We start from the raw sequence: 57671 nt of genomic DNA, 5'->3' as shown, positions 1-57671 counted from the left end.
ACTTACTTGCCGGAGATACAGGCCCTCGCGCTCAAAACTTCAATATGCGCTGGATTGCTGCAATGGTTGGCGATGTACACCGTGTACTTAGCCGTGGTGGTTTATTTACTTACCCAACTGATACTAAAGACCCTAATAAGCCTAATAAGCTGCGTTTACTTTATGAAGCAAACCCAATGGCAATGCTAGTAGAGCAAGCCGGGGGTATTGCTTCAACAGGTACTGAGCGTATTATGGATATTCAGCCTGATGCTATCCATCAGCGTGTTGCGGTTATTTTAGGCTCTAAAGACGAAGTAGAAACTTGCTTGAGCTATCATAAGTAAACTTTATGAACAGGTTTTAGGTTTCAGGTGTCAGCTAGAGATTAGCCCAGTAGTGGTTACTAACATCTGAAAACTGTTGCTTAAAACCTTTAATATTTTCTGATAACCACCTGCTACTGTTATAATAGTTTTAACAACTGTGCGAGCTTTTGATGAGTCAATTCGCCCATTTGCTCGCTGTTGCTCAGCGCGTAAATAACGCCTTCATGCTCGGCGCAATTTATGTCATCTCGCGACTCAATGACATTTGCCCACAGCTGTAAATCGTCAATATCAATTTCTTTATTAAAACAACGCGTAAGTACATTAATTAGTACAGGCTTTGTGAGTGTATACAGGTAGGTTTGATTGTTTGCTGCGGTTGAAACAATCACACTAATGGCGTTATCTCTTTGCTCCCCAAATGTAATAAATTCAGCCAATGCTTTTTGTATATTCATAATGTTTGTTATTCTTGCTGCTCTACTGTTAATAAGACCTAAAATGACCCAGATAAACTGCAGCCAATGTAATACAACACTTAACTGTAATGTTAATGATATAACCGCATGTTGGTGTTATCAGTTACCTGCTATTTTACCACTCGATGATACAGCAACCAGCTGCTTATGCCGATCATGTACTCTTGCTAAAATTAATTACTATATAGAAACTATATATACTCAGCCAATAAAAGCTCAAATCGCTTTTGCTAAACAATTTAGAAGCCATGATAATTTAATTGAAGGGTTAGATTACACCATGCAGAATAATTACATGGTGTTTAGTAAGTGGTATTTTTTAAAACGGGGTACTTGCTGCAAAAACGGGTGTAAAAATTGTCCCTATAATTAAATTAGTCACCCACAGCAATAGGCAGTGAGCTATCAGCGCCCCACTCACTCCACGAGCCGTCGTAAACACTTAAATTATTATATCCGCATTCATCAGCGAACAATGCAAGCGCACAGGCAGTAACACCTGAACCACAGCTAAATTGCAGCTGTTTTGCATTCCCGACTAATTTATTAAACTGTGCCTGTATAAAGTCGAGTGATTTTGCCTCGCCATTTTCTAATAAGCTAGTTAAAGGTAGCGAATAGCTATTAATAATATGACCGCTGCGCATACCCGCTCTTGGCTCTTTATTTTTACCGGTAAAACGCTCATAAGCACGCGCATCTAAAATGACCGTGTTGGTATCCTTAGTAGCACTTAGCACCTGTTTTTTATCAATAAAGTAACCAGGCTGGTATTGAGCAATAAAGTCACCTTTTAGTGATGCTTGTGTATAGCTTGACTCAACCGGAAGCTCTAGTTCAAGCCACTTGGCTAAACCACCACTGAGCACTTTTACGTTATTAAATCCCATGGCTTTAAACATCCACCAGGCTCTAGCTGCACTGAATAACCCCGCATCTTCATAAATCACCACCAATGAGTCGTGATTCACGCCCGCTTTTTGCATCACCTGAGTAAATTGCTCTGCACTACACAAGGTATTGGGTAATGGGTTTGAAGTATCTGCGAGTTCTTTTTTGATATCAAACCGTTGTGCTTTAGGTAGCATAGCAACGGGCGAATATTCCCCTGTAGCTGAGGGGCGTAGCATACCTGCATCAAAAATAACTAAGTTAGTTTGCTCTAAACGCGCATGTAACCATTGTGCACTGACTATATTTTTCATTATCTTGCCAAATTTGAGGAAATGAAATAGCTATATATTATTACAGCCTGTTTATTAACAGAATTTAGACTGGTTACAAATTATAATAATGATAAAATAGCTGCTTTGATATTTCTAAATAAAGTAAAATTATGCCAATCCCTTTTTACATTATCAATATGCAAGGCTGCGAAGACCGCTGGGAAACAACCCTAAAGCGACTTACCAGCCTGCACTTAAATGCTGAACGTTTTGAGGCGACCATTGGCAAAAACCTTAGTGAACAAGAAACCCTCAAGTGGTATTGCCCGAAAAAAAATAAAAAACGTTACAATCGCAACCTATCTGCAGGTGAAATTGGTTGCTATGTAAGCCATATGCGCCTTTGGCAAAAAATGGTCGATGAAAATATCCCTTATTGTGTTGTATTGGAGGATGACCTTTTCATTGAGGCTTCGCTTAAAGATGTTGTTGATGCAGCAATTAAATTGAAAAACTGGGATTTAATAAAATTATCTGACAACAGAAATTTTCCATTTATTGACAGTGCCCCATTAGAAAATAATCTAACGGTCGGTAATTATAAAAAAGCACCAAATGGCACTCAAGGCTATATCATTTCATTAAGTGGGGCTAAAAAACTACTGCAAAGAAAACCATTTTTTAGACCCGTAGATGTCGATATGCAATTTCACACAGAAGTAGGGCTAAGTATGATTGGCATAAAACCCTACCCGGTTGCCGAAGATCGAAGCTTTATTAGTGAAATAACAAGCGCTAATGCAGGTTCACACTCAAACCGCAGTACATTTATCAGAAATTTAATTCATAGATCGAGTATTCATAGGCAAAGACGATATAAAACTGCGGATCTTGCCAAAATTACAAGTGAGTAATGCCAGGCATATTTTTACATGTATATATTTGATTATAAAAATTAAATCTTAATAATTTTGCCACGCAATGGCGCCATTTTAGCTAAAATTTCATTTTGCACTGTATGTGGGATATTTTGCTCATTCATTGCATTTATTAATAAATCGACAACGTGATTGAAGTCTTTTTCGTTTATGTTCATGCCTGTATGAATAGCAACCATAGAGTCACCTTTATATTCACAAGGGCCCTCCACCAGCGAACATAAATGGCTAATAAACCCTTGTCGAAAATGACTGATATTACTGTGCTCAAAGTAATGAAATACCTGCTTGTCATTACCTATTTGTGTAATAAAACTGTCAGTTAACTTTTCAAGCCCAGCTTGTTCGCCTAGTTGCTGATACAAAGAGGTGTTAGGCTGTGTTGTACACCCTAAAAGTAAGCTTAAACAACAAAAAATAAATACACTAATTTTCATTACCAATACCCCGTAACCGATAAATACCAGCCGGTTTGTTTGTCAACACCAGCAATCCGCCCTAAGTCTAAATAGGCCGCCGTTACACTGACATGTTTATTAGGCATCCACGCTATAAATAAATCGCGCCAATCTTGTTCACCTAACCCTAGGTTATTGGCTTTTTGTCGATACTCAATGCCAATAGCAAGTTCACGACTTACAAACACCGCACTACTTGCTTCTAGTAAAATATGGCTACCTTCATTAGCCCCTCCATATCCTAAAAGCCCTAACTGATTGGCTTTACTGTAACGAGTGGTCACATTCCAAAACCAGTTGTATCCAGCAAGTGCACCCAAATGTAATTTACTGGCTGCTAGGTACACATCTGTACCACGGGTATTTTTTGCACCAACCAAATTTGCTACTGTGCCATCCTCTAGTGATTTATGCTGCACACCCATGCTTAGCTGTGGCCACTGACTATAAACAATATCACCGTATAAACGTACTTTTGCACCATAAATTGACTGCTCTATTTCTGTATTGAGTGCAGGCACATCAAACTGCTGCACTGCATAACTGAGCTCAACACGATTGAATAGGTTTAGTTGCATACCGCAGGCATCTAGGCGGTAATCTGTTACATCAGCACGACTACAAAAACCATTAACAGCCCATTCGTCTTCACTGGCATAACCTGCCAATTGTGCCCAAGGAACTAATCCGCCCCCTGCACTGCCTTCAATTTGAGACACCCCAGGTGTTGCTAATAATTTCCCCGTAGCAGCCATACTTAACGTACTACAAAATGAGAGTGCCAAGGCGAATAATAACTTAATGTGCACGCTGATATTCCTCTAACCATTGTTCTAGTTGCTGCGCTTTTAAAGGGCGACTTAAATAGTAACCTTGCGCATGATCGCATTGCATTTCGTGAAGCATTGATAAAGACTCAGCGGTTTCCACCCCTTCAGCCACAACAGAAAACCCCAATTGGTGACCCAATGTGATTGAGGAGCGCACTATGTATTGATCTTTTTGTGATTCGTGCAGAGTTAAAATAAAGCATTTATCTAACTTAAGCTCATCAATAGGTAACATTTTTAATCGCCCCAATGATGTTTGCCCGACACCGTAATCGTCTAATGATATTTTAACACCGATAGTTTTTAAGTTCTCTAACGCTTTGATACCTTGAGCTTCATTTTCGATCATATCGCGCTCCGTCAACTCAATAGTGACAGAGCTTGGGTTTACATGATATTTCTTTAAGGTTGCGACCAACAAATTATGAAACCCCGCATGCGCTATATCTTGGGCTGACACATTAATGGCTGCCTGTAAGTGAATCCCTTTTTTATCCCAATCGGCTATTTGCGCAATAACTGTATCGACAACCCAGGCAGTTAGTTCCACAACTAATCCTGACTGCTCAGCTAAATCAATGAACACTTCAGGCGAAACCCAGCTCCCATCATCACGTTGCCAACGAATAAGTGACTCAACCTTATCAATTTTCTGACTTTTAATATTCAACTTAGGCTGATAAGTCATAAACAGTTGCCCGTTATCATCATCAATCGCTTGTTTGAGCTCATCAAGCATGATTAAACGGTCTAAGTGCGCCTCATCTTCACCATCTTGGTAGTAATATAAGCTTTGTTGGCTTGTTGTAGCCGCATCAACAGCAATGAGTACACGCCGCATTAAATCGTCCGCTTTAGTCCCTTGCTCTGGGTATTGCACAATACCAGCATTAAAACGTAAGCTTATTTTTAAATTTTTAACCTTGTAAGCTAGCTGTAATTGCTTGAGTAAATCAGCCACTGCACATTTTACCTGCTCAACCTCCACACTGGGGTAAACCGTTAAAAACTCATCGCCGCCAATTCGGGCATGAAAACCACCTAGCTCATCAGAAAATTGACGAATACGGTTTGCCACTGCAATTAAACACTCATCTCCTACTTGTGGACCAAGCTTATCGTTTATATGCCTTAAGCCTTTTATATCAATAGCAACAAGCGTGTACCGCGCATCATTAGTGAGCCGCTTAGCTAATAAATCTAACATAGCAGAACGGTTATAAAACCCTGTTAAAGTATCGTGATGTGCTTGAAAACTTATTTGCTGCTCACGCTTATTAATATCATTACCCATGTTATTAAAGGCGCTGACTAGCGTTGCTATTTCGCTGCTTTGTTTTTTACCTTCAAATTTAAAACGGTAGTCACCTTTGGCAAATTGCCTTGCGATAACCGCTAACTGTGTAAGTCCGCTGGTTAAGTTATTGGCAAGCAAACTACTGGTGATCACACCAAATAACATAGTTAACACGGCCAATGTAACTAGCGTTAGCAATAGTTGCTCAATATCGCGATAACTCGAGGTTAAATCTGCGCTAAGCAGTAAGGTTATCGGATGCGATTGTAAAGAGGGTAAAGCTATTTGTTCGTTTTCATAGGCCAAATATTCGGCAAAAAAACGAGCCGTAGTTTTATTTTCAAAGTACTCCATAGGTTGAAATTTTTCAGGTTGAGGTGCAAACGAGCTTGCAGCAAAATTATCTAATTGCGCAACAAAACTAACCTCCATTCCGGTTAAGCTTTTTAGCTCAGTGGCCACTGCAGATGTTATTTTAAATCCGACCAAACTGTAAGCTATGATTCTGGGAGTTTTAACGGGCAATAAAATCACTTGGTACAGCTGGTTATTTAACACGACAAAGCTCGATTGCTCAGAATTATTTAATAATTCATCCATTAAGGATTGTAGGTTATCGGCAAAATTTTGTGCATTCACATTAGCAGACACTAACCGCCCTGATAAATCGAGCAACAGCATTAAATCGGCATTGATCCGTTGACTGTGGTTGTATAACACACTGCTAATAGTGGCGGCATCACGAGTTGCAACCGCTTGCTTAAAACCAAAATCAGCGGTTAACACCTTTGCAGCGGTTAATAACAAGCTCTCTTTTGATTTTAAATATTGTTTATAAACGCTTTGCGCAACCGTTATATTTTGTTGCACTTTTTCTGCCTGAAATTTACTGGTAGACCACCAAAAGCTCAGTAAACTAACCAAGGTAGTGAGTAATACCAAGCCAACGCAAAGCGTTGTAATACGACTGCGTAAATTATTGGCCATTGCCTTCCCTAAATTGACTACCAAAGGTATTACGTGGTGCAGGGGTAGATGTATTTATAGTTATTGATAACGGGCTGGTTGATTCTATATTAAACTGTTTTTTATTATCCAAGGGAGCAGTTTGCAGTGAATGCCAAACACTGGCTTGCACAGGAAAAGTGTCTACTTGCAGCTTTATCTGGCCTTGCTCGTTACTGGTATACACATGACGACTGTTAGCAACATATATATAGCCCACCATGGAGTCATGAATATTGCAGCCTAGAACAACAACACCTTGATTATCAAACTTAATAGGTTCTTCTGGCTGGCCAGAATAGAGCTTTAATTGAAAAGGTTTAGCTTTTGAAAAAGAATACACATGGTGGCGAATATTATCGCTATTTGGAAAGTTAACGTACTGACCTTGCTGCACAATAAGTAACTCTGGAGAAAACTGTTTATCAACTTGATCCACTACCGCTGTAGGTAAATTACCCGGAGTTTTTGAAGAAGGTAAATGATTTATTTCTACGACAGCATTAGGCAATACTTGGTCATGCTGATCTTTAATAACCAAATTAATGGTATTACCAAAAGCCGATACATTAAACACTACACCCAGTACTAATATATAACGACGTTTTGCAATAACTTGCCATGCTCGCTCTAACATAACCACACCCAAAAATTCACCATAGGTTAAGTTAATTAAAGACGAGCACTAATTGCAAGAATTATAGCTCAGTTATTTAAAATAAATACTTTTTCATTAGTTAAAATGAGCTTTGCTATATCTGTCTACTTACTACGTTATTTAACGATTAAACCGTAATCAGCATCTAAAATTGCAATCACTTCTTGGCGTGGATCATTGGGTATAACGATCTCTTTACCGATAATTTTGCTAGCAATACCCACATAAGTGTCAGACACTTCAAGCATTACTGACTCAGGTAAAATATAATCTTTTGCTAACTGCTCACGCTCAGCCATACGGTCTTTATTTAATAACACATCACTCTCTGGCACGTTATTAATTAACAGCTGACGGAAGCCTTCCTTTGAGTTTTCAACAATTTTGCCATTCTTATATGATGCTTCATCCCAAATACGCGATGAATCGGGTGTCCCTACTTCATCAATATAAATAAGTTGCTGAGCACCATTTAAATCTTCTACGTAACCGAATTCAAATTTAGTATCAACGAAAATCTGGCCAAGCTTAGCTAACTCATTACTAATTAGCTCGAACCCTTCTACCAATAATTTTTCGTATTTGGTGACATCGTCAGCCGATTTAAAATTAAAGACATCTAAGTTGTTTGTAATATTTTCACGCGTGATATTTACATCATCAACGGCAGGAATATCAGCAACCCCTTCTATAATACCCTTGGTAGAGGGAGTTATAAGTACTTGCTCAAGCTTTTGATTCGCTTTTAAGCCTTCTGGAAGTTGCAAACCACAAAAGTCTCTTTCACCTTTAGCGTAGTCACGCCACATACTGCCTGTAATATATTGACGAGCAATCGCTTCAACTTTAACTGTACTGGCTTTACGAACAATCCATACGTATGGATGAGGAATATCAACAATATGATTACCCGCCAAACCGGCTTCATTAAACATGTTAAACCAATGAGCAGCCACTGAGTTTAATGCAATGCCTTTACCCGGCACGCCATTTAGGCCATTTTCACCTTGCCATATGCAATCAAAAGCAGAAATTCTGTCTGAAATAACCATAATGGCTAATTCAGTATCGGCAGGAACGTTATAGCCTTTTTCATTTATTAAGCGTTTACTATCTGCATCGGTTAACCAATAAACTGAACGCACTTTGCCACTGTGTACTTTACCTTTGGTACGAATGGGTAAGTCATCGTTTACGTCTAAAACTTTATAGCTAGTCATGCTATCTCCGGGGTTTGGCATGCTCAAAGAGCAAAGTATGGAATTGGGGTTAGGCGCTCTATAATAATCTAGGCAACCACAAAGCTCAATCTTAGGCTAAAAACAAATCATCTTAGAATATTTATCTAGCTGGCGCATTGGGGTAAACTTGAATGATTACTTGCCCTAAGGAGCTAGCTTGAACTATTTAACTGCCACTAAGAATAAGAAATATTTAATGTATATTTCTCAAAATTATTCCTATGCTATTTTAAGGCCTTTACAGGCGCAAATATTGGCACATGGTGGTGAAGTACGCTGGTTTTTAGCGGGTAGCGAAGTAAACCCCGATTTTTTAACTACAGACGAGCCACGTTTACGTACCATAAAAGATGTTAAAAACTGGGCTCCAAACATTACATTTATACCGGGCAATATAGTACCTAGCTTTATTCCGGGTAAAAAAGTGGCTGTATTTCATGGTTTTAATTCTGAAAAGCGCAGCTCTGAAGGTAATCGTGGTCACTTTACTATTCGTGGTTGTTACGATTTATATTGTACGCAAGGCCCAAATACAACAACCCGATTTAAAGAGCTCGCTAAACAGCATGGTTTCTTTAAAGTAACAGAAACTGGCTGGCCAACACTCGATCCACTTTTTAGTAATACTTCAAATAACCCTTATGTAAGTGACGACCCTCGCCCTACTTTACTTATATGCTCAACTTTCTCACGAAAGCTATCACTTGCTCCTAAATTATATGAACAAATAAAGCATTTTAGTGAACAAGGTAAGTGGCGTATTTTGATGCAGTTTCATCCTAAAATGCCAGTCGAATGGGTTAATAAATACAAAGCGCTGAGTAACGAAAATCTAACATTTATTGAAACCGATAACGTTTTGCCGTTGCTACAAACTGCTGATGTTATGCTGTGCGATACATCGTCAGTTCTTTTAATGTTTTTACTACTACGTAAACCGGTAGTCACGTTTTGTAATCAAAAACCTCTTTCTCATTTACTTAATATTACCGACGCTGATGACGTAGAAGCAGCTATTGAACACGCGCTTACTAAGCCTACTGATTTAATGCAAAATATTGAAAGTTACTGTCAGGAGCTTCATCCGTACACCGATGGTCAATCTAGCCAGCGCGTATTAAATGCAGCTAATGAATTTTTACAACGTAACGAAAAACTAAAACCCAAGCCATTAAATATTATAAGACAACTAAAAATGCGTAAAGATCTAAACTACTGGGGTTGGTAACCTGATAATGATAAATCTGAAAAACGTAACTTTTAAGTGGCATCAAAGCGATAGCTCACTCACACTCAACATAAAAGAGTTAGTCATAGAAAAAAGTGAGCATATTTTTTTACACGGTCCTAGTGGCTCAGGTAAATCAACATTATTAGCGATTCTTGCTGGTATTAATACAGCCACTAGCGGTGAGGTATCAATTTTAAACCAAAACCTAACTGCATTAAGCAATACTACCCGTGATGTTTTTAGAGCGGATCACATTGGCTACATTTTTCAGAACTTTAACCTGCTTCCTTATTTAACTCCTATTGAAAATATAACGCTTGGGTGTGAGTTTTCAAAAAACCGAAAACGAAAAACATTAAAGCAATCATCAAATAAAAACTCTGCCTTACAACAAGAAGCGATACGGTTATTAATTGCTTTAGGCCTTACACCGCAGTATCACCATAAAGATGTTGCCACTTTAAGTATTGGGCAACAACAGCGAGTTGCCGCAGCACGCGCATTTATAGGCAGCCCTGAACTTATCATTGCCGATGAGCCTACTTCAGCACTTGATACGCAAAATCGTGAAAGCTTTATTAAGCTGCTATTTGAACAAGCAAAAAAAAGTAACAGCACGCTTGTTTTTGTCAGTCACGATGAAACATTAAAGCCACTCTTTAGCCGCACAATCGACTTAGTAAGTTTACAAGGTGATGTATGATTTTATTTAAACTTGCCTATAAAAGTTTGCTCAATAGACGTGCCAGCGTATTACTGACATTGCTCACTATTGCGATTAGCGTCATGTTATTACTCAGTATTGAGCGAGTTCGCGTAGATGCTAAAAGTAGTTTTAGTAATACCATTTCGGGTACCGATTTAATTGTTGGCGCACGCACTGGCGATATTCAATTACTCCTCTCCTCGGTGTTTAGAATTGGCCATACCAACAATGGGGTGAGTTGGCAAAGCTATCAATACATAACAAAACAGCGCGGGGTTAAGTGGAGCATTCCTATCAGCCTTGGAGATAGCCATAAAGGTCAAGCTGTCTTAGGCACCACACTCGATTATTTTAAGCACTATCGATTTGCTAAAAAACAACCCTTAGCATTTGAACAAGGACAGGCTTTTTCTAGCATCAATGAAGTTGTTATAGGTAGTGAGGTTGCAAGTAAACTGGCCTATAAAATTGGTGATGAAATTGTGATTTCTCATGGCATGGGCAATACTAGCTTTCATCATCATGATGATAACCCTTTTAAAGTGGTTGGTATCTTAAAGCCTACCGGTACCCCGGTGGATAAAACCTTGCATGTGCCACTGGCGGCAATTGAGCTGATCCATGGTGGCGGCCATGATGATCATGACGATCATCATGATCACTCGAGCCATGCATTAATTGGGCACCCAAAACAAATTACCGCCTTTTTAATGGGCTTCGACTCACCGCTTTATACGCTACAAATTAGGCGTAACATAAATCAATATAAACAAGAGCCTCTATTAGCGATTATGCCCACAGTCACTTTAAAAGAGCTTTGGGAAATGCTGGCAATAATAGAAAAAATACTGCTGCTATTTTCATTTGTGGTGGTCATTATTAGCTTGCTCGGTATGTTAACCACATTACTTGCTAACCTTAATCAACGCCGCAGAGAACTGGCAATACTGCGTTCTGTGGGTGCCCGCCCTTGGCAATTATTTTCGCTGATCAGTATGGAATCACTGCTCACCACCTTTTTAGGCTGCTTGGTAGGCTGTATTTTATTTTATACGCTTATGGGTACGACCGCGGGTTACTTACAGAGCCAAGCTGGAGTAAGTATTAATATCAGCATGCTCTCTGACTATGAACTCACTTTGATTGGCGTTATTATGGCTGCGGGATTTATTATTGGCTTGATCCCCGCTACACGCGCTTACTTTTATTCTCTCAGTGATGGTATGAGTATAAAAATATAAACTTTAGGATGATCATGACGTTGTTTAAAGTAACTACACACTCTTTAATGCTATTAAGCGCAGTGCTAATTAGCTTTGCTAGCATTGCAAATCCACCCAAGGAAATTTTTTGGGAAGACCTCATACCCGAGGGCCATGTACAAATAGATACTCAAGCACAAGCTAATCACGAAGGCAGTGAACAAAACTGGGTGCAACCTGATTTAGACGCGCCAGTTGTTAAAGCACTTGATGGGCAGTCTGTTAGCTTACCTGGTTTTGTTGTACCTCTTGAAGGCGATAGCGAACTTATCACCGAGTTTTTATTAGTCCCTTACTTTGGTGCCTGTATTCATGTGCCCCCGCCGCCGCCAAATCAGCTGGTTCATGTGACCATTAAAGGCGGTGTCCCTATCGATAGCTTATACGATGCGATTGTTGTAACGGGTATTATTAAAACGCAAACTTGGTCTGGCGAAATCGCTCAAGTAGGTTACACAATGCAAGCTGTCGGTGTTGCTCCTTTTGAGCTTTAATTCTTAAAATAAAAAAACCGCGTAATGAAGTGACCCCATAAAGTTGGACTCATTTTTAAGCGGCTGCCAAGGCCTGATTTCGATACTGTATCGGACTCAGGCCTTTTAGTTTCAGCTTAATACGCTCGTTGTTGTAATAGTCGATATATTCTTTGATGTTTTCAATAAGCTCATTCACGTCTTTAAACGTTTCGTTGTGGTACATCTCACTCTTCAATATGCCGAAGAAGTTCTCAGCAACCGCATTATCTAAACAATTTCCTTTTCTAGACATACTTTGTTGCAACCCTTTTTCCTTGAGATGATTTTGATATTGTTTGTTTTGATATTGCCACCCTTGATCTGAGTGTACAACTGGCTTTTCATTTGGCTTCAACCTAGCAGTTGCTGTTTTAAGCATGTCAGTTACCAAAGGGAGTGCAACGGATTTTCTGACTTCGTAACTGATTACCTCTTGGTTGAATAGGTCAATCATAGGCGATAGATATACCTTCTCATTATTCACTTTAAACTCTGTCACATCCGTCACCCATTTTTGATTTGGCTTCTGCGCACTAAACTCACGGTTAAGCGTATTTTCTGCGATTTTACCCACTTCACCTTTATAGGATTTATAACGCTTAGGCCTTACTTTTGACTTGAGGCCTAACTCATTCATCAGCCGTTGAACGCGCTTATGATTAACAAGTACCCCCATTGTTCTCAGAGCACTCGTAATTCTGCGATAGCCATATCGTCCTTTATGCGCGTGATAGATATCACGTATTTTTACCAGTAAATCATTGCTTGCACAGGGTTGCTTACAAGTAGTGCGATGATAATAGTAAACACTCTTTGGCAGCCCTGTAGCCTTTAAAAGGTGTCGTAAGCTATGTTTTGCCTTGAACTCTTCGACGACTATCGTCTTGTCTTTGCTTTTTTCTTTCTGGCTTGAGCCAAGGCTTCTAACTTTTTTAGCACATCATTCTCTGCTCGTAAGTATGCTAATTCTTCTCGTAACTCCTCCTCAGTCATTTGCTCTACTGGTTTTGATGAAGAAGAATTATTAGTCATGACTGGCCTACCTTTTATTTGTGGTTTGAGACGTGATATACCATCACGAGCATAAAGCTTTTGCCATTGAAAAAGAATGCCAGGGGACGATAAATCGAAAAAAGCACTGGTATAACCGAGTGACCAACTGTTTGCTGTCATCGTTTTTAACACTTCTACCTTAAATGCTTGAGAATAAGGTTTGTGAACAGACCTGAAGCTTTCAGCGCCATGAATTCGATAAATAGCGGTCCAATATCGGACCTGCCTATCTGTAACATTAAATCTGTTGCTTACTGTCGAAGAGCTTTCAGACAAAGCGAGCTCTGCTATTTTGAGCTTAAAAGCTCGATGATGTTTGGACATAAAAAGACCCCCAGTAATTGGAATGTCCAACTATTGGGGGTCACTTCATAAAAACGCGGTTTTTTTATAACGACTTTGTAATAAAATTAAGCCGTGCCACCCACTGTTAGGTTATCTATTTTCAGGCTTGGTTGGCCAACACCTACTGGTACACTTTGACCGTCTTTACCACAAACACCTACACCTTTATCAAGCGCTAAATCATTACCTACCATAGAAATTTGTTGCATAACCTCAGGGCCATTACCAATTAATGTTGCCCCTTTAATTGGCTGGGTGATTTTACCATTTTCAATTAAATACGCTTCTGAGGCACTAAATACAAACTTACCTGAGGTGATATCCACTTGACCACCACCAAAATTGGGAGCAAACACGCCTTTTTTAACCGTGCTGATAATATCAGCTTGGCTATGCTCGCCGCCTAACATGTAAGTGTTGGTCATACGTGGCATAGGTAAATGCGCGTATGACTCACGACGTGCATTACCTGTTGGGTTTACCCCCATCAAACGCGCGTTCATTTTATCTTGCATATAGCCTTTTAAAATACCGTTTTCGATAAGTACGTTATAGGCTGCAGGGGTACCTTCGTCATCTACATTAAGTGAACCACGGCGATCGGCCATAGTACCATCATCAACCACAGTACATAGCTCTGAAGCAACTTTTTGCCCTACTTTACCGCTAAACGCAGACGCGCCTTTACGGTTAAAGTCACCCTCTAGACCATGACCTACGGCCTCGTGTAACAACACGCCTGGCCAGCCATTACCTAATACCACTTCCATAGTACCCGCAGGGGCATCAATGGCTTCTAAGTTTACTTTAGCTTGACGAACAGCTTCTTCTGCAAAACCCATCCAACGCGGCTTGCCATCAACAAGCTCTTTAAAGTAACCATAATCTAGGCGGGCGCCGCCACCAGCACCGCCACGTTCACGACGACCATTTTTTTCAAGTAATACAGAGCAGTTTAAACGGATCAGTGGGCGAATATCGGTAGCAAAGGTACCATCACTGGCTGCAATTAATACTTCTTCGTATACCGCAGACATTGAGCTAATAACTTGCTCAGCATCAGGGGCTAATTCGCGAATATAATTTTCAAGCTCACGTAACAAATTAACTTTATCGGTATCGCTCATGCTAGAAATAGGCTGATGTGGCGCATACTGCTGCTTTGCAGCCACATCGCTGAATACTTTAACCGCTTTATCTTCACCGGCATCGGCAATACTCCGTGCTGCCGTGGCTGCTTTGTTTAACGCTTCAAGATTGATTGCGTCTGAATACGAAAAACCGGTTTTTTCACCACTAACAGCCCGTACGCCAACACCACGCTCAACATTATAAGACCCTTCTTTAACAAGGCCATCTTCTAATACCCAAGACTCATGATGACTCGATTGAAAATAAAGATCGGCATAATCAACTTTGTGCTGATGAATATAAGCTAATGTTTTTTCGAGTTCTTCTCGATTTAGCTGGCTGTCGTGTAATAAATGCTGTTCAACCGAATTCATAATAATGGCTCTCTAAATCGTTGGTGAGATTGCAGCGGCATATCTCGTCTAATTTTGTGTAACTGGTTTAAATCTACGGCGCAACTAATAAAACCAAGCCCTGTTGATTTTTCACTTAATGTTTCACCCCAAGGCGATAACATGAGGCTGTGACCATAAGTTTGCCTACCGTTTTCATGCGTTCCATATTGCGCTGCAGCAATAACATAACATTGCGTTTCTATAGCTCGCGCTGCAAGTAGCGGCTGCCAATGCGCTTTACCTGTTGGAACAGTAAACGCACTGGGTACTAATATAATTTCGGCGCCTTTACTAACTAAGGCATTAAATAAACCAGCAAAACGCAAATCATAACACACTGTTAAACCAATTTTACCAAAGGGCGAATCAACAACCACAACCTCATCGCCGGCTTGAGTAAAATCGGATTCTCGGTAGCTGCCTGTCTGGTCATCTACCTCAACATCAAATAAATGTATTTTGTTATAGCTTGCAACAATATCGCCTTGGTTATTAAACAAGTGTGAGGCAGCGTAATACTTATGCTGGTTATACGGCTCTGGTAGTGTGCCAGCATTTAACCAAATATTGTGCTTACGGCACAATTCACTGAGTTGCTGTTTGTACTGTTCAATACGCTGTGACACTAAAAGCGTATCACCTGCGTGTTTACTAAACACTAAAAATGCTTCTGGTAAACACACTAGCAACGGACGAGCTGTCGGTAAGGTTTGTAATGCCTGTTTTAATTTTGCAATATTATCATCAGGGTTTAAGCCTGAGCACATTTGCAATGCAATAATCGCAGGGGCTGAATTTATACCTTGTTTATTCATTGTGTGGCGCTAACCTCGGCATCTTTAAGCTTTAACTCTGAGGATGCTTGTGGCTGACTTTGTGCTGCTTGCGGTAAAGTCACCTCTCGACTCTTACGATCTAACTCTTGTACCTGAGGATCGTTCATTTTGCCTGTTACTTTAAAGTTGATCTCTGAGATCACTCGGGCAGAGTGAATCACTTTATCAATTGCTAAAGCTGCAAGCCCCGTTACTGGATTAACCATCCAAGCCACAATCACCGGAATGCTCGAGGTTACTTGTGGTGCCACGGCTAAGTCGTAGTCAATTTCGAGAGTATTTAAATTTGCATACCCTTTTATAGAGAGATCGGCAGGTACCCCATCCATTTTAGTATCTTGGGTATAGGCAATGCCTTTATCTATCTGCATGGTGCCTTGCATGCTGTTATAAAAAAAACCTTTAGAAAATACATCTCTAAAATCAAGCTTTAGCTTACGCACTAATGAATCAAGGCTCAGTAATGAGAATACGCGTGCACCTCCATCACTGATTTCAGTTAAATGGCCTTCGCCTAAATCCCAGCTAATTTCGCCATCTAAACTGGCAATGTCTAAATCATAAGGTGCCGCTTGCCAATTTAGCTGATAATTTAAATTGGCGTTTGAGTCTTTAATAGTGGTGGTAATATCAAACTCATTAAATAAGGCGCCAATATCATCACTTTTAAGTTCACCACTCATCGCCGTTAGGCCATTCTGCCATTGCCCTTTAGTCCGTAATATATGGTCGCCCTTATCAACCACTAGCTCAGAAATAAGCAGCTTTTTACCATCGCCTAACAATGAGGCGCTTACCTTATCAAGCTGATAATGACTTACTTTACAATCGGCACATTCAAATTCAATAGCCGGTAATTTTGTAAGCCATGCAAGTTGTTCAGGGGTTGATTTTTCGCTCAGTCGCTCTGATTCTGTATCTAAAAAATTAAGCCTTAAATAATCGCTATTAATTCGAATCGGCTGACTTGATTGCCCGCTAGGTATAAATACTTCGGCTCTTAACTCTTTGGCATTGAGCTTTAATTGCAAATTATTATTTAGGGGCGATAAACGCATATCAAAATCATTAAACTGCATGCCACTCACGTTAAAAGAGTTAATATTCGCAATCACTTCATGTAAAGGCGGCATCACGCCCGGCGATGCGTTCTCAGGCTGCGCTTTAGCTACATTAATAATTTGATCAATTAAATCAATCCAAGGTAATAACTCACTCTGCGCTAAATTAATACTCACCGCTAAATTTTGTGAGTTAAGCCCTAAGTCTTTTTCACCGATGATAAAATGAGCGTTGGTAAACTGCGATTGAGTATTGTCTAGAATGGCATTGAAATAAAATAACTCATTAATATTTGCAGTGATCAGATTAGAGATATCATCACCTTGAATAACCGCACTCAGAGGCCAAATTTGCTCACTGCTTTTTGTGTATACTCCTGGCAAGGAACTATTTAAGCCAATAAGTGGCGATTCAACTTCGGCACGATAGTTAAACCCTTGCTCGGTAAAATTAAGCTCTAAAGCAATATCAACGTCACTTTGCCCGCTTAAGTAACCATCTAAAATGCCTTGACCATGGTTTATGAGTGTTTGCGCATCAAGCTGAGCATTTATATTTATATTAGCGCGATAATCCTCTGCGTTTGCGTCACTAGTGTAGTTAATCGTTAATGGCATACCAAGCCATGTAGCCGTAGCATCGGTGAGGCTTATTTGTTGATTATTAAAGCTAAGTTCACCCTTTAAATGCTCAAGTGAAATGCCTGGCGCTGAAATATAAAGAGGTGAGTCGAGTAAATTAACCGTACCAGTTACACTCGCCCCGCCCTCAAATTGTGAGCCGATTAACAGTTCAATGTTTGCGCTGGCAAGCCCCTGCCCCTGCACAATATTAAAAATATCAGCCAAAGGATTTGCTAAAGGTGTGGCGGCAAAAAAGTCATGCATTTTTTCAAGCTCAGCTTGCTTATCAATACTAACCACCAATGGCGCATCGCCCATTAAGTCATCAATACTCACATGTACACTACTGCCAACGTCAAGGTTTACAAGTTGGCCTTGCTGGCTATAAATATCCATTCGCTCATTTGCAAAATGCAGCTTTACACTGGCATTTGTGACTGCAGGCCAAGCCGGATCGAATTGATAGGTAGCATTATCTATTTGCGCTAAAACATCAAACTGCCCAGAACCATCGTCAAATGGAAAGCCTGATAATGGACCAGAAAATAACACCTGGGCATTTGTTACTTCACCTGATTTTATTGCGCCATTTAAATAACTAACTAACTCAGGGCTCATTAACGTTAAAGGAAAATAATGACCGGCAATACTGGCATCGGGGGCAAATGCTTCGGCATATAAATCTAAGCGAGGCGTCTTACCTAAACTTAATTTCATCTGTGCGCTTAAGGTCACTTCATTGTTATCAAACCACAGGTTATCACTACTAATATGCCAATCGCCTGAGCGCTTAGCTAAATCTAATTCAATGTTTAGCTGGTTATAGTCAATATTATTACTAAAACTAGCACCTGTAATTAAATGGCTGTTTTCACCAAAAATAGTGATCCGCCCATATTGCTGATTAACTAAACCATCAACCCTTAAAGATTGAGCGGCGGGTACGGCGTTTTTTTCTTGCCAGCTAATTTCATCGGCTTTAAACCATAGTTGCCATTGCTTTGCATCGGCAAACTCTAGATACGCGTTTTTTATTTCACCACTGGGTTGGCGAGCTAAAAAAGGAGTTAAATCAGTAAAATTAGTTAATTCTGCTAAATCATTTAATAGGGCTAAATCGAGTTGCTGTAGCCATATTTTATTTTTCTTACCTAATAAAGCTTCAAATTCGAGGCTAGGCCACATTATTTCGTTGGTACTAAACGCTAAGCCAGTGCTTTTTAACCGCCAGCTATTTTGCTCAGGGTATAAATGAAATCCCCCTTCACTTAGGCTGACTTTTTGTGTTTGCTCATTGAGTTGCCAATTTACCGCACTCGGTAACCACTGTACTTTTACGTCACTTACTAAGCCTTGTTCTAACCTAAGCCATGCTTGTAAATTTAAATCACTATGCAGTTGCTGCTTTTGAGTATTTATATACTGGGCTAACCAATTTGACACATCAACCTGATTAGCCTGCACATACAGATCACCTACCATTTGCTCTAAGGTTTCACCTTTGAGCGCAATACGGGCATCAAAATTACCCACAGAAATACCCGGTAGCGCTAGACTACCACTGCCAAGATGCTGTTTATCTTGGTTTTGCCATACAATGTTTTCTAATAACAGTTTACGTTCGTTGTTATCTTCTAGTACAAAGCTGATGCTGGAGTTTTCTATTGCAAAGTGACCGGTTTCGCCTAAAAACAGTCCTTCTATTAATTCTTTTTGCTCAAATGAAACTTCATCTTGATCACCTGCAAATAAATTGGCGACATTAACCTTGGTATGAAAACCATTGATCACAAAGTAATTTGATTTAAACTGCAGCGACTTTAAACTTTCCCAAAGATTTAGCTCTAAACTGGTTTTAGCTATGGTTAAAGAGATAGGGGCTGTTTGGTTGTCTTTAAATGATAATTCTTCGAGTACTAAAGCGGGACCACTGCCTTGCCAACTTGCTGATATAGTACCTATAGATAAACTAATATCAAACCTATCATCAAGGTAGCTTTCTATATCCCCTTTATAATCGTTCGCGTAGGGTAAGGTGTATTTTAAAATAGAAACAATCACGGCCAGTAGTACTAAAATTACAGCACTTATTTGCCATAATTTTCGTACACAATAAAAACAGGCCGCTTTAAATTTCATTACATCATTACCACATCAAACTGCTCTTGGCTGTATAAACTTTCAGTTTGAATATTGACCTGCTTTCCAATAAATAGTTCTAATTCGGCGAGGTTATGATACTCATCATTTAATAGCGCTTCACAAACTGCAGGCGAAGCATACACTACAAACTTATCTGCATCGTAAGCGCGATTAACACGTACTATTTCACGAAGAATTTCATAGCAGACCGTTTCAACTGTTTTTTGTGAGCCACGCCCTGAACATGCTGGGCATACATCACACAGTACATGCTCTAGGCTTTCGCGGGTACGTTTGCGGGTCATTTCAACTAAGCCTAATGCCGACAAACCATTGATATTAGATTTGGCACGATCTTTATCGAGTGCAGATTCTAATGAGTGCATTACTCGGCGTTTATGCTCATCGCTTACCATATCAATAAAGTCGATAATAATAATACCGCCCAAATTGCGCAGCCTTAGTTGACGGGCAATAGCAGACGTTGCTTCTACGTTGGTATTAAAAATAGTTTCTTCAAGGTTACGGTGACCAACAAAAGCACCGGTATTAACATCGACAGTGGTCATCGCTTCAGTTTGATCTATGATCAAATAACCACCCGATTTTAAAGTAACTTTACGATGCAATGCTTTTTGAATTTCACTTTCTACATCAAATAAATCAAAAATGGGACGCTCACCTGGGTAATACTCAAGCACTTGTGATAACAAAGGCACAAACTCTTCAGTAAACAGCTTAAGCTCTTGGTAGGTAAGCTTAGAGTCAACACGAATGCGCTCCATATCTTCACCTACGTAATCACGTAACGTTCTAAAGGCAAGTGTAAGATCTTCATGCAAGATACTGGCTTTGCTTGTTTTTCTGCGTCTAGAGACAATTTTATCCCAGAGCTTTTTTAAAAAAGCTGCATCGTGTCTCAGCTCTGCTTCACTTGCGCCTTCAGCAGCTGTTCTGACAATAAAACTACCATTTTCATCGCCGTATTCGGCTACAATTTTTTTCAGCCTTGCACGCTCTTCTTCCGTTTCGATACGCTGACTCACCCCAACATGTGTCGCATCAGGCATAAACACTAAATACCGTGAAGGTATCGTGATATCAGTGGTTAAACGTGCCCCTTTGCTACCCAAAGGATCTTTAACCACTTGCACCATAATGTACTGACCTTGGCGAACAAGCTCACGAATATCTTGGACTTTTTTAATCGGCTCGTCGTCAACACCCTCAACGATAGAGGCACTATTAACGATATCTGAAGCGTGTAAAAAGGCAGCTTTCTCTAGGCCTATATCAACAAAAGCGGCTTGCATACCTGGTAACACGCGGCTTATTTTACCTAAGTAAATATTACCCACGATACCTAAGTTACCAATACGTTCTAGCTGAATTTCTTGTAATACACCGTTTTCGATTAGGGCAACGCGACTTTCACTTGGCGTGACATTGATCAGTAGTTCTGTACTCATGCTACCCTCTTAAGAATGTATTTAATAATTGTTCTGTCTCATATAAAGGTAAGCCGACAACGGCAAAATAGCTACCCGAAATATGCGTTACAAAGCGCCCACCTAACCCTTGGATACCGTAACCACCGGCTTTATCTTGAGGCTCGCCCGTTTGCCAATAAGCATGTATTTCTTCATCACTGAGCGTTTTAAAGGTGACATCTGTACTGACCACACAACTGAGTACTTTATCTGATGTAGCAAAAGCGATGGCTGTTAACACTTGGTGCGTGCTCCCTGATAAGCGCTTTAAGGTTTGAGTAAAATCGTCTTTATCTCGAGGCTTACATAATGATTGGTTATCCATCACCACCACAGTATCACTACCTAGCACTGGCCGGTCAGTATACCCTTGCTCTACGCCCATTTGCGCCTTTAAACGCGCTAAACGCTCTACATAGTCATACGGGCGCTCATTAGCAAGCTGACTTTCATCGGCATCAACACTAAACTGTGAAAATTCAATCCCCAATTGGGTTAGAAGCTCTTTACGACGGGGAGACGCGGAGGCTAAATATACTGCGCAAGTCATTATCTGATCCTAAAATGTCTACGGTATTTTCGAAGTAATAAAAATACCCATATCCAGCTCAACATGCCTGTTAATACAGGCCATAAGTAATGTGGGCTAAAATAAACGCCAAGTAAAAAGTGATTTAACCAAAACTGCATTAAGTGGTAAAGCGTTAAGAACAAGCCTATAAGTAGGCTTTGTTGCCACAATGAAAAATTGCGAATTTTTTGGAAGTTACTTGCAGTAATAAAAATACATACTGAATAAGTTAAGGAATTAACACCCAATGAGGAGCCTGTTGCTAAGTCAATTAATAACCCAACAACCCAGGCAGTCCCTATATTTAGTCTATGCGGTAAAGCTAAAGACCAGTACATAAGCACCAACAGCACCCAATCAGGACGAAATGGTTCAAGTGAAAAAGGTAACGGCATTAGCACCATTACTAATGCAAAGAAAATACTTAATGCGATTAAGAGCATATGACGGTTAATCATCACCCATCAACTCCTGCTGATTTAGCCATAATACCACTAGTAACCGAATTCGATCTAATTGAGCTATCGGCTCAGCAAATACTTGAGCAAAAGGTTGGCCTTCATCACGAGTTATTTCGGTGATCACCGCAACCGGATAACCTTCAGGAAAGGTACCACCTAGGCCAGAGGTTACCAGCACATCACCAATACGCACATCTAAGCTATGCGGTACATGTGATAGCTTTAACACGTTAATTTTACCGATACCTTCAACCACTGTGCGCACATCGTTTCGTAATATACGCACCGGTGTTGCATGGGTAGTATCTGTAATTAACAGCACCCGCGAGGTTGTTGAACCAACTTTAGTCAACTGCCCGACCAACCCCATATCATCAATCACCGCTTGACTTTCGCTTAAACCATCGGTGGTTCCCCGATTTATCACTACTTGGTGACTATAAGGATTTGAATGAACAGAAAGTACTTGAGCAATAATTTTACGATTGGTGTGTTTAGAGGAAGAGCCAAGTAATGCACGAAGTTTTTGATTCTCTTTTGCTAAAAACTCATATTGCTGGATTTGCTCACTTTGCAATACTTGCTTCTTTTTGAGTGCTTCGTTTTCGGTTAGTAACTGCTCACGGGTATGCAAACTTTTGGCGCTAAAGCTAAATACTTCGTAAGGTAGGTTAGCAACATAAATAAGTGGACTGACCAATGTATTCAAACTAGTACGAATGTTCTGTCCACCTTGCGTGTACTTGTCTCCAAGGATCAATACGATACTCAAAAGCACTGCGACAAAAAGTCGCAGTTGCAAAGAAACCGTTTTTTCAAACATTGATTTCATTAATCGTAACTAAAAACGTCACCACCGTGCACATCAATCATTTCAAGGGCCTTGCCGCCGCCACGTGCAACACACGTAAGTGGATCATCAGCAACAACCACTGGAATGCCCGTTTCTTCCATTAGCAGGCGATCTAAATCCTTAAGTAATGCGCCGCCGCCAGTTAACACCATACCATGCGCTGAAATATCAGATGCCAGCTCAGGTGGAGACTGCTCAAGCGCCACCATGACAGCGCTTACAATCCCCATTAGTGGTTCTTGTAATGCTTCTAAGATTTCATGCGAGTTAAGCGTAAACGAACGAGGTACGCCTTCTGCAAGGTTACGACCACGCACTTCTATCTCTACTGGCTCGTCTGTTTTAAATGCCGATCCAATTTGGTGTTTAATATTCTCAGCGGTGGCTTCACCGATTAAGCTACCAAAGTTACGACGCACATAATTAATAATGGCTTCATCGAACTTATCACCACCAATGCGTACTGAAGATGAATACACAACACCATTAAGTGAAATAATAGCGACTTCTGTTGTACCGCCACCAATATCAACCACCATAGAACCCGTTGCTTCAGACACCGGTAAACCGGCACCAATTGCAGCTGCCATTGGCTCTTCGATTAAGTAGACTTCGCGAGCACCTGCACCCATTGCTGATTCACGAATTGCACGCTTTTCAACTTGAGTAGCTCCACAAGGAACACAAATAAGCACGCGTGGGCTTGGGCGCATAAAATTATTATTGTGCACTTGTTTGATGAAGTGCTGTAACATTTTTTCAGTAACATAAAAATCAGCAATCACACCGTCTTTCATTGGACGTATAGCTTTAATATTACCAGGCGTACGGCCCAACATTTGCTTAGCTTCTGCACCTACAGATGCAACACTTTTAGGTCCACCAGCACGCTCTTGACGAATAGCAACAACTGAAGGTTCGTTTAATACAATACCTTCTTCTTTTACATAAATTAGTGTGTTGGCTGTACCTAAATCGATCGATAGATCGTTTGAAAAAATACCACGGAGTTTTTTAAACATGAGGCTGGATGACCTTTGAAATTCGTTCTTGTTGTAGTTGCGCTTACTTTAACATTCTCAACACAATGAGCAATGTAAAGCGCAGCCGTCTTTGTAATCATTAAAAAGAGGAAGCGTCGCTTCCCCATTAAATATTATCGTTCGCTCATTAAGCGAAAGCCAATATAATTAGCTCTAAAATCTGGCGCTAAAATTAAACGCGTTGATGCACGAGCAAGGCTTGGGGCAAAATTCCATGCACCTTCGCGAACAACGGCATCTTTTTTATTCCCTGTACTACTAGTCCATTCCCATACATTGCCTACAGTATCGCATAAGCCAAATGCATTTGCAGAAAAAGACCCTACCGGAGCCGTGCGTTTATTAGACCACTCGCTACCACACCAACCACAGTTAGCTAGATTTTTACCAATTTCGTTATCCCATGGGTACTCTGTCTCAGTGCCTGCACGCACCGCATATTCCCACTCAACCTCAGTAGGTAAACGATACGTTTGCGCTGCTTTATCAAAAAACCATTCAGCGTAAACAATAGCATCATTTTTTTGTCAAACACACAGCAGGAAACTCATTGGTTTGCTCAAATCCTGGAGCTCGCCAATTTAAGCTTTCTTCCCAAACAGGTTCGCCTGTTGAGGTAATATGCGCAACCTTTGCCTTTTTCAGCTTCGGTTTTATATTGCGTTTCGTTTACAAACGCTTCAAATGCGCCAACAGTCACTTCTTTGCTCTGCGTAGCAAAAGATTCACTAATCGTTTTTTCAACCACGGGGCGTTCATTTTCAAGCCCATTGCCGTTTATATCACCCATTTTAAATTTGCCAACGGGGATCATCACTGCTGATGGGTCCACCATAGGTAGGCGTGTATCAACTTCCACTCCTTTTGGGCAATCTGCTTGTATTATTTGCTCGCGCTTTATAAGGGATGTAACCCTCTTTGCGTATTTCTAATTTATGCAAACCACGTGGTAAGTTCGTCACCAAACGAGTAGAACCGACTCAATATCATTAATAAATACTGCATCGCCGTGTAAATTAGAGCGTAAGGTTAACTGAACTAATTTATCTTTCTTGTTCTCAGCGACCACTTTAGGCTTTTTATTAACTGTTTTAGCGACAACGGCAGCAGATTTATTATCCCCATTATCGCTGAATGTTAACTGACTATCAGAGAAAGTAGTACTATAAGCTGGCTGATAAGTATTTGCCAGTGGGGTACCATACTCTAAACAAAAGCTATTATTCACACTAAGTAAGTGACATAAACGACTGCTGTTTACATCTTCGCGCTTAGTTTCGCGCTTAGTAACGCTTAAATTGGCGTTGTAATCACCTTGCCCGCTAAATGCGCTCTTAATCACGTGACTACTTAAAATTTGTGCTTGTGCCTCAGCCATGTCTCGCTTAGGTTCAACAAGACGTTTTTCTGTATAATTTTCAAATATTTGATCTAAAAAACGTTTAGTTGCCTTTTTCAGTCCTATTTGCTGACCGCTCTGCTCACTTGCCGCCAGTGCTTCAGTGCGCTTACAGTTAATGGTATGGTCAACTTCAAGCGTACCCTCTCGGGTAAATTCATTGCGTAATCGCTCTACACGCGCCGTAATATATTGCACTTTTAAGCTTTCAATCGTGTTTTGAAGTGCATGTTTATCAGCGCGAACTTGCTCAATATCTTTTAGATGGATGCAATTGCCGCCAATTGCATAAAAATATCATTTTTATTTTGTTTTTGATCAACAACGGCTTTTTGATAACGCGATTGTGCAGAGGTAATGTATAGCGACGGATTATCAATGAAACGTCGATACATATCATTCATCGCATCCAACGCTTGGGTTTTTTCTTTATCAAGCTGTGTGGAACGCGTTCTCAGCAATTCAAGTTGTGTTTGAAGTTGATTCTCTTCTTTTAAATATTTATCGAGCATCGTCGTTGAACGAGTGTATTCTGTTTGTTTCGCATTAATCTCTGATTCAATTCTGTTTACAGTAGTTGTATCTTGTGCAAATACTGTGCTTGCAAAAAAGCTAGCATAAATTAACAGAGATAAAGGGGCGATTCGCATATATTTCAGTCCCAAAAAAGCGGCAATTATTTGGTTATTATTATTTTTTATAATAATAACCTTATGCTATTTACTTGAAGCACAAAACACAAGCTTTGTTCATTTATTATCTCAGTTTACAACTATTATCCCGTTTCATGCCAGTAAATAACCGTTTCATTTGTACTAAATAGCTAATTTATTTAACAACACCGAGATTTATCTGTATTTTACGCTATAGAAGATGCCAATTTAGCCGCGTATTCATATTTTTTAGTTTGCTTAAGTAATAAAAACTGAGTCAAAATAACGCTATTACACAGCACATTCATAATGTAACTAATGAAAAAGAGTGATAATGCCAATACCATTCAGTATTAATGAACATAGCTATTTACAAACAATTACCAGTGAATTATTAACAGGCAAGAAAATAACTTTAACTATTAAGCGCGATGATTTATTGCATCCACTTATCAGTGGTAATAAATGGCGAAAGCTCAAATACAATTTAGTTCGTATGCAACAACTGGGTAAATCTGAATTACTTACATTTGGTGGTGCTTTTTCAAATCATATTCATGCGTGCGCCGCTGCTGGTAAAGAGTTTAACTTAACAACCCACGCAATTGTGCGCGGCCCACAGCTTGATCTAAATAATCCTACTCTAAAATTTGCACAGCAATGTGGTATGCAGTTACATGCCGTCAATCGTATAGAGTACAAACAACGACATGATGAAGCCTATTTAGCCGCATTACAGGCACGCTTTCCAAACGCATACATTCTAGCTGAAGGAGGCACTAACGAGTTTGCTATAGAGGGATGTAAAGAGCTTGCCCATAGTTTACCTGAGCACGACTACTTAATCTGTCCAACTGGCAGTGGCGGCACCTTGGCTGGATTGATAGAGGGCAGCTCAAATAAAATCAACCTACTAGGGATTGCTGTTTTAAAGCAAGCCGACTACCTGCGGGAAGAAATACGCGCTCTTAGTCCTAAAGCAAAATCACAAAATAACTGGCAACTACTTACGCAATTTCACGGTGGTGGATATGGTCGTTTTACAGCTGAGTTATGGCAGTTTTGCCAACACATGCAGCAGCAACATCAATTACCCTTGGAGCCTATTTACAGTGGTAAAATGATGTACGCACTTTGGCAGCTCATCAATAATGATTACTTTGCCCCTAACAGCAAAGTTATTGCAATACATACTGGTGGGTTGCAAGGTTTAGAAGGGCTAAAATATCGCAAATTAGTGTAGAGTATATTTAACTTGTTAATTGCTTAGCATTAGTGAAATGCGACTTGAGTATAATTGGGGAGCAATTTAGAAAAATATCCTCCTTGCGCGCCGCTAATGCCTATTACTTTTAAAAGTTGTAGCTCCTGAGGCGTCTCCACATCAAGTGCAAATACTGATAAGCTCAATAATCTACCCATATGCACAATCCCCCTAACGTATTTTTGTTGTGAATTACTGCGCTCTATCCCATGGACAAGTTCAGAAGCTAAGTTAAGCCCTGATATTTGTTTATTAAGCGTAAACTTAAAGATATTTTTACTGCTTCTCACATCATCAATTACAATATTGCAGTTTAGTGCCGCTATTGCTGCAAAAGCGCCTTGCAAACGTAATTGATTATTTAAGAATTCTGATTCATTTATAGAAAATTGCAGTGTATGTTGGTTTTTTAAGCCATTGATATAAGCAGTTAACCAGCTCCAAAACTCGTTATTAAACCAGTTTTTAGGATGTAACTTAATACTAATAACTGACGATGATTTATCTATAAGCAATAGTTTTTTAATTTGCATAACTACCGCTTGATCGTGCAATAGCGCCTCACCTTCGTTATAAAATTGACTGATACTTTCTTGATTAAGTAATTGTTTATTTCCCCTGTCATTACTTTTAATTGATACGTAATGCTTAATAATAGCGCCGCTATCGAGCTCGTATACTGGTTGAAATAAAATAGCTAACTTTTGCTTTTTAATTCGTTGTGATATTGAGTGTCTATCGAGCTTTTGGACATGACCATAATTTAACGCTAATTGGTGATAATGCTTAACTCGATTTTGCTGCGAAAGAGTAAGTGCCGACTTTGCCAACTGATACACCATAACCTGATCAGCCTCGGAATAATAAGTACATAAACCTACTTTTACATGCCTCTGTGCAGTTCTTGGCGCCAATACATGAGCGGCACTTACAATGCATTGATGTAAATATTTAGCGCAATTGAGTTTATCAATTGCATCAATCCCTGTGAGAGTAAAAGCGAAATTGCCTGCAGTTAATAACTTAACCGATATTTCAGTCGTATTAATAAAGTCTTTTGCCAATAAGACTTTAAGAGTCGCTTGTAAGTCAGTGTTTGCATCAAAATGACATTCACACTGAATAAGTGCAAATACATTATATTTAATTGCTTCCTGCACATTAGTTGTCGCTATTGGAGCGAGCTGTAAAGAACTCACTTTGGGTGCATAACGTACTTTCTTATTATTAAAGTGCTGCTGACGTTTAGAGGTTGTTGTGCTGTTTTTTATTGTTTTAGGCTTTTTAAAACGTCGAATACAAAGCATAGCGAGCAAAAGAACCGCGTTTATTATTAAAAACAAATAGCTATAGCTATACCAAACTGGCCATGAGTAGAGCAAAATTCCTTTTGAGTTAGCGCTAAAATAATGTTTTTGTTTTTCTATATAAATAGAGTTTTTATTAGGGGCGAGCGTAAAAGGCGTATTTGCAATAAGTTGTTTTTCATTGGCCAATGGCTGTTGCAATTGCTTCGCTAGCTTTAAACCAACTTGCTCGTTTTGATGCTGTAAAACCAAACTTAAACCGCTATTAATAATCACTAGCAAGGCGATACACAGAGCATAAAACAAAGCATTTGAATAATTGGTAAAGTGAAATTTACTGGCTTTCATAACCCACCGGCACATCAAATAAGTTATTAAAGTGTTGTCTACTATTTGCAATTGTACAAGCCAACAATAAAAGTTTAGCAGAGGTTTAAAAGTTAGTACTTAATGTTATAAACATTATATTTAGCCTTTAATTAGTTAACTAAACAGCTGTCATTATTTATATATTAGTTTGAACAAAGGAGGGCTTGGCTTAAAAAATAAAAAACCAGTATCACAGTGCTTTTTACACATTCATATGTTTACTTTAGGAAGTGTTTATTCAGATTTAAAAACTGTAGAAATGAAATATGGTCATTTTTTTAATAAAAAAGCCGCTTAATAGCGGCTTTCTAAAAGATTTTTCAACATTTTTATTTTTGTCTTAGGTCAGAACTTAGGTCAGAACGGGATATCGTCATCAAAGTCGATTGTTGGTTCCATAGGGTTTGATGCGCCACCTTGCGGTGCATTTTGTGGCTTAGGTGCAAACCCGCCTTGCTGTTGTGGTGCACTATTTTGTTGTGGTGCAAAACCACCTTGCTGCTGTGGCTGGTATTGGTTGTTTTGCTGCTGAGCAGGTGCAGATTGCTGCTGTGGAGCATAACTGCCTTGCTGGCTATTTTGGCCTTGGTTATTTTGACCATAACCACCGCTTTGTTGCCCGCCTTGGTTTCCTTGATAGCCACTACTTTGTTGACCACCTTGGTTACCTTGATAACCACCACCTTGTTGGTCGCCACCGCGTGCACCTAGCATTTGCATTTGACCCGTAAAGCCATCAACAACGATTTCTGTAGTGTATTTTTCTTGGCCTTGTTGATCAGTCCATTTACGGGTTTGAAGTTTTCCTTCTACGTAAATTTGTGATCCCTTGCGGCAGTATTCACCCACAATTTCAGCTAACTTGCCAAAAAATACCACACGGTGCCACTCAGTTTTATCAACCATTTGGCCAGTGTTTTTATCTTTATAGCTATCTGAAGTTGCTAAGGTAATATTTGCTACACCATTACCATTAGGCATGTAACGAACTTCAGGATCTTGCCCTAAATTACCAACCAAAATTACTTTGTTCACACCGCGTGCCATGGAACCATCTCCTATAAACGTTAGATTAAACCAGCCACTCTTCGGGCTTGGTCTAGGTCAAATTCTTTATCATTAATCTTTAAGTAGCTACGACTTTCATCGCGAACTACGGTTGCTTCTATTACGCCGGGTAAAGCAACTAACTGAGAAGCCAGTGTTTGTGCCTGCTCTTCAGAATCTAATTGGGTCATTAAACTAATAACTTTGCTTTTCGGTGGGACTTGCATTTTCCACGCTATAATAAGCCATATTACCCCAACAAGTGCCGCCGCCGCAAACACAGCTTGCGTACTAGTTGTTTGTGCTACATACCCGCCAAGCATGCCGCCTAAAAAAGCGCCTAAAAACTGGCTCGATGAATACCCCCCCATGGCTGAGCCTTTTTGGCTTGCTGGAGCAATACGCGACACAAGAGCCGGCATAGTGGCTTCTAAAAAGTTAAACGCAACAAAATATAACAGCATACAAACCGCAATACCAACAACGCTGTTTGCCCACATAGACATACTTAACATGCTGACTATTAAAACCATAACAGAACCAATAAAGGCTTGTTTTTCTTTCTCTTTTTTAATTGCCACTATCATTACTGGCACCATTAAAAAAAACGCCAAAAATAAAACCGGAATATAAAGCTGCCAATGGTTTTCGGCCACTAAGCCATCTTTAATTAATTGGCTTGGTAATACTACAAAAATAGTCGTTAATGTTAGATGCAGCAATAATACGCCTACATTTAAACGTGCCAGCTGTGGGTGTTTAATCAATTTTTTGATGTCACTAAAACTGGCAAGCGTATCGCCTTTAGGGGCTTTATTTATTGCACTGGGAACGAGCATAGTGACTATAAAAATACCACACACAGCCAAAATAGCCGTTAGCCAAAATACGCCTGCAATGCCCCATGAAGCTGCCACTATCGGCCCTAATAACATCGCAAACGCAAAGCTCATGCCGATGCTCATGCCGATCACTGCCATCACTTTGGGGCGCTGTTCATCACGGCTTAAATCTGATGCAAACGCTAATAATGCGCTGGCGATAGCTCCCATGCCTTGTAACGCACGCCCTACCGTCACCATTTGAATAGACTCTGCCAAAGCGGCAATTACCGAACCTAAAGCAAACACCGCCAAACCACCGACTATGACTTTTTTACGACCTATTTTATCGGAAAGTCTCCCCATTGGGATTTGTAATACAGCCTGAGTTAAACCATACGCACCAATTGCAAAACCAATCCAGATAGGTGAAAAGCCTTCAAGCTCTTGACCATAAATAGCTAAAACAGGCATCAGCATAAACAAGCCGAGCATTCTAAATGCAAACACACTCGCTAACGATACGGCGGCGCGTTTTTCTCGTGAATTAAGTGAAGATGCGGTCATTATTTGCGTGATCTTACTGTGTTAAAAAATTAGGCAAGGATTCTATCACAAGCTTGGCAATAATTAATCGTCTATAACTAAGGATTTTTTCGATGATCAAGGATTAATATTGCAGCGTATTATGCGATACTGAACAAATAATTTTGGCAATAAACGAGATAGCATGGAAAACATTGAAGTCCGAGGCGCCCGCACGCACAATTTAAAAGACATCAGCCTAACCATCCCACGTGATAAACTAATTGTTATTACTGGCTTATCTGGTTCAGGTAAGTCATCACTTGCATTTGATACGCTGTATGCAGAAGGGCAACGCCGGTATGTTGAATCACTCTCTGCTTATGCAAGGCAGTTTTTGTCATTAATGGAAAAGCCCGATGTAGATCATATTGAAGGCCTTTCTCCTGCTATTTCCATAGAACAAAAATCAACCTCGCATAACCCACGTTCAACCGTGGGAACTATTACTGAAATCTACGATTATTTACGCTTGATGTTTGCACGCGTTGGCGAACCTCGCTGTCCGACTCATGATTTACCGCTCGCGGCGCAAACAATCAGCCAAATGGTCGATACCACACTGGCGCTGCCTGAAGGCACAAAGTTAATGCTCTTGGCGCCTGTTGTTAAAGACCGTAAAGGCGAACATGTAAAGCTATTAGAGCAGCTTGCAAGCCAAGGCTACATTCGCGCACGTATTGATGGCGAAGTGTGCGACCTATCTGATCCACCATCACTAGATCTACATAAAAAGCACACAATTGAAGTCGTGGTTGATCGCTTTAAAGTCAAAGACGGCCAGCAACAACGTCTCGCGGAATCATTCGAAACAGCACTTGAAATGTCAGGCGGCGTTGCCAACATTGCGTTTATGGACGATAGCAATGCTGAAGAAATGCTGTTTTCAGCAAATTTTGCCTGTCCAACCTGTGGCTATGCGATGACTGAGCTTGAACCGCGTTTATTTTCGTTCAACAATCCTGCTGGGGCTTGTCAAAGCTGTGATGGTTTAGGCGTAAGACAATACTTTGACCCTAATCGCGTGGTCCATAATCCTGAAATAAGCTTAGCTGGCGGTGCAATTAAAGGTTGGGATAAACGCAGCTTTTACTACTATCAAATGTTGCAAGCAGTTGCACAACATTACGACTTTGATTTAGATGTTCCTTATCAAGAGCTTGCAAAAGAACATAAGAAAATTATTCTAGATGGTTCGGGTGATACTAAAATTGCATTTAATTACCGTAATGACCGCGGTGATTTAATTACACGTAATCATGTATTTGAAGGCGTGTTAAATAATATGAACCGCCGCTACCGCGAAACTGAATCAAACTCTGTGCGTGAAGAGCTAGCTAAGTATCAAACTAGTCAAGCGTGTCCTAGTTGTAAAGGTTCGCGCCTTCGCCAAGAAGCACGCAATGTATTTATTGGTCAAACTAACTTGCCAACCATTACGCATATGAGTATTGGTGAGGCGATGAGCTTTTTTGAAGGTTTGCATTTAACTGGGCAAAAAGGCCAAATCGCCGAGAAGATACTAAAAGAAATTCGCGACCGGTTATCGTTCTTAATAAATGTAGGTCTAAATTACTTATCACTTGAGCGCAGCGCCGACACACTTTCAGGCGGTGAGGCACAACGTATTCGCTTAGCGAGTCAAATTGGTGCTGGGTTAGTGGGTGTTATGTATGTACTGGATGAACCTTCAATTGGTTTGCACCAACGTGATAACGACCGTTTATTGAAAACCTTAGTTCATTTACGTGATTTAGGTAACACCGTTATTGTTGTAGAACACGATGAAGACGCCATTCGTGCCGCTGATCATATTATTGATATTGGCCCAGGTGCTGGCGTACATGGCGGCCATGTTATTGCTCAAGGTACACGCGATGATATTTTAGCAAGCAAAGATTCGGTTACCGGTCAGTTTTTATCGGGCGTGCGTAAAATAGAAGTACCTAAAGAGCGCCATGCTACTAACGAGAAATGGTTAGAACTGTTTGGTGCTACTGGTAATAACTTAAAAAATGTTGATTTAAAAATACCTTTTGGCTTAATGACCTGTATTACCGGCGTATCTGGTTCGGGTAAATCTACACTCATTAACGATACCTTATTTAAACTCGCTCACACTGAGCTTAATGGTGCCACAACCGCAGAAGCGGCACCTTACAAATCAATTGCAGGCCTTGAGCACTTTGATAAAGTAATTGATATTGACCAAAGTCCTATTGGCCGCACACCGCGTTCAAACCCTGCCACTTATACTGGTATTTTCACTGGTATTCGTGAGCTATTTGCAGGTACTCAAGAAGCCCGTTCACGTGGTTACAAAGTAGGTCGCTTTAGTTTTAATGTTAAAGGTGGGCGTTGTGAGGCATGCCAAGGTGATGGCGTTATTAAAGTTGAAATGCACTTTTTACCCGACGTTTATGTACCGTGTGATGTGTGTAAGGGTAAACGTTATAATCGCGAAACCTTAGAAGTACAATATAAAGGCAAAAACATCAACCAAGTGCTCGACATGACCGTTGAAGATGCCCATGACTACTTTGATAAAATACCGGCTATTGCACGTAAACTTAAAACCCTGATGGATGTTGGACTTTCTTATATCCGTTTAGGCCAAGCCGCTACAACACTTTCTGGTGGTGAAGCACAGCGAATTAAGTTAGCACGTGAGCTTTCTAAGCGTGATACTGGTAAAACGCTATACATATTAGATGAGCCAACAACAGGCCTGCACTTTGCAGATATAGAGCAATTATTAGTAGTACTGCATCGTCTGCGCGATCATGGCAATACCATTGTAGTGATTGAGCACAATTTAGATGTAATCAAAACAGCCGACTGGATCGTTGATTTAGGCCCTGAAGGTGGTGCTGGCGGCGGTGAAATACTGATTGCAGGTACACCTGAAGAAGTGGCTGAATGCCAGCGCTCTCATACTGGGCACTACTTAAAACCGTTATTAAATAAATAACGGTAATACGCTTTAGATAAGGAAAGTCGGTGTTAAGGTATTTAAAATTGCAAAATGGCGTGCTAATAAGCAGTTTAAGCAACAGCAAAAAAGCTGGCAACCACACCAAGTTAAACTGCTTAGCCATATAAAAAGCATATGGTTTAACCTTAACACCGCGCAAAAACTTTATCTGCTTGCGTTTATAAACCTAGCCATTTTTAAGTTAACGTGGCTATGTGCCACTATTACTATTATTGCGCTGATCATAGAATTTTGGCCTAAGTTTAATCAGCTCTGGAATTCACCCGCCGGTAAAGCACTTATTTTGGTATTTATGCCAGTATTACTAATCAAGCCATTTGGATCTGATCGCATAAAGTTTATTAGCCAAAGCTACTCACCACTTCTAACTGCATTAACCCGCTTTTTTTAGCGACGGTAGTGTTTGTAAGTCTGATTGCATTTATTGATGAAAAACCGCCTGAAAAAGTATTAAACGATATAGTAAATAGCTTTGAAAATAGCCAATCGCTCGCAAATAACCCCCCGCTGAACAAGAGCAAGCCATAGAAAAGTTGAGTAAGCAAATAAAGAAAAAACTTCCCTCTTCAGACGATGACGGCGCTCAGACAAAAACATTTGGTATTCGCTTAGAAGGCGAAGATGAGAACACTCAAACGGTTAGGCAGTTTTTAGATACTAAAGGCTACTTTGAACATAGTAAGCGCTTAATTGCCATGTTTGCCTATAGTTATGAAGCTGACAGTTATTCACGCTGTAAGAAATCAACAGAGAGTAAGTCAATAGAACTAAATGATTACGAAATTATTGAAATAACGCCTGATCAAAGCATGCCTTACGGTTATAAATTTATAGTTAGAGCCTGTGAGTCTGCCGGTATTTCTGCTACAAAACATTAAAATACAAAAAATGCCGCTAAATTAGCGGCATTTTTGTATCTGCAAATAAACGAGCCTATGGGCGTGGAATAAACCCAACCGCATCATAAACTGCTTTTAATGTAGTTTCTGCACGCGCGCCGGCTTTTTCAGCCCCTGCTCTCATGATGTCATTAAGAAGTGTTTGATCTTCACGAATTTCTTTAAAACGTGTTTGAATTGGCTCAATCATGCTGACAACAGCTGCTGCGGTGTCTTTTTTCAAATGGCCATACATTTTGTCTTCGTATTCAGGGACTAACTCTTCAATTGAGCGCTTAGTTGCCACACTTAGTAGTGTAAGTAAATTAGATACTCCTGGCTTTTCTTTGCGATCAAAGTAAATACGCGCATGTTCGTCAGAATCGGTAACTGCTTTTTTAAGCTTTTTCTCAATCTTTTTCGGCTCGTCTAACATCATAATAAAGCCATTTGGATTTTCATCTGACTTAGACATTTTCTTCAGTGGATCTTGCAGGCTCATTACTCGCGCACCAAATTCTGGAATATACGGTTCTGGCAGCGTAAAAATATCGCCGTAAACATTATTAAAGCGGGTTGCAATATCACGCGTTAGTTCAAGGTGCTGTTTTTGATCTTCACCTACAGGTACTTTGTCTGCTTGGTACAGTAAAATATCAGCCGCTTGCAAAGCTGGATAAGCAAATAACCCCACATTAATATTATTAGCATGCGTTGCCGACTTATCTTTAAACTGGGTCATGCGATTAAGCTCACCCATTTGCGCATAACAGTTTAATACCCAGCCAAGTTGCGCATGCTCAGGTACCTGAGACTGTACAAATAACGCCGCTTTTTCTGGGTTAATACCGCATGCCGTATATAACGCAACGCCATCGAGTACACGAGCACGCAATAATTCAGGGTCTTGGCGTACGGTAATTGCATGCAAGTCTGCAAGCATAAAGTAGCTATCATATTCTTCCTGTAGCTTAACCCACTGGTTAATAGCGCCAACATAGTTGCCTATTGTCATACCACCGGTTGGCTGCATGCCACTTAATACTACTGGTTTGCTCATGATTTTCCTTTATTTTTACTTAATTAAATATGCTTAACGCTGTGTTAGTGTCGGTATTATAGCTAAGAAGTTATCGCATAGGTACTGCGGATTATAATCCGCTAACTGCTCTCCCTGGTGATACCCATAAGTAAGCGCTATCACGTCAATGTTAGCGGCTTGCGCTGCGAGTATGTCACTCTTTGAATCACCAATCATAATCGCTTTATCAGGCGTTATATTTAATGCATCGCAAGCAAATAATAGCGGCTCAGGTGACGGTTTTTTTGCCATGTCATCACCGCAAACAATCACTTCAAAATGACTGCGAATTGCGAGCTTATCTAAAAGCATTTCAGTAAAGCGGCGTGCTTTATTAGTAATAAGTGCTTTAGGCATACCACTGAGAGCAGCAAGACCAGTTTCAACATGCTGATATAACACACTGTATTCACCGACCTGCTCACTGTAATGTTGATAAAACAGGTTGGTAGCTCGTTCGCTTAAAGCCTCATCGAGATGCTCACTAATTTGCATATCGCCGCAAAGAGCTCGTTTAACTAATACCTCAATGCCATTACCTACCCAGCTTTCAACTAATCGCTGACTGACAATTGGAAACGCTAAATCGCTAAGTGTTAAATTTAAAGCCATATACAAGTCGTACACGCTATCAACTAGGGTGCCGTCTAAGTCAAAAAACGCTGCTTCATATTTCATTATTTAACACTTTCTAATTGCTGACGCATCTCATCAATCACCGTTTTATAATCAGGCTGATTAAAAATAGCTGAGCCTGCAACAAACATATCGGCTCCCGCTTCAGCCGCCGCGGCTATGTTATCTACTTTAATACCACCATCTACTTCTAAACGAATATCACGTCCAGATTCAACAATGCGTTGTTTTGCCTCTCGCAGTTTCTCGAGTGTTTGTGGAATAAAACTTTGCCCACCAAACCCAGGATTTACTGACATTAATAAGATCACATCTACTTTATCCATTACGTGATCGAGGTAGCTTAAACTTGTTGCAGGGTTGAACACTAAGCCTGCTTGACAACCTTTATCTTTTATCAATTGCAAAGTACGGTCAATATGCTCGCTCGCCTCTGGATGGAAGGTAATAATTGATGCACCCGCCTCGGCAAATTGTGGAATTAAGCTATCTACCGGTTTTACCATTAAATGCACATCAATCGGGGCTTTAATCCCGTAGTCGCGAAGTGCTTTACATACCATTGGGCCAATCGTTAAGTTAGGTACGTAATGGTTATCCATTACATCAAAATGAACGACATCAGCACCAGCGGCTAACACTTTGTCGACATCTTCGCCTAATCGTGCAAAGTCTGCAGATAATATTGAGGGCGCTATTAAGTATTTTTGTTCACAGTTGAGCATCGCTAATCCGTTAATGAATAATTTATGCCGTTAATGTAACTTAATTAGCGAAGTTACCCAAGTAGCACCTTTAAAAATAGCGCCAAATAAGTAATGTTAAAGCCTTATTGCGGCTATTCATGAAAAAGAATAACCTGCTGAGAATGTAGGCTTTATAATTAAAAACAGAGTCAGTTTTTAAGCGGGTGCCACTCAGTATTTAAAACACAATACAAATAAACAATAACAAAAATAAAGTGTATTATTTAAGCAGTTTTTGTTATGCTGCGCGAAGAACTAAATTATTAGGTTTATATTATGCGTGCTTTTAAAATTGGATTATTAATCACGTCGGTAAGTGTTATTATTGGAGCAATATCGTTTTACTCAAATACTGAGCAAGATTTAAGCTCTGCCAACATTTGTCTTCATAAAGAGCAAACCAACGCTATTAATAATAGCGCAACCCGTTGCATTCAAATTGAAGAGGATTCGTCTTGGGCCTCTTGGTTAACAGGTGATAGCCGTAGCGCTCAGTTTCATTACTTAGACTTGCTAGAGTTGTTAACGGGTACTGATGACAAACACAAACCCTCTTCAATCAAGCCATTATTTTAATTAAATGCAGCACTTTTTTAGCGCGTTACAAAGCGTACTGGCTGCATTTTTTGGTGTTCAATCTGAAGATAAGCGCAAAACAGACTTTAAGTACCACTCTCCAATTACGCTGATAGCTATTGCCGTAGTACTGTTTGTATTATTTGTACTGGCTATTTATGCAACCGTGACTTCGGTGCTAAATACATAGCCATTAGCTCATCCACTTTATTTCGTGAACCGCCCTTTGGACTAATCGTACGTTTAACCTGAATTTTATCCAGTGATGCTTGACTGTAAATTTTGCGTGTCCACACGGTATCGTGGTTTGAAATAAGGACTGGCGTGTTATTCTCAAATGCCGCTTGCTCAGCCAAGTTAGCTAAATTAGCCTGATCATCTAAGTTAAATCCGCCTTTAGCGTAAGAGGTAAACGATGCGGTTTTACTTAATGGCACATAGGGCGGATCGCAGTATATCACCGCATTTTTAGGGACCAGTTTAAATACATCATCGTAGCCTAAGCAGGTAAATGTTGCTTTTTGTGCTTTGCTGGCAAAAAAGTACATTTCTTTTTCAGGAAAATAAGGCTTTTTATATTTACCAAAAGGCACATTAAAAATGCCCTTTAAGTTATAGCGACATAATCCGTTATAACCATGGCGGTTCATATATAAAAATAAAATAGCTCGCTCATACACATCGCTGCTTTGGTTAAACTGCACACGATAATCGTAATACGCATCTGGATGGTTATTTAAATCAACAAATAGTTTTTTTGCATCGCTAATAAACTCATCCGGCGAACGTTTAAGCTCTTTATATAAATTGATTAAATCAGCATTTATATCGTTAAGTACGTAGTGTTTAAAATTACTATTTAAAAACACTGAGCCCGCACCAACAAAAGGTTCAACCAAGGTATCTGCATGTTTACTTGCTTGATTTAGTCGCGCGTTAATATCTTCAACGAGGCTGTATTTTCCGCCTGCCCATTTAAGGAAGGCTCTACTCTTTTGCTGCATTGGCTCTTTACTTCAATTCGGTGTTGCGCGATTTTACACTAAAGTCACTGAGTTTACTGATCAACTCGTGCAATTTCTTGTTTTATTTTGCTAATTTTTTTATAGAAAGGTTTATTTTTTCTTACTCCAGCGGGGAGTGCTTGCAGTGCTTGTTTTGCCTCATTTAAGTTAGCAAAACTGCCTGTTGTTACCACCCACCACATTTTACCATTTCGCTTAGTTTGGTATGTATTGGTAATACTTTCTAGCTTATGTTCAGCAATAAACTCATTGCTTACCTGCTGCTGAGTTACGGCTAATAGCTGAATAACAAAATTATCTTCAGGTTGTTCCAGGTACCAGTTACTAGGTATTTTTACCATTTGGCTTTGCTGCTTTACCACCTCAGGTACGCTAATGACTTCTTCAACCGGCGGCGGTGCTGGCTTTTCTTGTTCAGTTAAAGTCGATGGCTCAGTTAAACTTCCTACAATTGCTGGCACGTCATTGTGGGCACGCTCATCTGTAGTTGGCTCTTTAGTTATAGGCTGTGGTGAGGTAAACAGGGTTGGTGATTTAGCCGGTTGTTGTTTATTTTGAATAGCTTGCTCGGTTGTAATAGCGGTTGTGAGGACTTGCTCATCGCTTTGACTATTAGCATTTTTCCACCATTGGGTCATATCAGCTTTGTATACAACGCCAATAATCAATAACATAATTATGAGTAATAGTGTGAGCAACTGTAAGCGCCAAGATACTTTGTCTTTTACTATAATATCAGCAACTTGTTCGCTAGGCTGCCAGGCTAATAAAAGACTTGGGTTACCTTGGGCTTCAACTAAAAAGGTTTTAAATACAGGGTCTTCATCATAAGGTAGCGCCGTGAAGTACCATCCCATTAGCTGCTTACTTTCAACCAAGTTTAATGGCTCTAAATGAATATTAACTGCCTCTTTAAACGGCAATTTAGACTGCGATGCAATCATAATGTAAAGCACATTGGGCGCACTTTTTGATAACAGCTCGAGCTCTGCAATTAGCTCATCAGATAAGTGCCTGCCGCCATCGATAACCCATAAACACGCGCCGCATTGTTGTTGCTTCGCTAATTGATAATAATTTTGTGATAAGCTCAGGTTGTGATCAATTAAAGGGCCATTAAAGCTTTGCTCTAATAATTGAGTCATCAATTGCACATCAGTCATCTGAGCGCCAACTTGCACAAACGCTTTATTAAAATCGTTATATTTATCAGTGATGAAGGTTTCAAGCAAATAGCTTTTACCTAAACCAGAAGTGCCCAACAAAACAATTAGGTTTTGACCATATTCAAATTGCAATGCGATTCTATCCACCAAAGCCGCACGGCTCGGTAAAATTTGTGACTGCATTTATTGCTCGATCAATGCTCTGACTTGCTCATCAGACACATCATCAACTAATGCACATTGACCAAATTCGGTGGGTAAAATAAATCTGATAGTCCCTTTTTTATTCTTTTTATCTTTTCGCATATGCAGTAAAAAGTGCTCACTGGTCATATCGCTAGGTATCTCGATTGGTAAGCTATATTGCGCTATTAATGTAGCAATACGCTCTACATCTTCTCGTGTTAAATCTTGGCGAGTATAAGCAAGCTTTGCAGCAAGCACCATACCTGTCGCGACCGCTTCTCCATGTAACCAAACACCGTAACCCATTTGCGCTTCAATAGCATGCGCAAACGTGTGCCCTAAATTTAACAACGCACGAAGGCCCTGCTCTTTTTCATCTTGTGCAACAATAAGCGCTTTAATTTCACAGCATCTGAAGATGATGTGCTGTAAACACGCCTCGTCTAATTGTTGTAATTTAGCGATGTTATGCTCTAGATAAGCAAACAGTTCAGTATCGTAAATCAAGCCATACTTAATAACTTCAGCCATGCCTGCAGCAAACTCGCGTGTTGGTAAGGTATGCAACGAACGTGTGTCAATAAATACAGCTTGGGGTTGATAAAAAGCCCCAATCATATTTTTACCTAGCGGGTGATTAACCGCTGTTTTACCGCCAACTGAAGAATCAACTTGAGATAATAAAGTGGTTGGTATTTGGATAAATGGGACGCCACGCTGATAACAAGCGGCAACAAATCCAGTTAAATCACCTACAACGCCACCACCTAATGCAATTAAGCAGGTGTCACGGCCGCAATTATTCTCAAGTAGGAATGCCGATATTTTTTCAAACCAAGTGAGTGATTTATATTGCTCACCATCTGGAATAATAAAATGCAGTGGGTTTAGCTGTGCTAATGAATCAAGCAACTGTTGAAGGTACAGCGGTGCAATCGTTTCATTAGTAATGATGATAGGCCGACAATCACCAATGTGATGGATTAGACGGCCTGTATCTTGAAGTGCAGATTGACCAATATAAATAGGATAACTTCGCTCGTCTAAATTAACAGTTAATTCAAGCATGCTGGGTTAGTCCTTTTTAATACTGGCTTTTAAAAATCCAATTTCTCGATGATTTGGTTAGCAACAACTTTCGCGCTCTGCTCATCAGTGCGTACAACAAAATCAGCTACTTCTTTATATAATGGTTCACGCTCTTCTGCTAAGCGCTCAAGTACATCACGAGGTGCTTCTTCTGTTTGCAGTAATGGGCGACGCTTGTCGCGTTGCGTACGTGCAACTTGCTTTTCAATCGGTGTCTCTAAGTATACAACAATACCGCGAGCCGAAAGCTTGTTTCGAACTTCTTTACTCATTACAGAACCACCACCGGTTGCAAGTACAATACCTTGCATTTCGGTTAAGTCACCAATAACAGATTCTTCACGAAGTCTAAAGCCTTCTTCACCTTCAAGATCGAATACCCAGGCAATATCTGCGCCCGTGCGACGTTCGATTTCTTGATCAGAATCAACAAATTCAAGGTGTAATTGGTCAGCGATGTGACGACCAATCGTGCTTTTGCCAGCCCCCATGGGGCCAACTAGAAATATATTACGTTTCTCAGCCATATCTTTTAGTACAAACGAACTCTAAAATTTGAAATAAAACCCCGCCTAACGACCTGGCCCCAAAATTAAGAAAGGGATTATCTCAGTAATCGGTCGGGTATTTCAAGTCAATTAGGATAAAAAGCCATATAACGAGCAATTAAACTAAATAATTACCCACTGGTTAACAAAAAAGCACCTTATTATAGGCAAGTTTATCTTCTAGGGTTAAAATTTATGCAATTAAGGTTACTACATTGTTGCTTCATGAAAGCTTTTGCATGGTAACTTTACAAGAGCCTGAATTACAAACAACATAAACGCAGCCTTAAATACATCCGCAGTACAGTACATGATCAAAATTATATACTGTCTTATTGTACATTTATAGGGAGTGTTCACACCACGATAACTAAATTACATACCCATACTATCTAGGCTGGTATTCAACCTAGATAGCTTAAATATTTAGTCTATTTGGATTTTAGGTGTAACAAAAATCAGCAGTTCGCGCTTTTCATTGAACTCGCTTGTGCTTTTAAATAGTCTTCCTACATAAGGAAGGTCGCCCAATAAAGGTACTTTTTTGGTCGAATTAATAATTTGCTGTTGGAAAATACCACCCAACACTACCGTTTGTCCATTCTCAACGAGTACTTGAGTCTCAATTTGTTGCGTATCGATGGCAACCGCTGGGCCTGTACCTGTTTGAACCGTATCCCCTCGGGTATCTTGAGTAATGATTAAATTTAAAATAACTTTGTTATCGGGTGTGATATGAGGTGTCACTTCTAGGCTTAGTACCGCCTTTTTAAAACTTACGGTTGTTGCACCACTTGAAGCTGACTCCACATACGGGATCTCAGTACCTTGTTCAATACGCGCTTTTTGCTGATTAGCAGCAGTAATGCGTGGGCTTGCAATGATTTCACCTTTGTTTTCTTCTTCAAGGGCGGTTAATTCTAAATCAATTAATGTTCCGTTAGCCAATTTAGCAATGTGCATACCTATACTTGCCGATGGATTCGCCACTGGTAAATTAACGTTAAGTCGATCAGAAAGACTAGGAATATTACCATTAGAAATCGTTTCAGCTCCTTCTAATGTGCCAGAAACACCGTCTGAGCCTTGCTGATCACTAAACCCCCAACGAACCCCCAAGTCTTCGGTTACGTTGTCACGTACGGTTACCATACGCGCTTCAATAACTACTTGTTTAACTGGTATATCTAAAGTTTCGACCATACGACGAACACTTTCAATACTTTTTGCAGTGTCTTTCATTAATAACGTATTGGTACGTTGATCAACAGACACGCTCCCTCTGGCTGTAATAATACTATTGGTATCTGTTTTTAATAAGTCGGCAAAGTCTTCTGCTTTTGCATAATTTAAGCGGATGTATTCACTGTAAAGTGGCTCTAAATCCTCAACTTGCTGTTTAGCTTTTAACTCTTTTGCTTCACGGGCAGCCAGCTCTTCAGATGGTGCAACCATTAAAATAGAACCGTCCATGCGTTTGTCTAAGCCTTTTATTCTAAGCACGACATCTAACGCCTGATCCCACGGAACCCCATCAAGGCGAAGAGTAATATTGCCTGTCACTGAGTCGCTTGTTACCAAGTTAAAATCATTGTAACCGGCAATAATCTGTAATACAGCACGAACAGAGATATCTTGAAAATTAAGCGTCATAGGACGACCCAAGTACTCTTTACCACCATCTAAGTAGGCATTTTGCGTTTCATCTTTCTCAACCGTTAAGGTAAAAATATTCTCAATTTGCTGATAGGTATAGGCAAATGCAGTGTTTGGTTCAATCACTAAACGTGTAAGGTTATCTTCTTTAAACGTTTCAATACTGCTCACCACAGTACCAAAATCAAGTACATCTAATTCATACAATAAATCATCTAAAATATCGGTATGATGAAACTCGGCAATGATTTTTCCACCGCTTTCATGCACCTCTACAGCTGCCTGAGTATCTTGTAGATAAACAAGTACTTTCGCTTCACCTTTTTCTCCACGTCGAAAATCAATTGCTTGAATACCGTTAATATAATTAGACGTGTAAGCAGGCTCATCTTCGCTGGTTGTTAAAATTTGCTCTGTAAGTGGGTTATCTGAAATTCTAATAGAAACTAAATTATTGTTTACTTCAGTCTCATAAATTTTTAATCGGTCCAAGTTAATGGTCACTTTTAAACCCGCACTGGTCATCATACTCGTGATGTTACTGATACCAGCTTGGTTGATAGCGATATTCGTCAACCCTTCATCTAATTCTACCCCATCAAATAGTAGCTCTATTCTTGCAGGGCTATTAAAAACTTGTACTGCTGGTTGCTGCTGCAACTCTTCATCAAAAACTAGCTGTAATTCGGTTTCACCTTTAAGCAATGGATTATATCGAACGTCATAGAGTAAAGGGGCTGCACTTACGGCTTTTGTCATTAGTAGTAAAAAAACAAACAATAAAGCAGATAAAATACGATGATGCGAACACTCACCTTTATGCATATAGGGTATACCTTTTTTCTTATTAATTTGCGCCATTGGTTGCCGCCTCTAACATTTCTAATTTGGTCAAACGTTCTTTCCAACAACCTGACCCATCAGGGATTAATTCTACTAATTCAATATAGTCACTATTAACACTGCTTACTTTTCCGTCATAGGTGCCTAAGTAGCTTCCTATTGTTACTCGGTGCAAGGTGTCATCAGCAGCTGTAATGAGCGCCCATGTTTTGCCGTTCGATCCTATTGTGCCCCTCATTGCTAAATTATCTAATGGGTACTTCTCCAGTGGCTGACGAACACGCTCTGGGTCTGGGTGAAGACAGTTTTTAACTTGTGTTAGCTTGTTTTGAATAATTTCTGGTTCTGGTGCTACAAAAGGGCTACGTAAGTCTTTGGCGTTATACTCAAAGTGCTCAAACTTAACTAGCTCAGGTATTTTTTCAATACGTGCCGTGGTATTTGCTTTAACCTGATCAATAAATTCTTTTTGCTCCGATGTATCCTCGTTACAGCCACTGAGCAGCAACATCGCGGTGGTTAAAAAGAGAAGCTGCTTCATCATCTCACCCCCTCTTCATAACGGTAAGTTTTTGCTACTACACTGAATGTTAGCTGCTTTTCGCCAGATGATAAAATAGAAAAGTCATGTAAACTGACAATTCTTGGTAGTTGAGCCACTTTCCCTACAAATTCGCCAAACTCATGATAAGTACCTACCACCTCAATTTTAATTGGCAACTCGGTATAAAACTCTTTTTCAACTTCTGGCAACCAACCAATTTTTAAAAATGTTAACCCGCTGGTTGTACCCACATAAGAAAGGTCGTCCAATAATCCTGGCGTCTCATTTGAAGTAGGTAGGCGTTTTAATAATTGAGAGAATTTATCTTCCATCTCAACCATTTGCTCACGATAAATATCAAGCTTACTGGCAACTGCATATTTAGTTCGGTAGGTTGTGCGTAACTCAATTTCCTTAGCAACGGCATTGTGGTAACTGTCTATTTCATCCGACACTAATAAACTGTAGCTAAAAAACAACACCAAACAAGCTACAAAAGTTACGCATATTGCTTTTACAATAACGGGCCACTCACCGATGTTATCGAGCTCGATTTCATTCCAATCGATTTCTGTAAACGATTTAAAATCAAGGTTCATTGCGTACCTCACCTATTTTGCCAAATGGTTTTACGTAAAACTCCATATTAAAATCGCTGAGTAAACGTGAAGATTGATCGCCGGCAACAATACCTTGCATAGTCGGGCGCTCTAATAAGTAAGAGCTTTGTACCTGTCTGAGCATAGTAGATAAACGATTATTAGACTCACTTTTGCCTAACACTTGAATTTGATTACCTTTGCGCTCCAGCTTGGTTAAATAAACCCCTGCAGGCACTATTTTTGCCACTTCATCCATTATTTGGGTGCCTAAATTACGGCTACTTTGTAACTCTTCAATTAAACGCATACGTTGTTGTAAGTTTTCTTTTTTCTTGTCTAAATCACGTATGTCGCGAATTTTATTGTCGAGCGTTGTAATTTCTGAACTAAGATAATTATTTTTTAACGTTTGCCCTTCTTTTAGAGCACCATAAAACACACTCAGCATATACATACCAGCAAAACAGACGATAACCACAGCCATAAGAAGTGTTATAAATTTCTTTTTAGACTGCTCACGCTGTAGCTCACGCCAAGGTAATAAATTTATATGTGGCATGATGAAAAGCTCCTCAACGCCAGGCCAGTCGCAATTGCAAATTGAGTGCGGTGGCGCTGTATTATATTACGATCAACTCTAGGGGATATTTCCATCTTATCAAATGGTTCAACAACAACCGTGTGTATTCCTAATTCTTCAATCAGCAATCTATCAATGCCTTTAATCATCGCTGAGCCGCCCGTCAATACAATATAGTCCAATTGTTCTTTACCTGTGGTAGTTAAAAACATTTGAACAGCACGACGAACCTGCTGGAGTAACGATGTTTGAAAAGGAGCTAACACTTCAAATGTATAGTTTGGAGGTAAATCACCGGTTGTTTTGCCAATTTCAGCTTCATCAAAGCCTTTGTTGTAGTAAGCAACGATACTATTTGTGTAATGGTCGCCACCAAACACTTGGTCACGGGTATAAATTGTCTCACCAGATTGCACTACACTCACCAAGGTGAGTACAGCACCAATATCAACCACTGCAACCGTTTTGTCATATGCATCTGATGGTAACTGTTGGTAGTAAACATCCATAGCGCGACTTAGCGCATAGCTTTCAACGTCCACTACTTTTGCGGTTAAATTCGCAGCACTTAACGCACCGACTCTGGCTTCAACGCTTTCGGTTCTAGCGGCAGAGAGCAGTACATTTATTTTGCTCGGGTCAGCACTATTTATAGAGAGCTTTTCAAAATCAAGACTCACTTCATCTAGTGGGTAAGGAATTAAGCTGTCGGCTTCAATTTCAATCTGCGACTCTAATTCAGCGTCGCTTAAGGAAACATCCATAAAAATAACTTTGGTAATCACGGTTTGCCCAGAGACGGCAACAGACGCGAATTTTAGCGACTTTGGTAGCTTTCGTTTTAACTTGATTATCACATTACCAATTGCTTCAATATCTTGAATATTACGCTCGCTCATGGCGCCTTTTGGCATAGGTTCAATTGCAAGTGCTTCTAGTCGAAGCCCAGTTTCTGTTTCACTTAAAAGTACGGCCTTGATAGAGTGCGATCCAATATCAATACCTACCATCATTGGTGATGGTTTTTTTATTAGTTGACTTAGCATGTTTGCAACTTTGCCTTTGCTTTAATAATAAACAAGTTATAATTTATATCTTAAAAAATATTATTCAATTTTTAATCAATATATACTAGCAGTCTCAACCAGTAATTGGGAGTCCGTTTAGGGAAATATCAGTGATTTTATTAAAAAGAACTTTACAATTTTTGATCCTTTGTGCATTACTTGCACTAATTACATTGCTCAGCCTTTATTACTACGTTAAATCCGATATTCCCAGCGTGCAAGTTTTAAAAAACGTGCAATTACAAACGCCTATGCAAGTATTTACTAAAGATGGGCTTTTAATCAACCAATTTGGTGAAAAAAGACGGATCCCTGTAACTATAGATCAAATTCCCCAGCCTTTATTGCAGGCTTTTTTGGCAACTGAAGATAACCGCTTTTACGATCATATCGGTATTGATCCAATTGGTATTGTGCGCTCAGCACTAGTACTTATTTCTACTGGTGAGAAAAAGCAAGGTGCCAGTACTATTACCATGCAATTAGCTCGTAACTTCTTTTTAACACGAGAAAAAGCCTACATTCGTAAAGTAAAAGAAATATTTATTGCCATTCATATCGAAAACCTCCTCTCAAAAGATGAAATATTTGAGCTTTACCTAAATAAAATCGAATTAGGAAATCGTGCCTTTGGTATTGGTGCTGCGGCTCAAGTTTATTATGGTAAAGAACTAAAAGAGTTAACTCTTGCGCAAATGGCAATGATTGCTGGTTTACCAAAAGCTCCTTCAGCACTTAATCCTATTCGTAATCCAGAACGTGCTAAAGCAAGAAGAAATGTGGTGTTAGGAAGAATGCTTGAAGAGAAGTATATTTCAAGAGCGCAGTATAATGAAGCCACTAACCAACCAATTACCGCGTATTTTCATGGAGCTGAAATTGACTTATATGCGCCGTACATTTCAGAAATGGTACGAGCAGAAATGGTGTCACGCTACGGTATAGATAAAGCCTATAACTCAGGGTTTAAAGTGTACACCTCTGTTGAATCAGATGTTCAAAAAGCAGCACAAACAGCTCTAGTTAATAACCTACATGCCTACGATATGCGCCATGGTTTTAGGGGCCCTGAAGCCATATTGTGGGATCCGCAAACAGAGCCGCCATTGACGCAGTCGAAATTATTAAATACTTTAAAAGCTGTTAATGAATTTGGCCCTTTAAAAACGGCTGCGGTGTTAAGCGTGAGCGATAAAAGCGCTGAAGTTATACTTAAAAGCGGCGAGCGCACAACCCTTACTTGGGATAACCTAAAATGGGCACGTAAGTTTATTACACGCTATCGCCAAAGCTTTGCGCCTGAAACAGCAAGCGATATATTAACCCCAGGCATGCAAATATGGCTGCGTAAAAATGACGATAATAGCTATATTTTAAGTCAAATACCTGAAGCGGCGAGCGCCATTGTTTCTTTAGACCCACAAGACGGGCGCATAAAAGCCATTGTTGGTGGATATAGTTTTGAACAAAGCCAATACAACCGAGCTGTACAAGCTAAACGCCAAGTAGGCTCAAATATTAAGCCGTTTATATATTCAGCTGCGCTTGAAAAAGGCTACACACTAGCGTCAATTTTAAATGATGCCCCTATAAATCAATGGGATAAGAGCCAAGGCGTTGCATGGCGACCAAAAAACAGCCCAGCTATTTATAATGGTCCAATTCGCATTCGTCGTGCTTTAGCCCAATCTAAGAATGTAATTTCCGTACGCTTATTAAGGGGCGTTGGACTGCAAAGAACAGCCGATCATTTATTAAAATTTGGTTTTGACGATAAAGATATAAATCGTAGTGAGTCACTGGCATTAGGCAGTGCATCCATTACGCCGCTTGAATTAGCTCGTGGGATGAGTGCTTTTGCTAATGGCGGTCACCTAATTGAGCCGTACTTTATTTCACAAATCCAAGATGCAATGGGTAATACGTTATTTAAAACCAATCCCACCATTATTTGTGATGATGAAACGACAACACCTAGCTCGCTAATGCTAGGTGAGCAAGTAGCACCAAATTGTGCGCCGCAGATCATCTCTAAACAAAATGCATTTTTAATTGCCAGCGCAATGAATAGTGCTATTTGGGGTGGCGGTAGCTGGTCACATAAAACCGGTTGGAGTGGAACAGGCTGGCGTGCACAAGCGCTAAAACGTCGCGATCTTTCTGGTAAAACAGGCACGACTAATGATTCTGTAGATACTTGGTTTAGTGGCTTTAACCGCGATGTGATGACATCAGTTTGGGTTGGCTTTGATAACCCAGGTAATACACTGGGACGCTCAACCTACAATAACAACTTAGGAAGTGGTCAAATATCAGGTGCTGAGTCAGGCGCAAAAACAGCTCAGCCTGCATGGGTTGATTTTATGCGCGCTGCACTGGATGGTAAACCTGCTGCGCCAATCGAACCACCTGAAGGCTTAGTTTCTATTCGTATTGATTTAGAAACCGGGTTATTAAGTCATAAAAACGATTACACCAGCCGTTTTGAATACTTTGAAAAAGGCACCGCTCCTACCAAGTATGTGTTATCACAACCAAATGATATATTTGAAGAAAACACTAAAACTGAAGAAGAGCTATTTTAAATATAGTGAACAATGAAAAGGCCGCTAATTAGCGGCCTTTTTGATGGTCTAACTAATATTTTGTACCAGCCAGTATAAGTCAGAGTGAACGCCAGCAGCAGTCACTTCTTTACCCGCACCGGGGCCTTGTATCACTAATGCGTTTTGGTTATACCACTGGGTATTAATCACAAAAATATTATCGCCAGGGGTCAAATTCGCAACCGCTTCGCTTTTTGGTACATAGGCAATCCCTACCTTAGCGTTTAGCGTGTTGTTTTCAAACTCTAATAACCCGGTGTAGCACAGTGCAGCATTTTGTTGCTGAGCCGCTTGCGCATGCTGCTCAATAAACGCATCTAAACGAGCCTTGTTATCAATAAAGTCATTCCAGCTGCCAGCACTTAATTCATCGGGCATCAATGCGGATAAAGAAATGTCATCAAGTTCCAATTCAATACCTAATTCACGCGCTAAAATAAGCAACTTACGTTGCATATCTCGTCCAGATAAGTCTTCTCGAGGATCAGGCTCTGTGAACCCCAAAGCTTGCGCTTCTAGAACTAAATCTGAAAACGCTTTATTGCCATCATACATACTGCATAACCATGACAGCGTGCCTGAAAACACGCCTTCTATTCGCGTTATTTTATCGCCACTATTTTGTAAATCAGCCAAGGCAAAATTAATCGGTAGTCCGGCCCCTACACTTGCATTATAACGCCAATGTAAGCCACGTTGAGCAAGGCTTTCACGTAGTGTTTGATACCACGAAAGCGATGCGGTTCCCGCGTATTTATTAGCACTAATTAGATGGCAGTTTAATTCAACTAACTTACTATAAAGCTGACTAAAATATTCACTTGCGGTCATGTCGATCACTATTTTATGTTCATACTCAAGAGTATCTATGTATGACAATAAATCGGCTTGTTTATAGGAGCTTGCATGGTTTTCCCATTGAAGTTGCCAGCTTTCACAGTCTAACCCATTAGCATTCACCAGCATCTGCTCTGAGCGTAAAAGCGCTACTAACTTGACGTTAAAATCAGTTGATAAGCGTGCTAGTTGAGCAGGTAATTGGCGCATAAACTCAGCACCTACATTACCAAGTCCTGCAATAATTATAGCTATTTCTTGTGCTTTATTAATGAGCTTGTCATGCAACAGGCTCAGCACATCACTTTCAAGTACTTGATCGGTTAATAGTAACGTATATCCCTCACCGTAATGGGTAAACCGAGGCTGGATAGATTGTGTTTGTAATAAGGCTTCACTTTGCTTACCAAGCGGCGCTACCTCTTGATCAGGTGCAATAATCGCCACCCCATTTAAGTTTGACTCACTAATATTGGCGCGGCCAGCAAAATAATTAGCCACCTGATGTGTCGCTGACGCAGGGACTAGTAAGTAGATTTCGCCTTCGTGTTCAAAGTGATGCAAACTATGCTGAATAAGTTGGCTAACATGTGCTACTTCGCCTTCACTCAGATCATCAACAATGAGTAAATCCACATTATTTACTGTGGTTAAAAAGCGTTTTTGTTTACTCATTCCTAGTTTAACTATTTCGGTATGACTGCCTTGAGGATCGTAACTACTGCGAACAACTAATTCTATATCGGTATCTTTTAATGGCGATAATGTTTTAGCGTGTAATACTGGATTACCTAACCTCGCTAATAAATTAGCTTGATCACGGCACACTCGCGCATACTTAACCGCATTAGCAACCTTACGCGGATCAGTACTAAAAACACCTTGAGTGTCAGTCCAAATAGAGACTTTTTTAGCATTGCAATACCGCGCTAATAAAGTGGCACTGTAATCACTGCCATTTCGCCCTAAGGTCACTGTTTCACCATGTAAATCAGCCGCAATAAACCCCGTAACTACATTAATTTTACTCGTCTGTATGGCTTTTAAGCACTGCTGCTGATTATTAGCATGCTGCAGCTGTCCGGCATCTAACGTAAATAACTGCCTAGCGTCATGGGCACAAGCGCTAACGTTAAGCTGTTCTAAGTAAGCGCTTAGTAACCTTGCAGACCACAATTCACCATGTGCTAATAACGCAGCTTCAGCTAATGTCCCTTGCTTAGCCTGCTTGGTAATAATACTGAGCTCAGTTTCAAGTAAATCAAGCGCATGGTGCTTAGCGTTAGCTATTAATAATTGCTCAATTAGAGCTATTTGATGGTTGCTCAATAGCAATACAATATCAGCAATAGCTTGAGTGTCTTGCTGTTGATAGCTTTGCCACAGTTTAACTAAGGTATCGGTGGTTTTACCGGCAGCCGATACCACCACACAATCCCCAGCGTGAGCGTGAGTTAAAATAATATTTGCGACACTTTTAAAGCGATCCGCTGAGCTTAAACTCGAACCACCAAATTTATGAACCTGATTTACCATATTAATACCGACTCGCATTTATGTTTTGTATTTTGAAGAATGGTATGCACTACCATAACGCCGGATGCGCCGCGTTTAACTTTGCTGAACCAAATGATTCACTAGCACCACTTTTTGCCGATAGGCCGGGATCGGCGTGCCCTGGGCGCACCAAATTAAATACCCTGTCTAAGTCAGCGAGTAAATCATTTACATCTTCAATACCCACCGAGATACGAATAAGCGTGTCGCCTACTCCGGCTTCTGCACGCGCGGTTGCGTCCATGCCGGCGTGGGTCATAGTCGCAGGGTGACAAATCAAACTTTCTACTCCACCTAATGATTCCGCTAAGCTAAATTCATTTAAGCGCGTTAAAAACGCTGCAGCATCGTTTATATCGCCTTTTATATCAAAACTAACCATAGCACCAAAGCCAAGCTGCTGCGCCTTAGCTAGCGCATGTTGAGGGTGTGATTCAAGACCTGGGTAGTAAACTTGGGCAACAAACTGGGAGCGTTCTAAATACTGTGCAATGGCGAGTGCATTTTCTTGGTGTTGCCTTAAACGCACGTTTAAAGTACGTAAGCCTCTGAGAGTTAAATAGCTATCAAATGGCGCGCCGGTGATGCCAATGTTATTTGCCCACCACGCTAACTCTTCACCTAACTCAGCAGTCGCTGCGATAACCGCGCCACCAACAACGTCTGAATGGCCATTGATATATTTTGTGGTTGAGTGCACCACAATATCAGCGCCAAACTTAATCGGGTTTTGTAATGCTGGCGATAAAAACGTGTTGTCGGCGGCAACCAGTGCACCACACTGTTTAGCTGTATCAGTTACTGCTTTAATATCTGTTAAGCGTAAAATAGGATTGCTAGGTGTTTCAATCCAAATCAGCTTAGGTTTAATAGCAAAGATGCGTGTCAAACTGTCGCTTTTGGTAAAATCGACCACTTCTAGTTTTAATAAGCCGCGCTTTTCTAGCGAAGTAAATAAGCGATAGCTGCCCCCATAACAGTCATGAGGGATCACTAACGTATCGTCACTATTAAGTAATTGTGTTGTTAGGTGAACGGCTGCCATGCCTGTTGCGGTAATAATGCCTTTAGCGCCACCTTCAAGCTCCGTGAGCGCCTCAGCCAAAATGTCACGATTAGGGTTACCACTGCGGCCATAATCATATTGGCGCTTTGTATCAAAGTCAGCAAATGAGTAAGTTGTTGATAAATAAAGCGGTGGAACAACCGCACCATGCTGTTTGTCGGCTTCTATTCCACTACGAACAGCAATTGTTGCCTTATTTTTTTCACTCATTTTCGCTACCTTTACTGGTTTGGATGTTTAGACGTCTAAAAGGTAGCGCATGCAATTTAAGATGTCAAAACATTTAAATGTCTAGATAGCTAAATAACTAGTATTTGACTATCTTTTTTAAACCGATAGAATTTCACGCATATTTACACGCTTTGATGCTGTGTGAGCAATTTATAATCTGAGGCAACGATACATCTTATGGCTAAATGGAATGGTGAATATATTCACCCATACGCAGAACACGGGAAAAAATCCGAACAAGTAAAGAAGATCACCGTTTCGATCCCGCTAAATGTATTAAAAGTATTAACTGATGAACGTACTCGTCGTCAAATAAACAACTTACGTCATGCAACAAATAGCGAGCTTTTATGCGAAGCGTTTTTGCATGCGTTTACCGGGCAACCGCTGCCTAATGATGATGATTTGCGTAAAGATAACGCAGAAAAAGTACCTGAAGAAGTGAAGAAAATAATGCAAGAAATGGGACTAGAAGTGCCTATTTTAAATGAAGACTAGAAGGGTCTTTATACAAAAAAACCTCAGCAAATGCTGAGGTTTTTTTTGCGCTAATTTACACGTAACAATTACGCCATGTAGTTTTCTGGCATATCAATTTGTGCAACACCAGAGTCTACCGCCGCCTGCGCAACCGCTTTAGCTATACGTGGTAACAAACGTGGATCCATTGGTTTTGGTATAATATATTTAGCACCAAACTCTAATTTGTCGATGCCTGCGGCAGTAAGCACTTCAGTCGGCACGGGCTCTTTAGCAATACTGCGAATTGCTTCCACAGCAGCAATTTTCATCTCGTCGTTTATTTCACTGGCACGTACATCTAACGCACCACGGAAAATAAACGGAAAACACAATACGTTATTAACTTGATTCGGATAATCAGAGCGACCTGTAGCCATAATTAAATCGTTACGTGCAGCGTGTGCTAATTGCGGATCGATTTCAGGATCGGGGTTTGAACAAGCAAATACCACGGGTCTATCAGCCATTAATTTTAAATCTTCAGGGGCTAATAAATTAGGGCCCGATACACCCACAAACACATCGGCATCTTCAATTACATCTTGTAAAGTACGTTTATCGGTATTGTTTGCAAATAATTGCTTATATTCATTCAAGTCATCACGACGCGTATGAATAACTCCTTTGCGATCTAACATATAAATATGTTCACGCAACGCGCCACACTTAATTAAAAGCTCCATACAGGCAACAGCTGCAGCGCCGGCACCTAAACATACAATAATTGCATCTTCAATTGCTTTGCCCTGTACTTCCAGCGCGTTTAGCATACCCGCAGCCGTTACAATAGCCGTACCATGCTGATCATCATGAAAAACAGGAATGCTACAACGCTCTATAAGCGCTTTTTCTATTTCAAAACACTCTGGCGCTTTAATATCTTCTAAATTAATTCCACCAAAGGTGTCGGCAATATTAGCCACCGTGTTAATAAAGTCTTCGGTAGTACGATGCTTAACTTCAATATCTATAGAGTCTAACCCTGCAAAACGCTTAAATAGTAGCGCTTTACCTTCCATAACGGGTTTTGAAGCGAGTGGACCTAAATTACCTAAGCCTAAAATTGCGGTGCCGTTAGTAATAACCGCAACCATATTTCCTTTACCAGTATATTTGTAGGCATTTGCTGGATCAGCGGCAATTTCACGAACAGGTTCTGCGACACCAGGGCTGTATGCGAGCGCGAGGTCTTTAACCGTCTCAGCGGGCTTGGTCAGCTCAATACTGATTTTACCTGGAACGGGATGGGCATGGTAATGTAGTGCTTGTTCACGAAAATCTGACATAACGCGATTATATCCTGCAATTTAAGTTAAAGTGAGAGGTAGTTTTAATCTACGATACCTTTATTATTTTTAAATTCCAAGCAATATCAGGTCTATCCTGTTATATGCTAGAACTGTTAATTTTAAGTGATTTATCAGCAACTTCCCTAGATTATCCTGACATTTTTAAAATATAAATTCGTCATAAAAATGAAAAACACAGGTACTTTTTGCCCTTGTTCTATTTTTATAAAGCGTATTTTTTAGTCTTAAATTAAAATAGTGAAATACCGAATTTTATTTAACTTTAAACACAAATAACCTCACGTTACCTGCATTTGAGTACCATCTTTAAAGTTTAACAAATAAAAATATAGAGAATATTGGCTGTTTTGTCTGCAAATGTTTATGCATACTCAGAATAAGAACAGGAAATAGTTATGCAAAAAAAATAAATACAAAATTGCTAAGAAAGCAGATAGGAAAGTAAATTTTGGCCACAAAAAAAGCACCCTAAGGTGCTTTTTTTACATAGAAACAAAAAATTATTTTTTGCTGCTAAGTGCACCGAAGCGCTTGTTGAAGCGATCAACACGGCCGCCAGTGTCTAAAATCTTTTGCTTACCAGTGTAAAACGGGTGACACGCAGAACATACGTCTAAGTGAATGTCTTTACACAGAGTAGAACGAGTTTCGAATTTGTTTCCGCATGAACAAGTTGCAGAAATTACTTCGTACTTAGGGTGAATACCTTCTTTCATAGGAACCTCTAGTTAAGGCCGCATCGCTCTCCAAACCCGAAGTCTGGCACCATACGTCGTTAAAACAAATTTATTGGTCGCGAATTTTATCCAACAACCCGCACGCACACAAGCTTTAATTACCCTTTTTGCTAAAAACTCGGCAAACACCTATTCATTACTGATTTGTCGGTAGGCTTTTAATGCTATTTTTAGTACATTAAACCATTACGTTAATTGGTTGAGTTGTTATGCATTTTGCTGAAGTTGCAATAAAAGTCCCCTTGCCTCGCACCTTTGATTATAAAGTGGATGAGCAATTAGTATCGCTGACTCAATTACAGCCCGGTATGCGCGCGTTAGTCCCTTTTGGCAATCAACGTAAAGTAGCGGTTATTCTTAGCTTAAAAGCGGATACAGCAGTCCCCGAAGGCAAAATAAAATCTATTATTGAAGTTATTGACGATTCACCGGTGTTATCTGCGCAGCATTTAGAGCTACTGAAGTTTACAGCGCGTTATTATTGCTATCCACTCGGTGAAACTATTCATATTGCATTGCCCAGTGCACTGCGCCAAGGTGAGTGCCCTGATAAAACCAGTATAAACATGGTGACATTAAGCGAAAAGGGGGCACTTTTACCGTCTTTAAAAGCTAAAACACAGCTTAATTTGCTTAAGCAATTATCAGCATCCGGTAAATCATCATTAACCGAACTCAAAGCCCTCGGGTTTAATAAAAAAACCATTGATACCCTTTTAGATAAAGAGCTAATAATTCAAACCATTGAACACGACAATCAATGGCAACATACCTCGCCAACGGTTGGCAGCAAACCTCGTTTGAATAAAGAGCAAGCCATTGCCTGCACTGCAATTAATCAAAGTACTGGGTTTAAGAGCTTTTTGCTAGAAGGTGTCACTGGCAGCGGAAAAACCGAAGTTTACCTACAATGCCTAGAAGAAGTATTAAAACGTGGCGAACAGGCGTTAGTGCTTGTTCCTGAAATAGGGCTAACGCCTCAAACGGTCAATCGTTTTAGACGTCGCTTTCCTGACACCCCTATTATGTTATGGCACTCGGCA

At 40.1% G+C, this 57671-nt stretch carries 51 protein-coding genes and 1 pseudogene (2 of these 52 running past the window's edge); 15 read left to right on the top strand and 37 right to left on the bottom strand.

The genetic code is table 11. The features are described from left to right. Positions 1-326: the 3' portion of a class 1 fructose-bisphosphatase gene (locus LOC50_RS01045; RefSeq protein ID WP_248473997.1), read on the top strand. 643 nt of this gene lie to the left of the window's left edge; only the last 326 of its 969 coding nucleotides appear in the window; its start codon lies beyond the left edge, outside the window; its stop codon occupies positions 324-326. A gap of 119 nt (positions 327-445) precedes the next feature. Here LOC50_RS01045 and LOC50_RS01040 read toward each other — a convergent pair whose 3' ends face one another. Beyond that, positions 446-766 (bottom strand): hypothetical protein, encoded by a 321-nt coding sequence (locus LOC50_RS01040; RefSeq protein WP_036981155.1) that lies wholly within the window; start codon positions 764-766, stop codon positions 446-448. A 43-nt stretch (positions 767-809) separates the two neighbouring features. Here LOC50_RS01040 and LOC50_RS01035 point away from each other — a divergent pair, with 43 nt between their 5' ends. Then, positions 810-1160, top strand: a complete 351-nt coding sequence (locus LOC50_RS01035) for a DUF5522 domain-containing protein (protein WP_069438840.1) — start codon at positions 810-812, stop codon at positions 1158-1160. Position 1161: 1 nt separating this feature from the next. Here LOC50_RS01035 and LOC50_RS01030 read toward each other — a convergent pair whose 3' ends face one another. After that, complete coding sequence (locus LOC50_RS01030; RefSeq protein WP_214552052.1) at positions 1162-1992, bottom strand: sulfurtransferase; 831 nt, start codon at positions 1990-1992, stop codon at positions 1162-1164. 131 nt (positions 1993-2123) lie between these two features. Between LOC50_RS01030 and LOC50_RS01025 the strand changes: the two genes are divergently transcribed. Further along, the gene (locus LOC50_RS01025; protein WP_138627256.1) at positions 2124-2867 is read left to right on the top strand and encodes a glycosyltransferase family 25 protein; all 744 of its coding nucleotides are present in this window, start codon (positions 2124-2126) and stop codon (positions 2865-2867) included. Between the two features lie 41 nt (positions 2868-2908). On the opposite strand, the gene LOC50_RS01020 is transcribed toward LOC50_RS01025, so the two are convergent. The 5 genes from LOC50_RS01020 to LOC50_RS01000 all read right to left on the bottom strand — a co-directional run bounded on the left by LOC50_RS01020 (position 2909) and on the right by LOC50_RS01000 (position 8359). Next, a complete protein-coding gene (locus LOC50_RS01020; RefSeq protein ID WP_138627257.1) occupies positions 2909-3328 on the bottom strand; it encodes a group I truncated hemoglobin in 420 nt (139 codons plus the stop codon). Continuing rightward, positions 3328-4158 (bottom strand): DUF3034 family protein, encoded by an 831-nt coding sequence (locus LOC50_RS01015; RefSeq protein ID WP_250653456.1) that lies wholly within the window; start codon positions 4156-4158, stop codon positions 3328-3330. The genes LOC50_RS01020 and LOC50_RS01015 overlap by 1 nt, the downstream gene beginning before the upstream one ends. Continuing rightward, positions 4148-6463 carry a bifunctional diguanylate cyclase/phosphodiesterase gene (locus LOC50_RS01010; protein ID WP_250653455.1) on the bottom strand — a complete coding sequence of 772 codons (2316 nt, stop codon included), beginning with the start codon at positions 6461-6463 and terminating at the stop codon, positions 4148-4150. The genes LOC50_RS01015 and LOC50_RS01010 overlap by 11 nt, the downstream gene beginning before the upstream one ends. Next, positions 6453-7118 carry a methylamine utilization protein gene (locus LOC50_RS01005; protein ID WP_250653454.1) on the bottom strand — a complete coding sequence of 222 codons (666 nt, stop codon included), beginning with the start codon at positions 7116-7118 and terminating at the stop codon, positions 6453-6455. Before LOC50_RS01005 ends, LOC50_RS01010 begins: the two co-directional genes overlap by 11 nt. Positions 7119-7255: 137 nt before the next feature. Then, positions 7256-8359, bottom strand: a complete 1104-nt coding sequence (locus tag LOC50_RS01000; protein WP_250653453.1) for a phosphoribosylaminoimidazolesuccinocarboxamide synthase — start codon at positions 8357-8359, stop codon at positions 7256-7258. Positions 8360-8537: 178 nt separating this feature from the next. On the opposite strand from LOC50_RS01000, the gene LOC50_RS00995 reads away from it, so the two are divergent. Genes LOC50_RS00995 through LOC50_RS00980 form a run of 4 tightly spaced genes read left to right on the top strand, consistent with a single transcriptional unit; the run spans position 8538 to position 12073 of the window. Further along, a complete protein-coding gene (locus LOC50_RS00995) occupies positions 8538-9608 on the top strand; it encodes a CDP-glycerol glycerophosphotransferase family protein (protein WP_083238636.1) in 1071 nt (356 codons plus the stop codon). Between the two features lie 7 nt (positions 9609-9615). After that, on the top strand, positions 9616-10314 hold the full coding sequence (locus tag LOC50_RS00990) for an ABC transporter ATP-binding protein (protein WP_069438833.1): 699 nt from the start codon (positions 9616-9618) through the stop codon (positions 10312-10314). Further along, on the top strand, positions 10311-11558 hold the full coding sequence (locus tag LOC50_RS00985) for an ABC transporter permease (protein ID WP_250653452.1): 1248 nt from the start codon (positions 10311-10313) through the stop codon (positions 11556-11558). The genes LOC50_RS00990 and LOC50_RS00985 overlap by 4 nt, the downstream gene beginning before the upstream one ends. Positions 11559-11572: 14 nt before the next feature. After that, the gene (locus tag LOC50_RS00980) at positions 11573-12073 is read left to right on the top strand and encodes a DUF3299 domain-containing protein (protein ID WP_028834506.1); all 501 of its coding nucleotides are present in this window, start codon (positions 11573-11575) and stop codon (positions 12071-12073) included. A 55-nt stretch (positions 12074-12128) separates the two neighbouring features. Here LOC50_RS00980 and LOC50_RS00975 read toward each other — a convergent pair whose 3' ends face one another. From LOC50_RS00975 to LOC50_RS00925, 11 genes and pseudogenes are all read right to left on the bottom strand, one after another. Next, positions 12129-12974, bottom strand: a complete 846-nt coding sequence (locus LOC50_RS00975) for an IS3 family transposase (RefSeq protein WP_250653896.1) — start codon at positions 12972-12974, stop codon at positions 12129-12131. Further along, positions 12971-13471 (bottom strand): transposase, encoded by a 501-nt coding sequence (locus LOC50_RS00970; RefSeq protein ID WP_036979831.1) that lies wholly within the window; start codon positions 13469-13471, stop codon positions 12971-12973. The genes LOC50_RS00975 and LOC50_RS00970 overlap by 4 nt, the downstream gene beginning before the upstream one ends. Positions 13472-13557: 86 nt before the next feature. After that, on the bottom strand, positions 13558-14997 hold the full coding sequence (gene tldD / locus LOC50_RS00965; RefSeq protein WP_036981136.1) for a metalloprotease TldD: 1440 nt from the start codon (positions 14995-14997) through the stop codon (positions 13558-13560). Then, complete coding sequence (locus LOC50_RS00960) at positions 14994-15833, bottom strand: carbon-nitrogen hydrolase family protein (protein ID WP_250653451.1); 840 nt, start codon at positions 15831-15833, stop codon at positions 14994-14996. Before LOC50_RS00960 ends, tldD begins: the two co-directional genes overlap by 4 nt. Beyond that, positions 15830-19678, bottom strand: a complete 3849-nt coding sequence (locus tag LOC50_RS00955; RefSeq protein ID WP_250653450.1) for a YhdP family protein — start codon at positions 19676-19678, stop codon at positions 15830-15832. Before LOC50_RS00955 ends, LOC50_RS00960 begins: the two co-directional genes overlap by 4 nt. After that, the gene (rng, locus tag LOC50_RS00950) at positions 19678-21150 is read right to left on the bottom strand and encodes a ribonuclease G (RefSeq protein WP_013463925.1); all 1473 of its coding nucleotides are present in this window, start codon (positions 21148-21150) and stop codon (positions 19678-19680) included. Before rng ends, LOC50_RS00955 begins: the two co-directional genes overlap by 1 nt. A 1-nt stretch (position 21151) precedes the next feature. Continuing rightward, positions 21152-21721, bottom strand: a complete 570-nt coding sequence (locus LOC50_RS00945; protein WP_036981129.1) for a Maf family protein — start codon at positions 21719-21721, stop codon at positions 21152-21154. Continuing rightward, positions 21721-22200 carry a rod shape-determining protein MreD gene (mreD, locus tag LOC50_RS00940; RefSeq protein WP_036981128.1) on the bottom strand — a complete coding sequence of 160 codons (480 nt, stop codon included), beginning with the start codon at positions 22198-22200 and terminating at the stop codon, positions 21721-21723. Before mreD ends, LOC50_RS00945 begins: the two co-directional genes overlap by 1 nt. Then, positions 22193-23035, bottom strand: coding sequence for a rod shape-determining protein MreC (gene mreC / locus LOC50_RS00935; protein WP_171034717.1), 843 nt, complete (start codon positions 23033-23035; stop codon positions 22193-22195). Before mreC ends, mreD begins: the two co-directional genes overlap by 8 nt. Further along, positions 23035-24078 (bottom strand): rod shape-determining protein, encoded by a 1044-nt coding sequence (locus LOC50_RS00930; protein ID WP_036981126.1) that lies wholly within the window; start codon positions 24076-24078, stop codon positions 23035-23037. The genes mreC and LOC50_RS00930 overlap by 1 nt, the downstream gene beginning before the upstream one ends. A 134-nt stretch (positions 24079-24212) precedes the next feature. Further along, positions 24213-26148, bottom strand: a pseudogene (locus LOC50_RS00925) (SUMF1/EgtB/PvdO family nonheme iron enzyme). Between the two features lie 337 nt (positions 26149-26485). Between LOC50_RS00925 and LOC50_RS00920 the strand changes: the two are divergent. Continuing rightward, complete coding sequence (locus LOC50_RS00920) at positions 26486-27394, top strand: 1-aminocyclopropane-1-carboxylate deaminase/D-cysteine desulfhydrase (RefSeq protein WP_250653449.1); 909 nt, start codon at positions 26486-26488, stop codon at positions 27392-27394. Positions 27395-27423: 29 nt separating this feature from the next. Here the strand turns inward: LOC50_RS00920 and LOC50_RS00915 are convergent, their stop codons facing one another. The 3 genes from LOC50_RS00915 to LOC50_RS00905 all read right to left on the bottom strand — a co-directional run bounded on the left by LOC50_RS00915 (position 27424) and on the right by LOC50_RS00905 (position 31526). Next, on the bottom strand, positions 27424-29070 hold the full coding sequence (locus LOC50_RS00915; protein WP_250653448.1) for an EAL domain-containing protein: 1647 nt from the start codon (positions 29068-29070) through the stop codon (positions 27424-27426). Between the two features lie 378 nt (positions 29071-29448). Continuing rightward, positions 29449-30138 (bottom strand): single-stranded DNA-binding protein, encoded by a 690-nt coding sequence (ssb, locus tag LOC50_RS00910; RefSeq protein WP_248532153.1) that lies wholly within the window; start codon positions 30136-30138, stop codon positions 29449-29451. Positions 30139-30158: 20 nt separating this feature from the next. Continuing rightward, the gene (locus tag LOC50_RS00905) at positions 30159-31526 is read right to left on the bottom strand and encodes an MFS transporter (RefSeq protein WP_036981115.1); all 1368 of its coding nucleotides are present in this window, start codon (positions 31524-31526) and stop codon (positions 30159-30161) included. A gap of 163 nt (positions 31527-31689) precedes the next feature. Between LOC50_RS00905 and uvrA the strand changes: the two genes are divergently transcribed. Both uvrA and LOC50_RS00895 read left to right on the top strand, forming a co-directional pair. After that, the gene (gene uvrA / locus LOC50_RS00900; protein WP_250653447.1) at positions 31690-34515 is read left to right on the top strand and encodes an excinuclease ABC subunit UvrA; all 2826 of its coding nucleotides are present in this window, start codon (positions 31690-31692) and stop codon (positions 34513-34515) included. Between the two features lie 557 nt (positions 34516-35072). Then, positions 35073-35417 carry a hypothetical protein gene (locus tag LOC50_RS00895; protein ID WP_248474016.1) on the top strand — a complete coding sequence of 115 codons (345 nt, stop codon included), beginning with the start codon at positions 35073-35075 and terminating at the stop codon, positions 35415-35417. 55 nt (positions 35418-35472) lie between these two features. On the opposite strand, the gene trpS is transcribed toward LOC50_RS00895, so the two are convergent. From trpS to rpe, 3 genes are read right to left on the bottom strand one after another with little or no spacing between them, the layout of a single operon-like run. Further along, a complete protein-coding gene (gene trpS, locus LOC50_RS00890; RefSeq protein ID WP_250653446.1) occupies positions 35473-36477 on the bottom strand; it encodes a tryptophan--tRNA ligase in 1005 nt (334 codons plus the stop codon). A 33-nt stretch (positions 36478-36510) separates the two neighbouring features. Beyond that, a complete protein-coding gene (locus LOC50_RS00885; protein WP_036981107.1) occupies positions 36511-37176 on the bottom strand; it encodes a phosphoglycolate phosphatase in 666 nt (221 codons plus the stop codon). Continuing rightward, positions 37176-37859 (bottom strand): ribulose-phosphate 3-epimerase, encoded by a 684-nt coding sequence (gene rpe / locus LOC50_RS00880; protein WP_036981104.1) that lies wholly within the window; start codon positions 37857-37859, stop codon positions 37176-37178. Before rpe ends, LOC50_RS00885 begins: the two co-directional genes overlap by 1 nt. A 297-nt stretch (positions 37860-38156) precedes the next feature. On the opposite strand from rpe, the gene LOC50_RS00875 reads away from it, so the two are divergent. Both LOC50_RS00875 and LOC50_RS00870 read left to right on the top strand, forming a co-directional pair. Continuing rightward, on the top strand, positions 38157-38456 hold the full coding sequence (locus LOC50_RS00875; protein ID WP_036981103.1) for a hypothetical protein: 300 nt from the start codon (positions 38157-38159) through the stop codon (positions 38454-38456). A 4-nt stretch (positions 38457-38460) separates the two neighbouring features. Further along, positions 38461-38646: a DUF2970 domain-containing protein gene (locus LOC50_RS00870; RefSeq protein ID WP_008115053.1), complete on the top strand. Its 186-nt coding sequence runs from the start codon at positions 38461-38463 to the stop codon at positions 38644-38646. Here the strand turns inward: LOC50_RS00870 and LOC50_RS00865 are convergent. The 9 genes from LOC50_RS00865 to LOC50_RS00825 all read right to left on the bottom strand — a co-directional run bounded on the left by LOC50_RS00865 (position 38609) and on the right by LOC50_RS00825 (position 47741). Continuing rightward, positions 38609-39460, bottom strand: a complete 852-nt coding sequence (locus LOC50_RS00865; protein ID WP_036981101.1) for a Dam family site-specific DNA-(adenine-N6)-methyltransferase — start codon at positions 39458-39460, stop codon at positions 38609-38611. The two genes, LOC50_RS00870 and LOC50_RS00865, sit on opposite strands and share 38 nt — an antisense overlap. Before the next feature lie 53 nt (positions 39461-39513). Continuing rightward, entirely contained in the window at positions 39514-40830 is a 1317-nt protein-coding gene (locus tag LOC50_RS00860) for an AAA family ATPase (protein ID WP_069438816.1), read from the bottom strand. After that, positions 40831-41901 (bottom strand): 3-dehydroquinate synthase, encoded by a 1071-nt coding sequence (aroB, locus tag LOC50_RS00855; protein WP_036981098.1) that lies wholly within the window; start codon positions 41899-41901, stop codon positions 40831-40833. A gap of 29 nt (positions 41902-41930) precedes the next feature. After that, positions 41931-42449 (bottom strand): shikimate kinase AroK, encoded by a 519-nt coding sequence (aroK, locus tag LOC50_RS00850; protein ID WP_008466255.1) that lies wholly within the window; start codon positions 42447-42449, stop codon positions 41931-41933. Positions 42450-42896: 447 nt separating this feature from the next. Further along, a complete protein-coding gene (locus LOC50_RS00845) occupies positions 42897-44987 on the bottom strand; it encodes a type IV pilus secretin PilQ (protein WP_138626377.1) in 2091 nt (696 codons plus the stop codon). Next, a complete protein-coding gene (locus LOC50_RS00840) occupies positions 44974-45510 on the bottom strand; it encodes a pilus assembly protein PilP (RefSeq protein WP_036983362.1) in 537 nt (178 codons plus the stop codon). Before LOC50_RS00840 ends, LOC50_RS00845 begins: the two co-directional genes overlap by 14 nt. Further along, positions 45510-46112, bottom strand: a complete 603-nt coding sequence (locus LOC50_RS00835) for a type IV pilus inner membrane component PilO (protein WP_036981094.1) — start codon at positions 46110-46112, stop codon at positions 45510-45512. The genes LOC50_RS00840 and LOC50_RS00835 overlap by 1 nt, the downstream gene beginning before the upstream one ends. After that, positions 46102-46674 (bottom strand): PilN domain-containing protein, encoded by a 573-nt coding sequence (locus LOC50_RS00830; protein WP_069438813.1) that lies wholly within the window; start codon positions 46672-46674, stop codon positions 46102-46104. The genes LOC50_RS00835 and LOC50_RS00830 overlap by 11 nt, the downstream gene beginning before the upstream one ends. After that, a complete protein-coding gene (locus LOC50_RS00825; protein ID WP_036981089.1) occupies positions 46662-47741 on the bottom strand; it encodes a pilus assembly protein PilM in 1080 nt (359 codons plus the stop codon). The genes LOC50_RS00830 and LOC50_RS00825 overlap by 13 nt, the downstream gene beginning before the upstream one ends. Before the next feature lie 131 nt (positions 47742-47872). Between LOC50_RS00825 and LOC50_RS00820 the strand changes: the two genes are divergently transcribed. Then, on the top strand, positions 47873-50347 hold the full coding sequence (locus LOC50_RS00820) for a penicillin-binding protein 1A (protein ID WP_248532163.1): 2475 nt from the start codon (positions 47873-47875) through the stop codon (positions 50345-50347). Between the two features lie 48 nt (positions 50348-50395). Here LOC50_RS00820 and metL read toward each other — a convergent pair whose 3' ends face one another. Both metL and metB read right to left on the bottom strand, forming a co-directional pair. Further along, positions 50396-52741 (bottom strand): bifunctional aspartate kinase/homoserine dehydrogenase II, encoded by a 2346-nt coding sequence (gene metL, locus LOC50_RS00815; protein ID WP_250653445.1) that lies wholly within the window; start codon positions 52739-52741, stop codon positions 50396-50398. Between the two features lie 49 nt (positions 52742-52790). Then, a complete protein-coding gene (gene metB, locus LOC50_RS00810) occupies positions 52791-54038 on the bottom strand; it encodes a cystathionine gamma-synthase (RefSeq protein WP_250653444.1) in 1248 nt (415 codons plus the stop codon). A gap of 198 nt (positions 54039-54236) precedes the next feature. On the opposite strand from metB, the gene metJ reads away from it, so the two are divergent. Continuing rightward, positions 54237-54557, top strand: a complete 321-nt coding sequence (gene metJ / locus LOC50_RS00805) for a met regulon transcriptional regulator MetJ (protein WP_008115021.1) — start codon at positions 54237-54239, stop codon at positions 54555-54557. 68 nt (positions 54558-54625) lie between these two features. Here metJ and LOC50_RS00800 read toward each other — a convergent pair whose 3' ends face one another. Both LOC50_RS00800 and rpmE read right to left on the bottom strand, forming a co-directional pair. Further along, positions 54626-55867: a malic enzyme-like NAD(P)-binding protein gene (locus LOC50_RS00800; protein WP_013463901.1), complete on the bottom strand. Its 1242-nt coding sequence runs from the start codon at positions 55865-55867 to the stop codon at positions 54626-54628. 524 nt (positions 55868-56391) lie between these two features. Then, positions 56392-56607, bottom strand: coding sequence for a 50S ribosomal protein L31 (gene rpmE / locus LOC50_RS00795; protein ID WP_008115018.1), 216 nt, complete (start codon positions 56605-56607; stop codon positions 56392-56394). A gap of 230 nt (positions 56608-56837) precedes the next feature. On the opposite strand from rpmE, the gene priA reads away from it, so the two are divergent. Next, on the top strand, positions 56838-57671 hold the beginning of the coding sequence (priA, locus tag LOC50_RS00790; protein WP_250653443.1) for a primosomal protein N'. It continues 1350 nt past the right edge of the window; 834 of the gene's 2184 nt are visible here — the first part of the coding sequence; it begins with the start codon at positions 56838-56840; its stop codon lies off the right edge, out of view.

Origin of the sequence: Pseudoalteromonas sp. SCSIO 43095 (assembly GCF_023650455.1) — a bacterium.
In the GTDB taxonomy this organism is placed as follows: Bacteria; Pseudomonadota; Gammaproteobacteria; order Enterobacterales; family Alteromonadaceae; genus Pseudoalteromonas; species Pseudoalteromonas tetraodonis.
This window is presented reverse-complemented; position numbering and strand designations above follow the sequence as displayed.

Excerpts from the sequence above, each read along its gene's own strand:
- LOC50_RS01010 (WP_250653455.1), bottom strand. The coding sequence starts at position 6,463 with ATGGCCAATAATTTACGCAGTCGTATTACAACGCTTTGCGTTGGCTTG.
- LOC50_RS00980 (WP_028834506.1), top strand. The coding sequence starts at position 11,573 with ATGACGTTGTTTAAAGTAACTACACACTCTTTAATGCTATTAAGCGCA.
- metJ (WP_008115021.1), top strand. The coding sequence starts at position 54,237 with ATGGCTAAATGGAATGGTGAATATATTCACCCATACGCAGAACACGGG.
- LOC50_RS00835 (WP_036981094.1), bottom strand. The coding sequence starts at position 46,112 with ATGAACCTTGATTTTAAATCGTTTACAGAAATCGATTGGAATGAAATC.
- metB (WP_250653444.1), bottom strand. The coding sequence starts at position 54,038 with ATGAGTGAAAAAAATAAGGCAACAATTGCTGTTCGTAGTGGAATAGAA.
- rng (WP_013463925.1), bottom strand. The coding sequence starts at position 21,150 with ATGAGTACAGAACTACTGATCAATGTCACGCCAAGTGAAAGTCGCGTT.
- LOC50_RS01035 (WP_069438840.1), top strand. The coding sequence starts at position 810 with ATGACCCAGATAAACTGCAGCCAATGTAATACAACACTTAACTGTAAT.
- ssb (WP_248532153.1), bottom strand. The coding sequence starts at position 30,138 with ATGGCACGCGGTGTGAACAAAGTAATTTTGGTTGGTAATTTAGGGCAA.
- mreD (WP_036981128.1), bottom strand. The coding sequence starts at position 22,200 with ATGATTAACCGTCATATGCTCTTAATCGCATTAAGTATTTTCTTTGCA.
- LOC50_RS01020 (WP_138627257.1), bottom strand. The coding sequence starts at position 3,328 with ATGAAAATTAGTGTATTTATTTTTTGTTGTTTAAGCTTACTTTTAGGG.
- aroK (WP_008466255.1), bottom strand. The coding sequence starts at position 42,449 with ATGGCTGAGAAACGTAATATATTTCTAGTTGGCCCCATGGGGGCTGGC.
- LOC50_RS00990 (WP_069438833.1), top strand. The coding sequence starts at position 9,616 with ATGATAAATCTGAAAAACGTAACTTTTAAGTGGCATCAAAGCGATAGC.
- LOC50_RS01040 (WP_036981155.1), bottom strand. The coding sequence starts at position 766 with ATGAATATACAAAAAGCATTGGCTGAATTTATTACATTTGGGGAGCAA.
- mreC (WP_171034717.1), bottom strand. The coding sequence starts at position 23,035 with ATGAAATCAATGTTTGAAAAAACGGTTTCTTTGCAACTGCGACTTTTT.
- LOC50_RS00915 (WP_250653448.1), bottom strand. The coding sequence starts at position 29,070 with ATGAAAGCCAGTAAATTTCACTTTACCAATTATTCAAATGCTTTGTTT.
- trpS (WP_250653446.1), bottom strand. The coding sequence starts at position 36,477 with ATGAGCAAACCAGTAGTATTAAGTGGCATGCAGCCAACCGGTGGTATG.
- LOC50_RS01025 (WP_138627256.1), top strand. The coding sequence starts at position 2,124 with ATGCCAATCCCTTTTTACATTATCAATATGCAAGGCTGCGAAGACCGC.
- LOC50_RS00825 (WP_036981089.1), bottom strand. The coding sequence starts at position 47,741 with ATGCTAAGTCAACTAATAAAAAAACCATCACCAATGATGGTAGGTATT.
- LOC50_RS00870 (WP_008115053.1), top strand. The coding sequence starts at position 38,461 with ATGCAGCACTTTTTTAGCGCGTTACAAAGCGTACTGGCTGCATTTTTT.
- LOC50_RS00945 (WP_036981129.1), bottom strand. The coding sequence starts at position 21,721 with ATGACTTGCGCAGTATATTTAGCCTCCGCGTCTCCCCGTCGTAAAGAG.
- LOC50_RS00875 (WP_036981103.1), top strand. The coding sequence starts at position 38,157 with ATGCGTGCTTTTAAAATTGGATTATTAATCACGTCGGTAAGTGTTATT.
- tldD (WP_036981136.1), bottom strand. The coding sequence starts at position 14,997 with ATGAATTCGGTTGAACAGCATTTATTACACGACAGCCAGCTAAATCGA.
- LOC50_RS00920 (WP_250653449.1), top strand. The coding sequence starts at position 26,486 with ATGCCAATACCATTCAGTATTAATGAACATAGCTATTTACAAACAATT.
- LOC50_RS00865 (WP_036981101.1), bottom strand. The coding sequence starts at position 39,460 with ATGCAGCAAAAGAGTAGAGCCTTCCTTAAATGGGCAGGCGGAAAATAC.
- LOC50_RS00985 (WP_250653452.1), top strand. The coding sequence starts at position 10,311 with ATGATTTTATTTAAACTTGCCTATAAAAGTTTGCTCAATAGACGTGCC.
- rpe (WP_036981104.1), bottom strand. The coding sequence starts at position 37,859 with ATGCTCAACTGTGAACAAAAATACTTAATAGCGCCCTCAATATTATCT.
- LOC50_RS00885 (WP_036981107.1), bottom strand. The coding sequence starts at position 37,176 with ATGAAATATGAAGCAGCGTTTTTTGACTTAGACGGCACCCTAGTTGAT.
- uvrA (WP_250653447.1), top strand. The coding sequence starts at position 31,690 with ATGGAAAACATTGAAGTCCGAGGCGCCCGCACGCACAATTTAAAAGAC.
- LOC50_RS00845 (WP_138626377.1), bottom strand. The coding sequence starts at position 44,987 with ATGGCGCAAATTAATAAGAAAAAAGGTATACCCTATATGCATAAAGGT.
- LOC50_RS00955 (WP_250653450.1), bottom strand. The coding sequence starts at position 19,678 with ATGAAATTTAAAGCGGCCTGTTTTTATTGTGTACGAAAATTATGGCAA.
- metL (WP_250653445.1), bottom strand. The coding sequence starts at position 52,741 with ATGGTAAATCAGGTTCATAAATTTGGTGGTTCGAGTTTAAGCTCAGCG.
- LOC50_RS00960 (WP_250653451.1), bottom strand. The coding sequence starts at position 15,833 with ATGAATAAACAAGGTATAAATTCAGCCCCTGCGATTATTGCATTGCAA.
- aroB (WP_036981098.1), bottom strand. The coding sequence starts at position 41,901 with ATGCTTGAATTAACTGTTAATTTAGACGAGCGAAGTTATCCTATTTAT.
- LOC50_RS01005 (WP_250653454.1), bottom strand. The coding sequence starts at position 7,118 with ATGTTAGAGCGAGCATGGCAAGTTATTGCAAAACGTCGTTATATATTA.
- LOC50_RS00970 (WP_036979831.1), bottom strand. The coding sequence starts at position 13,471 with ATGTCCAAACATCATCGAGCTTTTAAGCTCAAAATAGCAGAGCTCGCT.
- LOC50_RS00800 (WP_013463901.1), bottom strand. The coding sequence starts at position 55,867 with ATGTCAGATTTTCGTGAACAAGCACTACATTACCATGCCCATCCCGTT.
- LOC50_RS00830 (WP_069438813.1), bottom strand. The coding sequence starts at position 46,674 with ATGCCACATATAAATTTATTACCTTGGCGTGAGCTACAGCGTGAGCAG.
- rpmE (WP_008115018.1), bottom strand. The coding sequence starts at position 56,607 with ATGAAAGAAGGTATTCACCCTAAGTACGAAGTAATTTCTGCAACTTGT.
- LOC50_RS00860 (WP_069438816.1), bottom strand. The coding sequence starts at position 40,830 with ATGCAGTCACAAATTTTACCGAGCCGTGCGGCTTTGGTGGATAGAATC.
- LOC50_RS00840 (WP_036983362.1), bottom strand. The coding sequence starts at position 45,510 with ATGAAGCAGCTTCTCTTTTTAACCACCGCGATGTTGCTGCTCAGTGGC.
- LOC50_RS00905 (WP_036981115.1), bottom strand. The coding sequence starts at position 31,526 with ATGACCGCATCTTCACTTAATTCACGAGAAAAACGCGCCGCCGTATCG.
- LOC50_RS00930 (WP_036981126.1), bottom strand. The coding sequence starts at position 24,078 with ATGTTTAAAAAACTCCGTGGTATTTTTTCAAACGATCTATCGATCGAT.
- LOC50_RS01030 (WP_214552052.1), bottom strand. The coding sequence starts at position 1,992 with ATGAAAAATATAGTCAGTGCACAATGGTTACATGCGCGTTTAGAGCAA.
- LOC50_RS01000 (WP_250653453.1), bottom strand. The coding sequence starts at position 8,359 with ATGACTAGCTATAAAGTTTTAGACGTAAACGATGACTTACCCATTCGT.